The sequence below is a fragment of the Streptomyces sp. NPDC048278 genome (assembly GCF_040652195.1).
In the GTDB taxonomy this organism is placed as follows: Bacteria; Actinomycetota; Actinomycetes; order Streptomycetales; family Streptomycetaceae; genus Streptomyces.
In genome coordinates, this window is record NZ_JBEZLP010000005.1 from 1 (window position 1) to 57671 (window position 57671).

Here is a 57671-nt window from a genome sequence, read left to right on the forward strand (position 1 = left end):
TGCGTTTCCGACTCTATCAGATCTTTTCTCGACCCGATTTCCTCGGTGCTTTCCAGGTTTCCGCTCTCGCGTTTCCCTTTCCGGCGGTTCCGACTTTATCAGAAGTTCTGAGTCGGAATTTCCACCCGGTCCGGGGCAACCGGATCCAGTCCATGAAGCACTGGGGTTCCCGGTCGGGCAGAGCCGTAAACCTACTGGAGCGGGGTCCCTCGATGCAAATCGAGGGACCCCGCTCCGAGTTGGTCAGCGGGTTGGTCAGACCTCCACGACCACCGGGAGGATCATCGGCCTGCGCCGATAGGTGTCCGAGACCCACTTGCCGAGGGTCCGGCGGATGAGTTGCTGCAGCTGGTGGGGTTCCACGACGCCGTCCTGGGCCGAGCGTTCCAGGACCTCCGAGATCTTCGGGAGGACGGCGGCGAACGCCGAGTCCTCGATGCCGGAGCCGCGGGCCTGGACATGGGGTCCACCCGTGATCTTGCCGGTGGACGAGTCGACGACCACGAAGACCGAGATGATGCCCTCGTCGCCGAGGATCTTCCGGTCCTTGAGGGCCGGCTCTCCCACGTCACCGACGGAGAGGCCGTCGACGTAGACGTACCCCGCCTGGACCTTGCCGGAGATCTTGGCCTTGCCGGCGACGAGGTCGACGACGACGCCGTCCTCGGCGATGACGATGCGGTCGTGCGGGACGCCGGTGAGGGCGCCCAGCTCGGCGTTGGCGCGCAGATGGCGCCATTCGCCGTGGACCGGCATGAGGTTCTTCGGCCGGCAGATGTTGTAGAAGTACAGCAGCTCACCGGCGGAGGCGTGGCCGGATACGTGCACCTTGGCGTTGCCCTTGTGGACGACGTTGGCGCCCCAGCGGGTCAGGCCGTTGATGACGCGGTAGACCGCGTTCTCGTTCCCGGGGATGAGCGACGAGGCGAGGATGACCGTGTCGCCGTCGACGATGCGGATCTGGTGGTCGCGGTTGGCCATCCGGGACAGCGCGGCCATCGGTTCGCCCTGGGAGCCCGTGCAGACCAGGACCACCTGGTGGTCGGGGAGGTCGTCGAGCGTCTTGACGTCGACGACCAGGCCCGGCGGGACCTTCAGGTAGCCGAGGTCCCTCGCGATGCCCATGTTGCGGACCATGGAACGGCCGACGAAGGCGACCCTGCGGCCGTACTCGTGGGCCGCGTCCAGAATCTGCTGGATGCGGTGGACGTGGCTGGCGAAGCTCGCCACGATGATGCGCTTGCGGGCGCTGCCGAAGACCTGGCGCAGCACGTTCGAGATGTCGCGCTCGGGCGGGACGAAGCCGGGGACCTCGGCGTTCGTCGAGTCGGCCAGGAGGAGGTCGATGCCCTCCTCGCTCAGCCGTGCGAACGCGTGCAGATCGGTGAGCCGGTGGTCCAGCGGGAGCTGGTCCATCTTGAAGTCGCCGGTGTGGACGACCATGCCGGCCGGGGTGTGGATGGCGACCGCGAGGGCGTCCGGGATGGAGTGGTTGACGGCGACGAACTCGCAGTCGAAGGGACCGACGCGCTCGCGCTGGCCCTCCGCCACTTCCAGGGTGTAGGGGCGGATGCGGTGCTCCTGGAGCTTCGCCTCGATGAGCGCGAGGGTCAGCTTGGAGCCGATCAGCGGGATGTCCGGCTTCTCGCGGAGCAGGAAGGGGACGCCGCCGATGTGGTCCTCGTGGCCGTGGGTGAGGACGATGCCCTCGATGTCGTCGAGGCGGTCCCGGATGGACGAGAAGTCCGGCAGGATCAGGTCGATTCCGGGCTGCTCCTCCTCGGGGAAGAGCACTCCGCAGTCGACGATCAGCAGTCGGCCGCCGTACTCGAAGACGGTCATGTTCCGGCCGATCTCGCCGAGGCCGCCGAGTGGTGTGACGCGGAGGGCGCCCTCGGGGAGCTGGGGCGGCGGGCCGAGTTCAGGATGCGGATGACTCAAAAGACTCTCCTCAACCACGCACGCCACGTACCGGTCGGGCACGTGGCGTGCGTGACGTTCGTGCTTAAGCAGTTGTCGTTGTCTTGGTGGGGTGCGGGCACCGGTGGTCCCGCTTTATTCAGTTGTGAAGCGTTGCTGCGCGGACGGCCGCGCAGAAGTCTGTTGTCAGAGTTGTACCCCGCCGGCGGCAAGATCGATCTTGAGCTGGGCAATCTCCTCGGCCGAACATTCGACCATGGGGGCGCGCAGGGGTCCTGCGGGCAGCCCCTGGAGGGCGAGGGCGGCCTTGGTGGTCATGACGCCCTGGGTGCGGAACATGCCGGTGTAGACGGGGAGCAGCTTCTGGTGGATCTCGGCGGCCTTGACGACGTCACCGGAGGTGTAGGCGTCGACGAGGGCCCGCAGGTCGGGTGTGACCACGTGGCCGACGACCGAGACGAAGCCGACCGCGCCCACGGAGAGCAGCGGCAGGTTCAGCATGTCGTCGCCGGAGTACCAGGCGAGGCCGGACCGTGCGATGGCCCAGCTCGCGCGGCCCAGGTCGCCCTTGGCGTCCTTGTTGGCGACGATCCTCGGGTGCTCGGCGAGGCGGACGAGCGTCTCCGTGCTGATCGGGACGCCGCTGCGGCCGGGGATGTCGTAGAGCATCACGGGCAGCCCGGTGGCGTCGGCGACGGTCGTGAAGTGCCGGTACAGGCCCTCCTGCGGGGGCTTGTTGTAGTACGGCGTGACGACCAGCAGGCCGTGCGCGCCGTCGCGCTCGGCCTGACGGGCCAGCTCGACGCTGTGGTGGGTGTCGTTGGTGCCGACTCCGGCCACGACGTGGGCGCGGTCGCCGACCGCCTCCAGTACGGCTCGTACCAGGTCCGATTTCTCCGCGTCGCTGGTGGTGGGCGACTCACCGGTGGTCCCGTTGATGATCAGGCCGTCGTTGCCTGCGTCCACCAGGTGGGTGGCGAGCCGCTGTGCGCCGTCGAGGTCGAGTGCGCCGTCCGCCGTGAACGGCGTGACCATGGCGGTGAGGACCCGCCCGAAGGGGGTCTGCGGAGTGGAGGTCGGAGCCATGGGTTACACGCTACTCGGTGCTCACGGCGCGGTCTGCCCTTGGGGTGCGGGGAAAGTCCGGACAAATGCGGAGCCCGGCACTGCCTGCTCGGGGGTTCAAGCAGTGCCGGGTCCGTTTGATCAGGCTAGATGAACTTCTCTAAATGCCGCAATACGGACACCTCGCGAGGCTGATCCGTACATCTGTGCCGAGCACGACCAGAAGCTCGACCGGCGGGCCGTGGTGCGTGCTACGGCGCGACCCGGCCGTTGGCGTTGAAGGCCGCGTGCGTCAGCGGCATGAGCCTGGCCCACTCCGCCTCCATCTTCTCGCCGACCATCTCGATCTCCCGCTGCGGGAAGGACGGCACCTTGGCCAGCTCGTGCTGGGTGCGCAGCCCGAGGAAGTGCATCAGCGAGCGGGCGTTGCAGGTGGCGTACATGGAGGAGAAGAGACCGACGGGCAGGACCGCACGGGCCACCTCGCGGGCGACGCCGGCGGCGAGCATCTCCTGGTAGCGCTCGTACGCCTGGATGTACGACTCCTGCATCGAGCGCTCCACGATCTCCTGCTGTGCTGCGGTCCCGGGCACGAACTCGTACTTGCCGGGACGCCCCTGCTGCACCAGCTTGCGGTCCTCGCCGGGGACGTAGAAGACCGGCTGGAGCTCGCGGTAGCGGCCGGACTCCTCGTTGTACGAGTTGTGGACGACGAAACCGTTCGCGAGGAAGTTGTGCCAGGGGCCTTCCACCGAAAGGTCGTACGTCATCTCCTCGCCGTCGGCCTCGATGGCGACGACCTGGTCCGGCACCGCCTTGGCGACCTTGCCGCCGCGCCTGGCCAGTGCCTGCTCACCCGCGCTCTTGGTCGCGTGACACGGCTCGCAGGCCGGAGCGAGGTTCTTCTCGTCGAGGGCCTGGAGCAGGTCACCGGCCACCGGGACGACGTGGTCCAGGGCGAGCTGCTCCCGCGGGAAGTCCCGACCGCACAGGTGGCAGGTGTCGGTCTCCTTGATCAGCCGCTCGCGCTGCATCGAGGTCCACACGCCGATGCCGCGGCGCAGGCTCGGCGGGACCAGCCCCTGCGACGGGCGCGGCGCCGTGCCAGCGACCAGGACGGCATCCCCGACAGAGAGCTCTCCCGCCTTGCACCATCCCTCGGGAGTGAAGAGGGCGTGGTCGACCGTGCAGCGGAGGGTCTTGCCCGAGGCCGTGGTGATCTTGACGAGTGGCTTCACACCCGCCTCGATCACGTCGACGATCCTGGCCCGCTGGGCCAGCAGGGTCTCCTCGTCGTAGCAGCGCACGTGGTTGCGGCGGACCGATTCGAGCTTGCGGATACGGGTGCTGGGGTGCAGCTCCCGGAACTCGGCGACGGCGGACTCCGCCGCCTCTCGGTTCTCGTACAGGCCGAGGTAGTGGTTGGTGTCGCCGCGTCGCACCTGGGCCATCCACTTGCCCGCCCGGCTGTGCCAGGTCACGCCACCGGCCGAGTGCGGCAGACGGTCCTCGACACCCAGGTGCCAGAGCTTGTACAGGTCGGCGATGGTGCGACGGCGCAGGTGGCCGGCCTCGCTCTCCAGCGTGATCTCCGTGTCCCCGGCGATGCACCACCCCACCCGGTGCCGCATGAACTCGCGGAAGACGAAGATCGGGGCGCTGATGAAGAAGGTCATCGAGTTGTGCTCGAAGGGGCTGCCGTGCCGGTCCCGCATGAGGTAGTTGATCAGGCCCTTGGAGCGCTCCGGGTCCTTCGTCAGCTCGTCCAGGGACTGCTCGCCGGCGGTGGAGACGCGGGCGGCCCACAGTACGTCGGAGTCGGCCGCGCTGTGCTTGACCAGGTTGACGGCGACGTCGCTCCGGAAGCTGGGCTTGAGGTCGTCGGCGGGGGTGTCGGTCACGGCTCGGAGGGTCCTTCCATCACTTCTGTCGGGCGGCGCCCACTCTACGGCCCGGTACCGACAACGGGCGTTCGTTACCGGGGCGCGACATACGGCGGCGAATTTCTGTGAATTCGGTGAAACCGGGCACCTTCGGGGCCACTCGCCCGTCTGTGTAGATGACAGACAGTCGTTCGATCCCGAGAGGGGATGCACCGCCCATGTTCGGTCGGCGCGAACCGGTTCCGTTCGCCTTCCTCGCCGAAGCCGACAGGTTCCGGAGCAATGTGGCTCCACCGCCCCGCCAGCGGTCGTCCGTGAGCCAGATAGCCGGGCGGTGGCTGCTCGGGCTCACCCTCGTGGCCGGGCTGGTCGGCTCGCTGGTCCTCGGCATGCCGGCGCTCTCCACGCCGTCCGACACCCAGACCCAGCAGTCACAGGCCTCCCAGGGGCGCTGACTCTTCCGGACCCCCGTGAGTGGTGGGCGGGAAGACGGGCGGATAGCCTCACCGGGCACAGCCCACGCATGGATTGAGTGAGGACCAGCCGTGCCCCTGCCCTTCCTGACGGCCGACCGCACCTATGACGCGGCACTGGACAACGCCCTGCCCTTCGACGACCGCGACCGCTGGCGGCGCCCCTACCGGCCCGGGCCGTGGCGAGTCGGCGGAGCCGCCCTGTGGCTGCTGCTCGCCTCCTTCGTGCTGTTCGCGGCGGTCGCGCTGGCCCTGACCGGCTCGCTGTCCTCCGCCGCGACGGTCCTCGGCATCGCCCTGCTGATCATCGCCGCCGCCCTGCGGATACTGCGCATGGGCGTGTGGGTGAGCGCGCACGGAGTGCGCCAGGTGGGTCTGCTGTACACGCGGACGGTGCCCTGGAAGCAGGTCGCGGAGGTGCGTACGGCGCAGCAGCCGGTGCGGTGGCTGGGGCTGCCGCGGACCGTGCAGGGGCAGGCGCTGACGCTCGTACGCAAGGATCGTGCCCCGGCGGAGACCGAGCCGTTGCTGACCACGCACGGGATGGACTTCGTGGGGCGGGCGTCGGCCTTCGATCGTGCGGCGGACGTGGTGGAGGCGTGGTCGGCGGAGTACCGGCGCGGGTAGCTCCGCCGGGGGGGCCGTGATGTGCCGGGTGTCGTCTGCGGCGCCGTCGTGGCCGGTCGCGCAGTTCCCCGCGCCCCTTCAGGGCGCGACCGCTCAGGCCTCCAGTGGTCTGCCGTCGTGCAAGGCGATGGCGCGTTGCATGGCCTTGCGGGCGCGTGGGGTGTCGCGGGCGTCGTGGTAGGCGACGGCGAGGCGGAACCAGCTGCGCCAGTCGTCGGGGGCGGACTCGGTCTCGGCCTTGCGCTTGGCGAAGACCTCGTCGGCGGAGTCCCGGTCGATGCGCCCGCCGGGCGTGCGCTTCAGCTCGTCCACGGGCAGGCCGCCCTCGGCGTCGAGTTCCGCGGCGAGGGCGTTGGCCCGGCGGACGAACTGGGTGTTCTTCCACAGGAACCACAGGCCGATGACCGGCAGGATCAGCACCGCCACCCCGAAGGTGACGGTGAGGACCGTGCCGGTCTGGATGAGCATCACGCCCCTGCTGCCGACCAGGACGAAGTAGAAGAGGAGGACGGCGGCAGTGAGGGCGTAGGAGAGCTTCGCGCGCATGAGCAGGTGCCTTCCGGGGCTCAGCCCAGGTCCAGGAAGTTCTCCAGGCCGAAGGTCAGGCCCGGAGTGGTCACCACGCGGCGGGCGCCGAGCAGGATGCCCGGCATGAAGCTGCTGTGGTGGAGGGAGTCGTGGCGGATGGTGAGGGTCTCGCCCTCGGCGCCGAGGAGGACCTCCTGGTGGGCCAGGAGGCCGCGGAGGCGTACGGCGTGCACGGGGACGCCGTCCACGTCGGCGCCGCGGGCGCCGTCCAGGGCGGTGACCGTGGCGTCCGGTGCGGGTGCCGTGCCGGCCTTCGCGCGGGCCTCGGCGATGAGCTGGGCCGTGCGGGTGGCGGTGCCCGAGGGGGCGTCGACCTTGTTCGGGTGGTGGAGTTCGACGACCTCCACCGACTCGAAGTAGGGCGCGGCGATCTGCGCGAACTTCATCGTCAGCACGGCGCCGATGGAGAAGTTCGGGGCGATGAGCACGCCGGTCTCCGGGGACTGGGCGAGCCAGCCCCGCAGCTGCGCGAGGCGTTCGTCGGTCCAGCCGGTGGTGCCGACGACGGCGTGGATGCCGTGGCGTACGCAGAAGTCGAGGTTGCCCATGACCGAGGCGGGGGTGGTGAGTTCGACGGCGACCTGGGCCCCGGACGCCTCCAGCGCCTCCAGCTTGTCGCCCCGGCCGAGGGCGGCGACCAGCTCCAGGTCCTCGGCGGCCTCGACCGCCCTGACCGCCTCGGAGCCGATCCGGCCCTTGGCGCCGAGGACCGCCACGCGCAGCTTGCTCATCTTCGTTCGTTCCTTACAGGAGGGGCCTTACCGGTGGGGTGTCAGGCGACCGCGTCGTGCAGGCGTGCGGCCTGCTTGTCCTTGAGCGGGCCGATGACCGACAGCGAAGGGCGCTGTCCCAGGATGTCGCGGGCGACCGAACGGACCTCGTCCGGGGTGACCGCCGCTATCCGGGCCAGCATGTCGTCGACGGACATCTGCTCGCCCCAGCACAGTTCGCTCTTGCCGATACGGTTCATCAGCGCGCCGGTGTCCTCCAGGCCGAGGACCGTGGAGCCCTGGAGCTGGCCGATGGCACGCCCTATCTCCTCGTCCGGCAGACCGTGCGCGGCGACCTGGTCGAGTTCGTCCCGGCAGATCTTGAGGACGTCGTGCACCTGCGAGGGCCGGCAGCCGGCGTAGACGCCGAACAGGCCGCAGTCGGCGAAGCCCGAGGTGTACGAGTACACGCTGTAGGCCAGGCCGCGCTTCTCGCGGACCTCCTGGAAGAGCCGGGAGGACATGCCGCCGCCGAGGGCGGTGTTGAGCACGCCGAGCGCCCAGCGGCGGTCGTCGGTGCGGGCGAGGCCGGGCATGCCGAGGACGACGTGCGCCTGCTCGGTCTTGCGGCCGAGGAGTTCGACGCGGCCCGAGGTGCGGATGGTGCGGCTGCCGTCGCGCGGGGCGATGGGCTGAGCGTCCGAGCTCTTGAGGGCACCGGACTTCTCGAAGGCCGCGCGGACCTGTCGTACGACCTTGTTGTGGTCGATGTTGCCGGCCGCGGCGACCACCAGGTGGGTGGGGTCGTAGTGCTTCTTGTAGAAGCGGCGGATGCGGTCGGCGGTGAGGGCGTTGACCGTGTCGACGGTGCCGAGGACCGGGCGGCCGAGGGCGTTGTCGCCGAACATGGTGTGCGCGAACAGGTCGTGCACGCAGTCGCCCGGGTCGTCCTCGGTCATGGCGATCTCTTCGAGGATCGCGCCCCGCTCGACGTTGACGTCGTCTTCCAGGATCAGCGAACCCGTCAGCATGTCGCAGACGACGTCGATGGCGAGCGGCAGGTCGGTGTCGAGCACGCGTGCGTAGTAGCACGTGTACTCCTTCGCCGTGAACGCGTTCATCTCGCCGCCGACCGCGTCGATGGCAGAGGAGATGTCCAGCGCACTACGCCGGGTCGTGCCCTTGAAGAGCAGGTGCTCCAGGTAGTGGGTGGCGCCGTTCAGGGCGGGGGTCTCGTCGCGGGAGCCGACGTGGGCCCAGATGCCGAAGGTCGCGGAGCGGACCGAGGGCAGGGTCTCGGTGACGATGCGCAGGCCGCCGGGGAGGGTGGTCTTGCGGACCGTGCCGATGCCGTTCTCGCCCTTGATCAGGGTTTGGGTACGGGCGACGGCCCGCGCCTCCGAAGAGGTGCGGGCCGTCGTCGTAGAGCTGCTCGACGTCACTTGTCGGTGTCGTCCTTCTGCTCGTCCTCGGAGCCTTCCTCGCCCTCGACCACGGGGATGAGGGAGAGCTTGCCGCGGGAGTCGATCTCGGCGATCTCGACCTGGACCTTCTGGCCCACACCGAGGACGTCCTCGACGTTCTCCACGCGCTTGCCGCCGGCCAGCTTGCGGATCTGCGAGATGTGCAGCAGACCGTCCTTGCCGGGCAGCAGGGAGACGAACGCACCGAAGGTGGTCGTCTTCACGACCGTGCCCAGGTAGCGCTCGCCGACCTCGGGCATCGTCGGGTTGGCGATGCCGTTGATGGTCGTACGGGCGGCCTCGGCGGACGGGCCGTCGGCGGCACCGATGTAGATGGTGCCGTCGTCCTCGATGGTGATCTCGGCGCCGGTGTCCTCCTGGATCTGGTTGATCATCTTGCCCTTGGGGCCGATGACCTCGCCGATCTTGTCCACGGGGATCTTGACGGTGATGATCCGCGGGGCGTTGGGGGACATCTCGTCCGGGGTGTCGATCGCTTCCATCATCACGTCGAGGATGTGGAGGCGGGCGTCCCGGGCCTGCTTGAGGGCGGCGGCCAGGACGGAGGCCGGGATGCCGTCGAGCTTGGTGTCGAGCTGGAGCGCGGTCACGAACTCCTTGGTGCCGGCGACCTTGAAGTCCATGTCACCGAAGGCGTCCTCCGCACCGAGGATGTCGGTGAGGGTGACGTAGTGCGTCTCGCCGTCGATCTCCTGGGAGATCAGGCCCATGGCGATACCGGCGACCGGGGCCTTCAGCGGCACACCGGCGTTCAGCAGCGACATGGTGGAGGCGCAGACCGAACCCATCGACGTCGAGCCGTTGGAGCCGAGGGCCTCGGACACCTGGCGGATCGCGTAGGGGAACTCCTCGCGGGTCGGCAGGACCGGGACCAGGGCGCGCTCGGCGAGGGCGCCGTGGCCGATCTCGCGCCGCTTCGGGGAGCCGACGCGGCCGGTCTCGCCGGTGGAGTACGGCGGGAAGTTGTAGTTGTGCATGTAGCGCTTGCGGGTCACCGGGGAGAGGGTGTCCAGCTGCTGCTCCATCCGGAGCATGTTCAGGGTGGTGACGCCCAGGATCTGGGTCTCGCCACGCTCGAACAGCGCCGAACCGTGCACGCGCGGGATGGCCTCGACCTCGGCGGCGAGCGTACGGATGTCCGTGACGCCGCGGCCGTCGATGCGCTTCTTCTCCTTGATCACGCGCTCGCGGACCAGCTGCTTGGTGAGCGAGCGGTACGCGGCGGAGATCTCCTTCTCGCGGCCCTCGAACTCCGGGAGCAGCTTCTCGGCGGCCAGACCCTTGACGCGGTCCAGCTCGGCCTCGCGCTCCTGCTTGCCCGCGATCGTCAGCGCGGAGGCCAGCTCCGGGCGGACGGCGGCGGACAGCGCCTCCAGGACGTCGTCCTGGTAGTCGAGGAAGATCGGGAACTCGCCGGTCGGCTTGGCGGCCTTGGCGGCGAGGTCGGCCTGGGCCTTGCAGAGGACCTTGATGAAGGGCTTCGCGGCGTCCAGACCGGCGGCCACGACGTCCTCGGTGGGGGCCTCGGCGCCGCCCTTGACCAGCTGGATGGTCTTCTCGGTGGCCTCGGCCTCGACCATCATGATCGCGACGTCGCCGTCCTCCAGGGCGCGACCGGCGACCACCATGTCGAAGACGGCGTCCTCGAGCTCGGAGTGCGTCGGGAAGGCGACCCACTGGCCGTTGATCAGCGCGACGCGGACGCCGCCGATCGGGCCGGAGAAGGGCAGGCCGGCCAGCTGGGTGGACGCGGACGCGGCGTTGATCGCGACGACGTCGTACAGGTGGTCGGGGTTGAGCGCCATGATGGTGGCGACGACCTGGATCTCGTTGCGCAGGCCCTTCTTGAAGGACGGGCGCAGCGGGCGGTCGATCAGACGGCAGGTGAGGATCGCGTCCTCGCTCGGCCGGCCCTCACGGCGGAAGAAGGAACCCGGGATCTTGCCGGCGGCGTACATCCGCTCCTCGACGTCCACCGTGAGGGGGAAGAAGTCGAGCTGGTCCTTGGGGTTCTTGGAGGCGGTGGTGGCCGACAGCACCATGGTGTCGTCGTCCAGGTACGCCACGGCGGAGCCGGCGGCCTGCTTGGCCAGGCGGCCCGTCTCGAAGCGGATGGTGCGGGTGCCGAAGGCGCCATTGTCGATGACGGCCTCGGCGTAGTGGGTCTCGTTCTCCACTAGCGTTTTCTCCGTTACTTTCGTCTGCGTTACGTCTTTTGTCCTGGTCTGCCCGTGTGGCAGGAGGACGGGTGCGGAGAAGCGCGCCGTGCTGTGCGGGCCGGTCTTCGATCGAAGCACCCGGGGCTCGCTTCCCCCCGGGGGCCACTACCGAGGACCGGCGGCGGCTTGGGTGCGCTTCTCCTTGTGTCGTGCGTATTGCGTTGTGCTACCACACTACAAAGCGTGAGTGACACTCCGCACGTTTCCGCACGTACGGCAAAGGGAGCGGCCCCGGGTGTCTCTCCGGGAACCGCTCCCTTCACGGCGTCTTACTTGGCGCCCGCCGCACCGCGGCGGATGCCCAGGCGGTCGACCAGCGCACGGAAGCGCTGGATGTCCTTCTTCGCCAGGTACTGCAGGAGGCGACGGCGCTGACCGACCAGGATCAGCAGACCACGACGGGAGTGGTGGTCGTGCTTGTGGACCTTCAGGTGCTCCGTCAGGTCGGAGATCCGACGCGACAGCATGGCGACCTGGACCTCGGGGGAGCCGGTGTCGCCCTCCTTGGTACCGAACTCGGTGATGATCTGCTTCTTCGTAGCGGCGTCGAGCGACACGCGTACTCCTCGTAGTCTGAATGGCCACCGAGTGCCCCCGGTCTTTTTCTCGGGGGAGCTTCCGTTACTCGGGAGGCGGGGATCCGCTGGGCGCTGCCTCCGGGGTCCACGAGGAACTCCGGGGGTGCGTACACAAACGGCCGTCGTCCAGGGTACCAGTGCCGGTACGGGGCTCTGTCCCGGGGATCCGGAAGAAAGTACGAGGCCTCTGCCACCGCCAGTAGTGTGACGGTCACAGCCTAGGTACGACGGGAAGGGGTCGCTGCGGGATGAGCGAGACGGCTGAGGAGATGAAGGCGCGCAAGGAGCGGGAACGGGACGAGCTCTACGCGCTCGACATCTCGGGCGTCGAGTGGCACTGCGCGCCCGGTACCGAGCAGGACGAGGAGCGCGTCGAGATCGCCTACCTTCCCGAGGGCGCGGTGGCGATGCGGTCGTCGCTCGACCACGGCACCGTGCTGCGGTACACGGAGGCGGAGTGGCGGGCGTTCGTACTGGGCGCCCGGGACGGTGAGTTCGACCTGGAACCGAACGAGCGCAACGGCGGGCTGACCGCCCAGTAGACGGCCGGGACTTCACGGGGCGGCACACGCGCGTGCCGCCCCCTTCCTTTTCCCCTGTGCTCCGTCCGCACGCACGCGGACCGGTGACCCCCGCCAACTGGCACCCGGAGTGACGGTTGTTGCCCGTTTTGTTCATCGATTGTTCGGCAATACGAAGGCCCCGCACACCACTTCCGGGCAGGGTGTGACCAGGAGGACCTCTGACGAGAGGCGGACGGGCCTGCCGAGGTGCGGCTCGCGGTGATTAGGCTGGGAGGGTGGCACGACGTCCGGACCGTGAATACGGCGTCGGTGTCCCGAGGGGGAGAGCCGGTGGATCGGACTACCTCACACGAATACGGATGCTGAGAACGACACGACATGGTCGTCGCGCCGGCACGGCATGAGGGTGCTCGACCACACCAGGAGGAACTGTGAGCAGCGATCGGGACGGGATCCGCGGGGGCTGGGCCACACCCGGCGATGACCAGCCCGACGCGGAGTCCCTCAACGAGATGACGGGCGAGTTCACCATCGACTACGCACCGCCCGCCTGGTACACGCAGAACGCGGCCGACGGTTCCGGCCCGGCGAGCGGCGGACCGGGGGGTCCGGCCGGACCGGGTGGTCCGGGTGCGCCGGGACCCGCGGGTGCGGCCGGTGCGGAGAGCGGGCCGGGTACGGGAGCCGGTCCAGGGGCCGGTGCGGGTGCGGGTGCGGGGCGGGCCGCCGGGCCTCGTTCGCCGTTCCCGCCGGGGGCGCCGATTCCCGGGCTGACCCCTCCTCCGCACGCCCAGCAGGGGGGCGGGAGGCCGGGTCCGGGGGTGCCCTTCACCCCGCCGCCGGCTGCGCCGCCGTCGGCTCCCGGCGCACCGTTCACACCACCGCCCGCGTCGACTCCGGGCGCACCGTTCACGCCACCGCCCGCGTCCGCTCCCGGCGCACCGTTCACTCCGCCGCCCACCGCGACGCCGGGGGCGCCGTTCACGCGTCCGGCGGCTTCGGTGCCTCCGGCGGCTCCGGTGCCTCCGGTGCCTCCGGTGCCTCCGGTGCCGGGTTCCGCGACGCCGGGGGTGCCCGCGGCTCCTGCCACACCGCCGCACGTTGCGATGCCGGGCGCGCCGTTCACCGCTCCGCCCGCGTCAACTCCCGGAGCGCCGTTCACTCCCGCGCCCGCGTCAACGCCAGGGGCTCCTTTCACCCCTCCGCCCACCTCCACGCCGGGCGCGCCGTTCACGCCGCCGGTGCCGAGCGCGGACGCCGGGGCACCGGCCGCCCCGCCCATGGCACCGTTCACCCCGCCCCCGGGTGTGCCGCCTGTCGGCGGTCCGGCCGGCGTGCCGCAGCTGCCGGTCGGTTTCGAGCCGCAGTCGGCCACCGCCGAGGAGCCGGCACCGGAGCCCGAGGAGGACGACGGTGACCTGGAGAGCGGTTCGACCATCCGGCTCTCCCCCGTCGCACTGAAGCGCGAGATGGCCGAGGCCGCCGCGCCTGCTGTCGCCGAAGAGGGCGAAGAGCAAGGCGAATCGGAGGCAGCGGCCGTCGCGCTTCCGGCGAACTCCGACGCAGATGCCGAGTACGCCGAGAACGGCGAGAACGGCGAGAACGGCGAAGTCACCACGGACGCCGAGGACATGGACGAGGGGGCGGCCGAGGCCGTCACCCCCGGTGCCACCGGCGCCGACGGTACGGCCGCGGCGGAAGGGCACGTGCGGGAAGCCGTCCCGGCGGACGACACGGATGACACGGACAACACGAACGAAGGCGAGCTGCCGGACGCCGTCGTCGCGGACGCCCATGACGGCGACGACGACAACGACGCCGAGGCTCGCGACGAGAACGACGAGGCCGACGAGGCCGTAGCCGTCGTCGACCCCGTCGAACCCCCCGCCGCGGTCCCCGCGCCTCCGGCCCCGCCGCAGGACGCACCCCCGGCTCCCGAGGACATCGTGCCCACCGCCTGGGCTCCCCCGCCGACGCCTCCCGCGGTGGTTCCGCCGCTGCCGCCGTCGTACCAGCCCGCGGCCCCCGCGCCCGCCGCCCAGTGGCCGGTCCAGCCGGCGGCGCCGGAGCCCGCGCCCGGTCAGCCGCAGGCCCAGCCCGCCGCCGCACAGGGGCAGCAGCCGTTCCAGCCCCCGCAGGCACCGCAGCCCGCGCCCGCCGCCTGGAACCAGCCCGCGCCCCCGCAGCCCGGACAGCCACAGCCGTACGCACCGCAGCCCGCCGCGCCCGACGCACAGGGCGGCTACGGCTTCCCCCAGCCGGGCGTCCCCGTTCCGCCGCCGCAGGCGCCGGGCGGCTACGGCTTCCCGCAGCCCGGGCAGCCGCTGGTCCCGGGCCAGCCCGGCGGTTACGGGTTCCCGCAGCCGGGCCAGCCGCCGCAGGCCGCCCCGCACGCCCCGCAGGACCCGCGCGCCGCCCAGGCGGCACCGCAGCAGCCGCCGCAGAGCCCGCAGGCGGCCGAGGCGCAGGCCGCGCAGCCCCAGCCGCCCGTCGACCCGCGGGCCGGCGCCGCCTGGCCGCAGCCCATCCAGCACGACCAGCGGCAGATGACCAACCCCGGTGCCGCGCCGCTGGGTTACACAGCCGCCGTGGAGCTGTCCTCCGACCGGCTGCTCAACAACAAGAAGCAGAAGGCGAAGAGCGGCCGGCCCACCGCCGCGGCCTCCCGGTTCAAGATCGGCGGGAAGAAGGAGGAGGCCGAGCGGCAGCGGAAGCTGGACCTGATCCGCACGCCGGTGCTGTCCTGCTACCGGATAGCGGTGATCAGCCTCAAGGGCGGCGTGGGCAAGACGACCACGACGACCGCGCTGGGCTCCACGCTCGCCACCGAGCGCCAGGACAAGATCCTCGCCATCGACGCCAACCCCGACGCCGGCACCCTCGGCCGCCGCGTGCGCCGCGAGACCGGGGCCACCATCCGCGACCTGGTCCAGGCGATCCCGTACCTCAACTCCTACATGGACATCCGGCGGTTCACCTCGCAGGCGCCGTCCGGCCTGGAGATCATCGCCAACGACGTCGACCCGGCCGTGTCGACCACGTTCAACGACGAGGACTACCGGCGCGCGATCGACGTGCTGGGCAAGCAGTACCCGGTCATCCTCACCGACTCCGGCACCGGCCTGCTCTACAGCGCCATGCGCGGGGTGCTCGACCTCGCCGACCAGCTGATCATCATCTCGACGCCGTCGGTGGACGGGGCGAGCAGCGCGAGCACGACGCTGGACTGGCTGTCCGCGCACGGCTACGCCGATCTCGTCTCGCGGTCCATCACCGTCATCTCCGGGGTCCGCGAGACCGGCAAGATGATCAAGGTCGAGGACATCGTGCAGCACTTCGAGACGCGCTGCCGGGGTGTCGTGGTCGTCCCCTTCGACGAACACCTGTCCGCGGGTGCCGAGGTCGACCTCGACATGATGCGGCCCAAGGTGCGCGAGGCGTACTTCAACCTCGCGGCGATGGTCGCCGAGGACTTCGTACGCCACCAGCAGATGCACGGCCTGTGGACCAACGACGGCAACCCGCCGCCGGTCGCCGCCCCGCCCATGCCGGGCCAGCCCCTGCCCGGGCAGCAGCAGTACGCACCCGGGCAGCCGCAGCAGCCGTACGCCGCCCCCGGGCAGCCCCAGCCGTACGCGCCGCCGCCCGGACAGCCCTATCCCCCGCAGCAGCAGCCGTACCCGGGGCAGCAGCCGTATCCGCAGCAGGAGCTGTACGGCCAGCCGCAGCCGGGCGCCCAGCCGTACCCGCAGCAGCCGGGATACGGCTACCCGCAGCAGCCCCCGCAGCCGCCGCAGGCTCCGCAGGAGCAGCCGCCGCAGCAGTAGCCGGAACGCCGAAGGGCGGTCGGTGCCTCGCGCACCGGCCGCCCTTCGGCGTATCGCAGAGCCTCCGCCGGATCAGGCGTGCTCGGCCGCCACCAGCTCGCGGCAGCGCTTGACGTCCTCGGCCATCTGCTCAAGGAGGGCGTCGAGCGAGTCGAACTTGGCCTGGCCGCGGACGTAGGCCAGGAAGTCGACGGCGACGTGCAGGCCGTACAGGTCCAGGCCCACGCGGTCGATGGCGTACGCCTCCACCGTGCGCTCGGTGCCGTCGAACTGCGGGTTGGTGCCGACGGAGATCGCGGCCGGCATCACCTCGCCCTGCGCGTGCAGGTAGCCGGCGTAGACGCCGTCGGCGGGGATCGCGGTGTGCGGGAGGGTCTCCACGTTGGCGGTGGGGAAGCCCAGCTCACGGCCGCGCTGGGCGCCGCGCACGACCACACCCTCGACCCGGTGCGGGCGGCCCAGGATCTCGCGGGCGCCCGCCATGTCGCCCTCGGCGACCAGGCGCCGGGTCAGGGTCGAGGAGAACGGCTCGCCGCCGCCCGCCTCCCCGCGCACGAACAGGTCGACGACCTCGACCTCGAAGTCGTACACCTTGCCCTGCTCGACGAGGAACTCGACGTTGCCCGCGGCCTTGTGGCCGAAGCGGAAGTTGGGGCCCTCGACGACCGCCTTGGCGTGCAACTTGTCGACCAGGACCTTCACCACGAAGTCGGCGGCCGACAGCTTCGAGAACTCCGTGGTGAACGGGAGGATCAGCACCGCGTCCACGCCCAGGTCCGCCATCAGCTCGGCGCGGGTGTGGTGCGGGGCGAGCAGCGGCGGGTGGCTGCCGGGGCGGACGACCTCGCTGGGGTGCGGGTCGAAGGTGACGACGACGGCCGGGATGCCCAGCTCACGGGCGCGGTCCACGGCATGCCGGATGATCAGCTGGTGACCGCGGTGCACCCCGTCGTAGGACCCGATGGTGACGACGCTGCGCCCCCAGCCCTCGGGGATGTCCTCCAAGCCACGCCAGCGCTGCACTGTGTCCGCTCCTCGAACCTGTGTCCGTTGTCCGTCTTACGCAGGTCTAAGGGTGCCATGTTTGCCCGACCCGTCTCACACCGGCACGGTCGCTGTGACCGGGCGCACGTGTCCGCGCTCACGCCGGGACCCTGACGCCCGCCAGGTTTCCCAGCATGCGGCGGGTGCTGGGGCCGACCACCGCGGCCCACTCCTGCGGGGTGTCGGTGAGCCAGCGGGCCATCAGGGCGGCGAATCCGGGGACGTGCCGGCCGAGGTCGACCAGCCCGCGGTCGAAGAGGGTCGCCCCGTCCGGGGTGCGGACCAGCAGCAGCCCGGTGCGCCTGACCAGCTCGCGCATCCCGTCGCCGTCGTCCTCGCGCTGCGCGGCGGCGGCGTGCAGCAGCGCGTCGAGGACACCCGGCTCGCGCTCGCGGGCCAGCAGGAACTCCAGGAGCTCCCGGCGCAGCGGTCGGGAGGCGGGGGTGCCGGCCGCGCCGAGTACGGTCGCGAGGGCCGCCCTGACCGGCTCGGGGCCGTCGTGGAGCAGCCCGGTGACCAGGGGCAGGAGGACGGTACGGGCCGCGGCGCCCTGGTCCAGTCGGCGCTCGACGAAGCCGGCCACCTGCCCGGCCAGCGCCGGCCGCAGTTCGGCGGCCTCCAGGACCAGCTCGGCGACCCGCTGGGCGAGGGCGGGAGCGGTGACATGGGCGAGCGTGCGCAGTACCTGGGCGGCGTCCGGTCCGCGCAGCCGGACCCGGAAGGCTTCCAGGATCTCGTCGGAGTGGGTGACGAGGGCGGGGACCAGGGCGGCCGGGGTGAGCTGGTGGTCGCCGTCGGCGAAGTGCCGCAGCGCCTGCGGGAGATGGCGGGCGCGGGTCGCCGGGTCGCGGACCAGGAGGGCGAGGGCGCCGCCGTGCAGGGTGCAGTCGGCGGGGCGGGCGAGCAGGGCGAGGGCGGCGTAGCGGAGCAGTTCGCGGTCGGGTTCGCTGTGCACGTGCGGGGCGGTGCGCAGCCCGTGGGCCATGGCGGCCACCCGGCGGGCCGGGCGCTCGTCGTGCGCCCAGCGGTCGACGGCCCGGCACATCGCCGACGGCTCGTCCTCGGCGAGTACGGCGAGCAGTTCGTCGCCACGCCGGTGGGCGGCGTCCACCAGCACCTCGGTCAGGTCGTCCAGGGCCCGGTGCCGGTGGGTGTGCAGCAACGCCTGGGCGGCCGTCGCCACGGTGGCGTGCGGCATCGCGGGCAACGGCCGCTCGTCGTCGAACCACCGGGTGAGACACGGCTGTACGGCCGTGGGGTCGGCGGACAGCAGTCGGGCCACGGCGTCCAGGTAGCGGGGGGCGGCGCCGCCGGGCTGCTCCGTCGGCGGCCGGGGCTGCGACCTGGTCGACGGCCTGGTCGGCTGGAGCGGCTGGAGCGGCTGGAGCGGCTGGGACAGGTGAGCCGGCTGGGTCAGATGAGTCCGCTGGGACGGCTTTGGGCCGAAGCGGCTGATGCGCGCGGTCTCCGGGTCCGGGGCGGGGTCCGGCAGCGGCTCGTCGGCGAGGACGAGCCTGCGCAGCAGATCGAAGCGGTCGGCGTCCGGGAGGGCGAGCGCGGTCCAGAAGTCCGGGCCGAGTTCCGGGGGCGCGGTGCGCGGCCGGCCCACGACCCGGTCGGCGAGCAGCCGGAGCACCCCCGTGTACGGGGTCGCGTCGGGCAGCCGCAGCAGGGTCTGGGTGAGCAGCCGCGCGGCCCACCAGGAACCGGGGTCCAGATCGAGGGCGTGCATCAACTCGTCGAGTCGGGGCGTGAGTCGGGTGGGCCCGTACTCGCGGTCGAGCAGCAGCAGGGCCTGCACGACCGGGCCGGCCCTGTGGTGCGGGACGGGCAGGGGGTGGGCGCCGAGCGGGGTGCGGGGGCGGTGGACGAGGGCGTGCAGGGCCTCGTCCAGGTCCAGGTGCATGCCCTGGATCCAGTCGGCGAGTTCCTCGTGGGCGAAGCGGTAGCCGGCGCCCGCGGGCACCAGCAGGCCCTCGGTGAGCACGGCGGAGGCCCACCCGGAGCCACCGCCGAGGTGGGCCGGGACGGGTCCCCAGGGGAACACCGCCTCGAACGACTCCCGGTCCAGCTCGCCCTGGCCGGGGCCGAGGCTGCGCCGGGCGGCCTCGTGCACCTGGCCGGAGACCCGGGCGGCGAGCCGTCGTACGGCCGTGCCCCGCAGGCCGTTCTCGGCGGCCAGGCGGACCGCGATGCGCAGGCACATCAGGTCGAGGTGGGCGGCGAAGACGTCGTGCCGGTCGAGCGGGTCGACGATGGCCGGGGCGTCCGGGAGGGCGGCGCGGACCTCGGAGAGCAGCCGCAGGGCGAGGGGATGGCGGGCGTCGTGGTCGATGAGGGCGCCGTCGGGGATGCCGTAGCGGGCGCGGGCGCGGCGGGCCTCGTCGGGGGTGAGGTCGGTCAGCCGGAGGCAGGCGGGGTCGCCGGTGCCCCGGTGCAGCAGGTCGGGCGGGAACTCGGCGCCCGCGCGCTCCCAGTACTCCTCGCGGCAGGCCAGGAGCAGGCGGGCGCCGGTGTCGCGCAGCCAGTCCGCGGTGCCCTCGGTCCAGGCGGGGAGCCGGTGGGCGAGGACCGGGGGCATCTCCTCGGGGCCGTCCAGCAGGAGGAGGAGCGGGCGGCCGGCGCGGGCGGCGAGGCGGGCCAGCCGCTCCACGGTCAGCTCTCCGAGATCGCCGGGGAGTTGGGAGCGGGAGGCGGCGACGATACGGACCGCGCGGTCCAGGGAGCGGCGGGCCGCGTCGGCGACGGAGCCGTCGGCGTCCCTGAGGTCGGCGCCGCGGAGCCAGAGGGTGGGGGCCGGGTTCGCTTCGCGGGTGCGGTGGGCGGCGAGGGCGGCGAGTTCCGTGGTGCGGCCCGTGCCGGGGGCGCCGACGAGGGCCAGGACGGTGCCGGTGGCTTTTCCGGCGCGGGTGCCTTCGGCGAAGGCCGACAGTTCCTTTGCCGTCGCGGCTCGTTCTACCGGTTGGACGGGGTCGGTGTGTTCGCCTGCGAGTGCCATGAAGGGTGGTGGCGCGAGTGCGGGTGCGTCGTGGCTGGTCGCGCAGTTCCCCGCGCCCCTTTGGGGCGGGGGGCCGTCCTGGCCTACGGAGGTGGCCGTCAGTTCCAGTACGCCTGCGAGGTTGAGGTCGATGCCGTAGGCCGGGACCGTGGCCGCGTTGGTGGCCAGGAGGTCGGCGAGGGGGCCGCTGTCCGGGTGGTGGAGGGGGACGGCGAAGCCCACGTCGCGCTGGCCGGACTGGAGGGCGGTGCCGAGGACTGCCAGGACCGCGCCGGTCTCCGCGTCCAGGACCGGACCGCCGGCCGCCCCGCCGCCCAGCCGCAGGGCGTCCCGGCCCGCCGTGCCGATCGCCAGCTCCAGGGCGTCTTCGAGGAGGTGGAAGCGGTCGGTGGCGGTGTACGTCACCTGGGTCGCGGCCAGCACCCGGGCCTCGCGCCAGCGGTCGGCGGCGATGCGCACGTAGGCGCCGGCCGGGATGCGTTCCCGTACGGTGATCGGGAGCGGGGCCACGGCGAGGCCCTCGGTGCGGACGAGGGCCAGGTCGTAGGCGGGCAGCGGGACGACGGCGTCCGAGCCGACCACGCAGGTGCGGTCCCCGGCCGCGTGCAGCACGATCCGGGCGAGGCCGTCGACGGCCTCGTGACTGGTGATGAGCGTGCCCTGGTGATCGGCCAGGAATCCGGTGCCGCGCGGGCGTCCGGCGAGGTCGCGGATCCGGACCAGCCGCTCGTCCGGCCGCGTTCCCGGCTCCTGCCCGGTGCCCGGCTCCTGCCCGGTGCCCGGTTCCTGCTCCGCTCCCGGCTCCCGCCGCGCCTCCCGGGTACCGTCCGCCGTCCGGCGACCGCTCCCGGTCCGCGGGCCCCGTCCCGCCATGATCGAACCTCCCCGCCCGTACACCCGTGCCCTTTGTCCGGGGCTGTCTTCGACCGTAGGCGCGAAATGATCAGCGGGACAGAGCGGGCGGTGAACGCGCCCCCCTCCGCTCCCCCGCTTCACTCCGAGCGCCTGCTCGGTCGGGTGAATAGCCAGGGGCGGGTGGATACACCCTAGGGGTGGGGGAACCGAGGGGGGACCGTGGAGCGGCGGCGGCGCCAGACCCCGTGGTCGCCGCTCCACGGGCACACCAGGGGTTCAGCCGAAGACGGCGAGGCTCTTCGCCTTGCCCTTCTGCTCCTCGACGAGCGCCAGGAAGCGGCCCTCGGGGTCGAACACCGCGACGGGACCGGCGTCCGCGTACTCCTCGGGCATCTCCAGGCGTACGCCGTTGAGCAGCAGCCTGGCCCGCTTGGCGTCGACGTCCCAGCGCCGGAATGCGGCCCCGGCGGCCTCCGCGATCGGCATCACGGTCAGCTCCTGCTGGAGCTGGTCGAGGGTGCGCGCGGAGTCCAGCTTGTACGGTCCGACGCGGGTCCTGCGCAGCGCGGTGAGGTGTCCGCCGACGCCCAGGTCGGCGCCGAGGTCGCGGGCGAGGGCGCGGATGTAGGTGCCGGAGGAGCAGACGACGGAGACGACCAGGTCGAGGACGGGGGTGCCGTCCTCGGCGACGGCGTCCCGGACGTCGTACACGGCGAACGACGAGACGGTCACCGGGCGGGCCGGGATGTCGAAGTCCTCGCCGTCCCGGGCGCGCTTGTACGAGCGCACGCCGTCGATCTTGATGGCGCTGACCTTGGACGGCACCTGCATGATGGCGCCGGTCAGCTTGGCGATGCCGGCGTCGACGGCCTCGCGGGTGACCTTGGAGGCATCGGTGGACGAGGTGATGTCGCCCTCGGCGTCGTCCGTGACCGTGTCCTGCCCGAGGCGGATCGTCCCCAGGTACTCCTTCTCGGTCAGGGCGAGGTGCCCGAGGAGCTTGGTGGCCCGCTCGATACCGAGGACGAGGACACCCGTGGCCATGGGGTCGAGGGTGCCGGCGTGCCCGACGCGCCGGGTGCGGGCGATGCCCCGCATCTTGGCGACGACGTCGTGCGAGGTGAAGCCCGACGGCTTGTCGACGATGACAAGGCCGTCGGGCGGGGTGGGCTTGCTGGTCATTCGGTGGCGTCGTCCGTCTCGTCGGCGGAGTCCTCGCCCGGCTTGCGGTACGGGTCGGCTTCTCCGGCGTAGTCGGCGCCCGCGGAGGCCTCGCGGACCTTCGCGTCGGACTGGCGCGCCCGGTCGAGGAGGTCCTCGATGTTCCGGGCGGTGTCCGGGAGGGCGTCCGCGACGAAGGCGAGGGTCGGCGTGAACTTCACGCCGGCGGCCCTGCCGACCTCGGACCGGAGGATGCCCTTGGCGCTCTCCAGACCGGCGGCGGCGGCATTCCGCTCCTCCTCGTCGCCGTACACCGTGTAGAAGACGGTTGCCTCCCTGAGGTCACCCGTGACCCGGGTGTCCGTGATGGTGACGTGCGAACCGAGCCGCGGGTCCTTGATCCCGCGCTGCAGCTTCTGGGCCACCACCTCTCGAATGAGGTCCGCCAGCCTTTTCGCCCGCGCGTTGTCGGCCACTGGTCCGTCTCCCGTTCTTTCTTCTCGTCGTTCTCAAGTCTCAGGTCTAGTCGTCGTCGCCGTGGAAGCGCCGTCGCACGGACAGCAGCTCCACCTCGGGGCGGCCGGCGACCAGCCGTTCGCACCGGTCGAGTACGTCGGTCAGGTGCGCGGCGTCTCCGGAGACCATGGCGAGGCCGATACCGGCCCTGCGGTGAAGGTCCAGGTGGTCCACCTCGGCGGCACTCACGGCGTACTTCCGCTGGAGTTCGGCGACGATCGGGCGGACGACGGAGCGCTTCTCCTTGAGCGAGTGGATGTCGCCGAGGAGGAGGTCGAAGGACAGAGTCCCCACGTACATGTAGGTAACCGGTTAACCCGCCGGCTCGGGATCGATGGCCCTGTCAGGAACGGTACCCCGTCCCTGCCGGGGGCTCGACCGACTTTCCCTGCCCCGGACCCGGGTCTTTACCCACCCGCCCGCGGTAGGCCGACAGGCCCCGTCACGGGGCTCCGCCCCGGACCCCGACCTCGCCCACCCACCACCCGACTCGGCAGGTTGAAAGGGTGCCCTCCGGTACCCGACTCGGCGGGTTGAAGGGCGCCCTCTCGGTCGAAGCCTTCTCGGCCGACCGAGTCGGGTGGTGGGTGGGCGAAGGTCCCGGGGTCCGGGGCGGAGCCCCGTGACGGTGGTATCCCGACGGGAAAGGTACCGGCCGACGGAACCGAAGTCCCGTCGGCCGACTACCGACCGTAGGTGTTACACCCGCGGCTTCTCGCGCATCTCGTACGTCGCGATGACGTCGTCGATCTTGATGTCGTTGAAGTTTCCGAGGTTGATACCGCCCTCGTAGCCTTCGCGGATCTCGGTGACGTCGTCCTTGAAGCGGCGCAGGCCCTCGATGTTGAGGTTCTCCGCGATGACCTTGCCGTCGCGGACGAGGCGGGCCTTCGTGTTGCGCTTGACCTCGCCCGAGCGGATGAGGACACCGGCGATGTTGCCCAGCTTGGACGACTTGAAGACCTCGCGGATCTCCGCCGTACCGAGCTCGACCTCCTCGTACTCCGGCTTCAGCATGCCCTTCAGGGCCGCCTCGATCTCCTCGATCGCCTGGTAGATGACCGAGTAGTACCGGACGTCCACGCCTTCGCGCTCGGCCATCTGCGCCGCGCGGCCGGCCGCGCGGACGTTGAAGCCGATGACGATGGCGTCGGAGCCCATCGCCAGGTCGATGTCGGACTCCGTGACCGCACCGACGCCGCGGTGCAGGACGCGGATGTCGACCTCTTCGCCGACGTCCAGCTGGAGCAGGGAGGACTCGAGGGCCTCGACGGAACCGGAAGCGTCACCCTTGATGATGAGGTTGAGCTGCTGGATCTCGCCGGCCTTGAGCACCTTGTCCAGGTCCTCCAGGGACACGCGGCGCGTGCGCTTCGCGAAGGCCGCGTTGCGCTCGCGCGCCGCACGCTTCTCCGCGATCTGGCGGGCCGTACGGTCCTCCTCGACCACGAGGAAGTTGTCGCCGGCACCCGGGACGTTGGTCAGACCCAGGACCTGCACCGGCGTGGAGGGGCCGGCCTCGGCGACGTTGTTGCCGTTGTCGTCGAGCATGGCGCGGACGCGACCGTAGGCGTCGCCCACGACCATCGTGTCGCCGACCCGCAGGGTGCCTCGCTGGACGAGGACCGTCGCCACGGCACCACGGCCGCGGTCGAGACGGGACTCGATGGAGATGCCCTGCGCGTCCTGGTGCGGGTTGGCCCGCAGGTCGAGCGAGGCGTCCGCGGTGAGGACCACGGCCTCCAGCAGCGAGTCGATGTGCAGACCCTGCTTGGCGGAGATGTCGACGAACATGGTGTCGCCGCCGTACTCCTCGGCCACCAGGCCGTACTCGGTCAGCTGACCGCGCACCTTGGTCGGGTCGGCACCCTCGACGTCGATCTTGTTGACCGCGACGACGATCGGGACGTCGGCCGCCTTGGCGTGGTTGAGCGCCTCGACCGTCTGCGGCATGACGCCGTCGTTGGCCGCGACGACCAGGATCGCGATGTCGGTCGACTTCGCACCACGGGCACGCATGGCGGTGAACGCCTCGTGACCCGGGGTGTCGATGAAGGTGATCTTGCGCTCTTCGTCGTTGACCTCGGTGGAGACCTGGTAGGCACCGATGTGCTGGGTGATGCCGCCGGCCTCGCCCGCGATGACGTTCGTCTTGCGGATGGCGTCGAGGAGTCGGGTCTTGCCGTGGTCGACGTGACCCATGACGGTGACGACCGGGGGACGGACCACCAGGTCGTCCTCGTCGCCCTCGTCCTCGCCGAACTCGATGTCGAAGGACTCGAGCAGCTCGCGGTCCTCCTCCTCGGGGCTGACGATCTGAACCTCGTAGTTCATCTCGCCGGCGAGGAGCTGCAGCGTCTCGTCGGAGACGGACTGCGTGGCCGTGACCATCTCGCCGAGGTTCATCATGACCGCGACGAGGGACGCCGGGTTGGCGTTGATCTTCTCCGCGAAGTCGGTGAGCGACGCGCCGCGGGAGAGACGGATGGTCTCGCCGTTGCCGCGCGGCAGCATCACGCCGCCGACGCTCGGGGCCTGCATGGCCTCGTACTCCTGGCGACGCTGCCGCTTCGACTTGCGACCGCGACGCGCCGGACCGCCGGGACGGCCGAAGGCGCCCTGCGTGCCACCACGGCCGCCGGGACCGCCGGGACGACCGCCGAAGCCGGGACGACCGCCGCCGCCACCGCCGCCGGGACCGCCGCCGAAGCCGCCGCCACCGCCGCCGGGACCGGCCGGACGACCGGCGAAGCCGCCGCCACCGCCCGGACGGGCGCCACCGCCGCCGCCACCGGGACGACCGGCGAAGCCGCCGCCGCCACCGGGACGACCGGCGCCGCCGGGACGACCCGCACCGCCGCCGGGACCGCGACCGCCGCCACCGGGGCCGGGACGCGGGCCGGCAGCGGGACGCTGCGGCATCATGCCGGGGTTCGGGCGCGGGCCCGCGGAGCCGCCACCGGGACGCGGACCGCCCTGCGGACGGGGCATGCCGGACGGGCTCGGACGGGAACCGCCGGGAGCCTGGGGACGCGGACCGCCGCCCTGGGCGCCGGGCGCCTGCGGACGGGGACCGGCGCCGGGGGCACCGGGGCCACCCGGGCGCGGACCGCCCTGCGGGCGCGGGGCCTGCGGACGGGCCATGCCGGTGGAGCCACCGGACGTGAAGGGGTTGTTACCGGGGCGCGGACCGGCCGGACGGGCACCGCCCGGACGGGGGGCGCGCTCGCCACCGGGACGCTGGCCGCCCTGGCCCGGACGGGCCTGGCCCTGACCGGGGGCGGGACGACCGCCGGGACGCGGAGCGCCCTGGCCCGGACGCGGGCCGGACTGCGGACGCGGACCCTGCGCGGCGGCCGGGCTCGGTGCCGCGGCGGCCGGAGGCGCCGGCGGAGCCGTGAACTCGGGCGCGGCCGGAGCCGGACGCGGGGCGGGCTTGGGACCCGGACGCGGGCCGGAGGCGGCCGGCGCGGGCGTGACCGGCGCCGGAGTGACCGGCGCGGGGGTGACCGGGGCCGAGGCCGCGGGCGCCACCGGAGCCGCGGGGGCGGCCGGGGGCTGCGGGGCAGCCGGGCGCGGGGCCGGCTTCGGGGCACCCGGACGGGCCGACTGCGCCGGGGAGGGCGCGCCGGGCCTGGGGGCAGCCTTGCGGGGGGCGGGCTTGCCGCCGCCCTGGAAGGCGTCAGTCAGCTTGCGTACAACGGGCGCCTCGATCGTCGAGGACGCCGAACGGACGAATTCACCGAGTTCCTGGAGCTTGGCCATGACGACCTTGCTCTCAACCCCGAACTCCTTGGCGAGTTCGTATACCCGGACCTTAGCCACTTCGCTCCTTTTAGGTCCGGGTGCGTCCGGACCGTCGCTACTTCATGGGCGTACTCATCGCGTGCTCATCGAGTGCTCATCGCAATCTCGACCTACTTCCAACTCGCGGGGTACCAGAGCCGCACGGACGTTCCGAACGACGCTTCTTACGGTGTTACTGCTCGACGTACCGGCGCAACGCCTTTACGTCCAGCGGGCCCGGGGCGCGCAGCGCCCGCGGGAGTGCCCGGCGGCGCACCGCCTGGTCCAGACAGACCTGGGCGGGGTGTACATATGCACCCCGGCCGGGCAGCGTACCGCGAGGATCGGGGACGCATTCGTCCCCGGCCGCCACGATCCGCAGCAGTTCGGTCTTGGCCGCTCGCTGCCTGCACCCCACACAGGTGCGCTCAGGGCATGCGCGGGCATGCGTCCGGCCAGACACCGCTAAGTCTACCTCCCCGAACCGACCTCACCCCTTCGGGGCAAAGATCGAACGCCCGTTGTCGTAATCCAAGCGACCTGCGGCTTGGAACTATTCCCCCCGTCCGAGTGAACGGGGCGGGTGATCTACTCGGGCGCCTGCTCGGTGTCCGGGCGGATGTCGATCCGCCAGCCCGTGAGCCGGGCGGCGAGCCGGGCGTTCTGTCCCTCTTTGCCGATCGCCAGCGACAGCTGGTAGTCCGGCACGGTCACCCGGGCCGACCGGGACGCCAGGTCCACGACCTCGACCTTGGAGACGCGGGCCGGGGACAGCGCGTTCGCCACCATCTCGGCCGGGTCGTCCGACCAGTCGACGATGTCGATCTTCTCGCCGTTCAGCTCGCCCATGACGTTGCGGACCCGGCCGCCCATGGGGCCGATGCAGGCACCCTTGGCGTTCAGGCCCGAACGGGTGGAACGGACCGCGATCTTCGTGCGGTGACCGGCCTCGCGGGCGATGGCGGCGATCTCGACGGACCCGTCGGCGATCTCCGGCACCTCCAGCGCGAAGAGCTTCTTCACCAGGTTCGGGTGCGTACGCGAGAGCGTGACCGAGGGGCCACGGACGCCCTTCGCCACCCGTACGACGTACGACCGCAGCCGCATCCCGTGCGGGTAGGTCTCGCCGGGGACCTGCTCCTGCACCGGCAGGATGGCCTCCAGCTTGCCGATGTCGACGAGCACGTTCTTCGGGTCGCGGCCCTGCTGGACCACCCCGGTGACGATGTCGCCCTCACGGCCGGCGTACTCGCCGAGGGTGGCGTCGTCCTCGGCGTCGCGCAGCCGCTGCAGGATCACCTGCTTGGCGGTGGTGGCGGCGATCCGCCCGAAGTCCGACGGGGTGTCGTCGAACTCGCGCGCCTCCTGCCCCTCCTCCAGGTCCTCGGGGTCCTCCTTCGCCCACACGGTCACGTGCCCGGTGTTCCGGTCGAGCACCACGCGCGCGTGGCGGCGGCTTCCCTCGGTGCGGTGGTAGGCGATGAGGAGGGCCGACTCGATCGCCTCGACCAGCAGGTCGAAGGAGATCTCCTTCTCCCGAACCAAGCCCCGCAGGGCGCTCATGTCGATGTCCACGGCTACGCCTCCTCCTCTTCCGTCATGTCCTTCTTGTCCTTGCGGTTGAACTCGACCTGCACACGCGCCGTGTCGATCTCGGCGAACCCGAGTCTGCGCGCGGTGGCCTTGCGGCCCTTCACTCCGGGCACCTCCAGTTCGATGCCCTCGTCGTCGACGTCCAGGATCCGGGCGACCAGTTCCCCGCCCTCGGCCAGCTGGAACCGCACGAGGCGGTCCACGGCGCGCAGGTAGTGGCGGTGCTCGGTGAGCCGACGCTCCGCGCCGGGGGTGCCGACCTCCAGGGTGTACTCCCCCTCGCCCATCGCGTCCGACTCGTCGAGCTTCGCCGAGAGCTCGCGGCTCACATCGGCGATCTGGTCCAGGTCCGCCCCGGTGTCGGAGTCGACGACGACGCGCAGCACACGCTTGCGTCCGACGGAGTCCACGGCGATCTCTTCGAGATCCAGTCCCTGGGAGGTCACGAGCGGTTCCAGGAGCTCTCGCAGCCTCTCGCTCTGGGTGGTGCTCATCCGGGTGACTCCTCGGCCGCGTGTGCTGTTGTGGGATGGGTCGCGCGTCTGGTCAAAGGGTATCGGGTCGCGGGGGGTGTTGCGTGCGGGTGCCTCCGGCGGTGGGGCCGGGCGCCTATGGGGGTGGGGCTGCGGATGGGGGGCGGGTGCGGGTTGTCCGTGGCTGGTCGCGCAGTTCCCCGCGCCCCTTGAGGGCGTTGTTGCGGGGGGCGTCGAGGCGGTGACGTGAGTTGTGGGGGCGCACGGGTAACGTGATCACGGTCGGGTGCATGTCCGGCCGTGTGTTCGTACGAGCCCCCTTGAGGACGTCTGCCGTGTCGTTGCCCTCTCTGTTGCGCAGAAGGAGCCTGATCGTTTCGGTGGCCTCGGCTGCCGTGCTGACGGGCTGCTCCTCCGGTTCGGACTCCCCGGGGAGCGCCGGGAGTACGTCGGTGTCCGCGCGGGCACGCGCGCGTGCGGCGCGGGACAGCCGGGGGCTGCTGCGGCAGTACGACGCCGTCCTCGCCGTTCATCCCGCGCTCGCGGAGCGGTTGCGGCCGTTGCGGGCGGAGGTGGCGGCGCACGCGGCGGCGTTCGAGGAGGGCGAGGAGGGCACGGCCTCCCCCACGGCGACGGGCTCCGCCTCGCCCACGGCGTCCGCGTCGGCCTCGCCGACCGTGCCCGCCGACGAGAAGTCCGCGCTCGCCTCGCTGGCCGCCGCCGAGCGGAGCCTTGCCGACCGGCGGGCCAAGGCGTTGCTGGACGTGCCGGGCGAACTGGCCCGGCTGCTGGCCGGGGTGGCGGCGGCCGGGGCCGGGCACGCGTACCTGCTGACGAAGGGCGACCGGTGAGCGACGAGGCGGGGACGGGCGTCGTCGAGGCGCTCCAGGCGGCGCTGGCGGCCGAGCACGCGGCGGTGTACGGCTACGGCGTCGTCGGCGGCCGGATCGGCGCGCAACGGCTGGCCGAGGCGCGCTCGGCGTACGACGCCCACCGGGCCGGCCGGGACGCGCTGGTCCGTGAGGTACGGGACCTGGGCGGTGCGCCCGTCGCCGCGAACGCCGCGTACGCGCTGCCGTTCGCCGTCACGGACGCCGCCACCGCCGTACGGCTCGCGGCCGAGCTGGAGCAGCGGGTGGCCGACGTCTACTCCGACCTGGTCCGGGCGTCCTCCGGTGAGCGGCGCGGCTCGGCCGCCGCGGCCCTGCGGGAGGCCGCGGTGCGGGCGGTGCGCTGGAGCGGGGAGAGCGTAGCCTTCCCTGGGCTCGCCGAACGGGCGGGTTCCGGGGCGGCGGCCGGTGGGGCGGCCTCGTCATCGCCCTCGCCCACGACTTCGGCGACTCCCTAGCGCCCCAGAGCAGGAAAGGAACGACTCGCGTATGGCTTTCGAACCGCCGCGGCGCCTGGTGAGGGCGCTCGGTGAGACGGCGCCGGACGGTGACGAGTGGCTGGAGAAGCTGCCGGGCGCGGTGGAACAGGCCGTCGCGCTACGCGAGTTGACCGTGGAGCGGGTGCAGGTACCGGGTGGCCGCAGCAGTGTGGTGCTGCTGGTACGGCGGGCGGACGACACGCCTGCCGTACTGAAGCTGGCCCCGCGGCGGGCCCGGCCGGAGAGCGAGGCGGCGGCGCTGGCGCACTGGGGCGGACTCGGTGCGGTGCAGGTGCTGGAGGCCGACGGACCCGCGGGGGTGCTGCTCCTGGAGCGGCTGCATCCGGAGGTGTCGGTGCGGTCGTTGCCCGAGGCGAAGGCGTGGCTGGAGGCCGCGGGGACGCTCCGGCGGCTCTGGGTGGCGCCGCCGGAGGACCACGTCTTCGAGACCGTGGCCGAACGGACGGGGCGGCAGGCCGCGGCGATGGCCCGGGCGGCCGGTGACCCCGAGGTGGCGCCGCTGGTGGCGGCGGCGGTCGCGGCCCGGGAGGAACTGGTGAGCGCGCCGCCCGAGCAACGGCTCCTGCACGGCACGTTCCGGCAGAGCAAGGTGCTGGCCGGGGAGCGGATGCCGTGGCTGGCGGTGGGGCCGGATCCGGTGGTCGGGGAGTGTGCGTTCGATCTGGCGCGGCTGGTCCGGGACCGGGTGGAGGATCTGATCGCCTCGCCGTCCGGGGCGTCCATCACCCGGCGGCGGATCAAGCGGCTCGCGGAGTCGCTGGAGGTGGATCAGGAGCGGTTGCGGGGGTGGACGCTGTTCCGGGCGGTGGAGTCGGGGGTGCGGGCGCGTCGCGTGGGGCGGCCGAGGGATGCGGAGCTGTTGCTTGAATTCGCCGGGTGGGTTTGACGGAGGCGGGTGCGGGTTCGGTGGGGGCTGAGCGCGCCCACGCGGCGGAGCCGCACATCGAACACAGCCCCGCGTCCCTGAAGGGGCGCTCAGTCCTCCCTCAGTTTGAGAGCCAGGACCGGACAGTCCGCCGCCGCTCTGCGGGCTCGTTTCCTGGTTCGGGGTGGTATCGGGCGGCCGTCGACCAGCGGGTAGCCCCATTCGTCCAGGGTGATGTGCTCGGGGAGCAGTTCCGCGCACAGGCCGTGGCCCTGGCAGGAGGTCCAGTCGATGGTGATGTGCTGGTCCATGTCAGATCCGTTCGGTGGGTACGGGGAGGAACGGCGTGCGGTCGGTCGCGGTGCAGTGGCCGCGGGCGTGGGCGTCGAGTTCCGTCGCGAACGTCGTGAGGGCGCTGCGGACCAGGCGGATCGTGCCGTCCGGGTGGTGGCAGGCGCCGCGGCCCTCGACCAGGCCTGCCCAGCGGGAGAGGTCCGTGCGGGCGGTGCCCTGGGGGCCGGGCGTGGCCAGGGTCTGGAAGGCGGCGGCCATCCGCGGGAGGCCGTTGAGGCAGGGGCCGCACTGGCCTGCCGACTGAAGGGCCAAGTAGCGCAGGACGCGGGCGGTTTCGGTCAGGCCGCAGCGGTCGGCGGGGAGGGCCGCCAGGACGCCTGCACCCAGGTAGGCGGAGGAGAGGGGGACTTGGGCGGCCTCGGGGGCCGGGATCCAGGTGCCGTGGTAGCCGCCGACCAGGACCGCGGAGACGCCCTCCAGGGGGAGGAGCCGGCCGACGGGCATGCCGAACGGGGCTTCCACGACACGGACTTCACGGCCGGGCACGTGCACGGTGCAGAGGGTGCTGCCCGGTTCGGCGGGGGTGCCTGCCGTGCGGAACCAGTCGGCGCCGTAGCGGGCGATCAGGGCCAGGTGGGCCAGCGTTTCCACGTTCTGGACCAGGGTGGGCGCGCGGCGCACCCCGCGTTCGCGGACCGGCGGGACCGGATGGGTCGGGCGGGCGGGGCCGCCGGAGAGGTACTGGACGAGGGCCGAGGCCTGGCCCGAGAGGAAACGGGCGGGCAGGCGTACGACCTGCACGCGCACCGGGTCGTGGCGCCGGGCGAGGGCCGACTCCAGGTAGGAGGCGCCGTCCTCGACGGCGAGGTACGCCTCCGCCGCGCCGACCGCCTCGGCCGCCAACTGCAGTCCGTCCAGGACCAGATGGGGTGAGAGCCGGAGCAGGGTCCGGTCCTTGTGGCTGGCCGGCTCGCTCTCCGCGCCGTTGGCGACGACGATCGGGGCCCGTTCGGTGCGGCGGGCCGCGTCGGCGACCGCGACGACCTTGCGGTACGCCGGGAAGCCCGCGCCGCCGCGTCCGGTGAGGCCGGATTCGGCGAGGGTGCGGAGCAGGGCGGCCGGGTCGCCGTGCGCGAGCGGGCCGTAGCGCTGTTCGTGTGTGGCGAGGTCGGCCGGGGTGCCGCCGGGGGCGAGCAGGCGGGGCGACATGTAGACGTCGGGGAAGAGCGCGGTCATCAGTGGGCCCCTTCGGTGTGCAGGAGTGCGGCGGGGGTCCGGCGGGCGGCCCGGACGGCCTGGGTGGCGCGGAGGGCGAAGGCGGTGATCACCGTCGCCACGCAGGTGACGGTCAGCCAGGTCATCCAGTCGGTGCCGGTGTCCGTGCCGATGCCGATGCCGTGGACCAGGGCGACCGGCCAGGAGGCGTAGGCCAGCCAGTGCACGGCCCGCCAGGCGCGGTGGCCGAGGCGGTCCCGGAGGAGGCTGGTGACCAGGACCGCGAGCAGCAGGTCGAAGGCGACCGTGCCGAGGCCGAGCCAGAGCGGCTGGTAGTCGGAGACGAAGGGGACGAGGGCGTCCAGCGCCGTGATGTTCACGTAGCCGTCGACGACCGCCACGGTGATGTGCAGGGCCAGGAAGGCGGTGGCGGAGAGGGAGAGCGTGCGGTGCAGGCTCATGGTGCCGAAGCGCGGGAGGCCGGGGAGGCGGGTGCGCAGGCGGACGGCGATGCCCAGGAGGACGACGACCGTGAAGAGCACCAGGCAGACGGCGCCGGTGGCCCGGTTGGCGTACCAGAGGGTTTCGGAGGTCACGCCGCCGCCTCCAGCGCAGGGAGGGTGGCGGGCCAGCCGGGCGTGGTGACGACGGTGCCGTTGTGGGCGACCAGGCGGGCGGGCAGGCCGAGGCGGGTCAGCCAGCGTTCCGCGCCCGCGCCCTTGACCAGGGCCGCGGTGGTCGCCGCGTTGGCGTCGGCGCAGTCGGCCGCGGCCACCGAGACCGTACGCCACGGGGAGCGGACCGGCAGTCCGGTGCGCGGGTCGACGATGTGGTGCAGGTCGAAGCCACCGCGCCGCCAGCGGCGGGCGCCGGTGCCGGAGGTGGCGAGGCCGCCGGAGCGCAGGCCGACGGTGTCGTACGACCCCTGCGCGGGCGTCTCGTCCACCGGTCCTGTGACGTCCTGCACGCGGATCTGCCAGCCGCCCGCCGGGGGTTCGCCGGCGACGGCGGTGTCGCCGCCGAGGCTCACCAGCACTCCGCAGCCGGCGGTGTCGGCCAGCAGCCGGGCGGCCCGGTCGGCGGCCCAGGCCTTGGCCGTGGCGCCCAGGTCGAGGCGGATGCCCTCGGGGACGGTGACCGTGCCGGTCGCCGGGTCCAGGCCGACCTTGCGCCAGCCCGGAGCGCGGCACACCCGCAGGGAGACCGGGCGGTCGTCCTCGCGGACGAGGGTGAAGTCGCGGTCGTAGCCGATCGCGTCCATCGCCGAGCCGACGGTCGGGTCCACCGCGCCGTCCGTCGCCCGGGCCGCGCGCAGGGCGACGGCGAGGGCCTCGGCGAGCAGCGGGCTGACCCGGACCGGGCGGCCGTGGGCGGTGTCGAGGGCGGCGAGTTCGGAGTCGGTGCGGAACCTGCTGCAGGCCGCGTCGACCTCGGCGAGCTGCCGGGCGAGGAGCAGGTTGCAGGAGTCCAGCAGGGCCGGGTCGGTGACGACCAGGCGGACGGTGGTGCCGAGGGCACGCCACTCGGCGGCGGCCGTCGGACGCGGGGTTCGGGCGGCGGTCATGACGCCCCCGAGGTGGAGTCGGCGGAGCTCGATCCACTGCCGGAGGTGAGGCCGTCGGAGGAGGACTGGAGGTCCGAGGACGACGAGGACGACGACGATGACGATGACGACGAGGTCGACGAGGTCGACGAGGTCGACGAGTCGGAGCTGGAAGAACTGGGAGAACTGGACGAACTGTCCGTGTCCGAGGTCGAGTCGGAGGTGGTTCCGGAGCTGCTGGTGCTCGACGTCGTGGTGCTGCCGCTGCTCGCCGTCGTCTCGGCGTCCGCCTGCATCGTGCCGACGAGGGCGAACACCCCGGCCGCCGCGGCGAGCGTGACCGCCGCCGCCAGGGCCGCCGTGCGCCGGGTCCCGCGGCGGACCGCCGCGACCGCGCCCCTTTCCCCGGACTTTTCGCCTTGCACTCTCTCGGTCATGACCGATCCCCTCCTGCGTGACTCTCTGTCACGCATTACGTTCGGGTATCGGCCTGAGAGAAGTCTGTGAGGCTCCCATATGAAACGGAAGAACTGTCTGAGACGTTCCTGAAAAGCCGCGGCGGCCACCGGTGCGTCACCGGTGGCCGCCGCGGCGGGAGTTGGGGCTCAGCTGGCGGTCAGGCGGGCGATCGCCTCGTCCACCGTGAGCTCCTCGCGCTCGCCCGTCTTGCGGTCCTTGAGCTCCAGGACGCCCTCGCCGGAGCGGCGGCCCGCGATCAGGATCTGCGGTACGCCGAAGAGCTCGGCGTCCGTGAACTTCACGCCCGGGGAGACCCCGGCCCGGTCGTCGACCAGGACCCGCAGCCCGGCCGCGCGCAGCTTCTCCGAGACGTCCAGGGCGAGTTCGGTCTGCAGGGCCTTGCCTGCGGCGACGACGTGCACGTCGGCCGGGGCGACCTCGCGCGACCAGACCAGGCCGCGCTCGTCGGCGGTCTGCTCGGCGAGGGCGGCGACGGCGCGGGAGACGCCGATGCCGTAGGAGCCCATGGTGACGCGGACCGGCTTGCCGTTCTGGCCGAGGACGTCGAGCTTGAGGGCGTTGGTGTACTTCTGGCCCAGCTGGAAGATGTGGCCGATCTCGATGGCGCGGTCCAGCTTGAGACCGGTGCCGCACTTCGGGCAGGGGTCGCCCTCCAGCACGACGACGACGTCGACGTACTCGTCGACGGTGAAGTCGCGTCCCGCCACGACGTTCTTGGCGTGCATGCCCGCCTTGTTGGCGCCGGTGATCCAGGAGGTGCCCGGGGCCACCCGCGGGTCGGCGATGTACTTCACCTTCTCGCCGAGGCCCTGCGGGCCGACGTAGCCGCGGACCAGGTCGGGACGGCCGGCGAAGTCGGACTCGGTGACCAGCTCGACGGCGGCCGGGGCGAAGTGCTCCTCGACCTTGCCCATGTCGACCTCGCGGTCGCCCGGTACGCCGACGGCCACGATCTCGCCGTCGACCTTCACCAGCAGGTTCTTCAGGGTGGCGGAGGCCGGGACGGCGAGGTGGGCGGCGAGGGTCTCGATGGTCGGGGTGTCCGGGGTCGGGATCTCCTCCAGCACGGGCACGCCGGTGGCGTCGACCGGCTGCAGCGCGTACGAGATCGCCTCGGTGTTGGCCGCGAAGTCGCAGTTCGGGCAGTCGGCGAAGGTGTCCTCGCCGGCCTCGGCCGGGGCCAGGAACTCCTCGGACTTCGAGCCGCCCATCGCACCGGCGGTGGCGGCGACGATGCGGTAGTCGAGGCCGAGGCGCTCGAAGATCCGCTGGTAGGCCGCGCGGTGCAGGGCGTACGACGTCGCGAGGCCGTCCTCGTCCAGGTCGAAGGAGTAGGAGTCCTTCATGAGGAACTCACGGCCGCGCAGGATGCCGGCGCGCGGACGGGCCTCGTCGCGGTACTTGTTCTGGATCTGGTAGAGGATGACCGGCAGGTCCTTGTAGGAGGACGCCTGGTCTTTCACCAGCAGGGTGAAGATCTCCTCGTGGGTCGGGCCGAGGAGGTAGTCGCCGCCCTTGCGGTCCTGGAGGCGGAACAGCTCCTGGCCGTACTCGTCCCAGCGGCCGGTCGCCTCGTACGGCTCCCGGGGCAGGAGGGCCGGGAGCAGCACCTCCTGGGCGCCGATCGCGTCCATCTCCTCGCGGACGATCCGCTCGATGTTCGAGAGCACCTTCAGGCCGAGCGGCAGCCAGGACCAGATGCCGGCCGCCGTACGGCGGACGTAGCCGGCGCGGACGAGGAGCTTGTGGCTGAGGACCTCGGCGTCCGCCGGGTCGTCACGCAGCGTCTTCGCCATCAACTGGGACATGCGTTGGACCGGTGCGTTCGCCATGGTTCTCGTACTCCTGCCGGAAAAGGTTGATGGCTAGGAGGTTAGCCGGGCTCGCTGTGCCGGTGGAAATCGGTTAACGACGACGGGCTACTACGGGCTGCTTGCGGCGCAGCGGCAGGGGTGCCCCCATCACCGCGTACGGCTTCGGAGCGCTGGGGAAGTCCACCCGGCGGGCCAGGTCGACGTAGCCCAGGGAGTGGTAGAGGCCGCGGGCCGGGCTGTCGGTGTCGATCGCGGAGAGGATCGAGCGGGGCTCGTCGGCACCGTCGGTGACGAGCGTGATCAGGCGGCGGCCGATCCCGCGGTTCTGGTGGCCGGGGTGCACGTGCAGCTCGGTGATCACGAAGGAGTCGTCGAGCCAGTCGGCGTTGCCCTGGGCGCGGAGGTAGGGCTCCACGACGGTGGACCACCAGTGGGTGCGGGAGTTCGGCATGCCGTACACGAAGCCCACGAGGCGGCCCTCGGCCGTGGCGCCGAGGGCCCTTGCCCCGGGGTACTGCATGTGGCGGAGGACGATCTGGCGGCGTACGGCCACCTCGTCGGGGCCCAGACCGAATGCGACGGCCTGGACTGCGAGGGCCTCGTCGACGTGGGAGGGGAGGTCCAGGGGGCCGATCACGAGGGACATGTGGGGAGGGTACAGGGGGCGGAGCGCAGTCGTCCGGGTGCGGGCGCGTTGTGGCTGGTCGCGCTCACGCGGCGGCAGCCGCACATCGAACGGAGCGCCGCGCCCCTTGGGGGGCGCGTCACCCGGACGGCGGTCTAGAAGAGGACGCTCATGAACGCGCCGACCTCCTGGAAGCCGACCCTCAGGTAGGTCCTCCGGGCCGCCGTGTTGAAGTCGTTGACGTACAGGCTGACGACCGGGGCCACGTCGGCGAGCGCGTAGCGCAGCACGGCTGCCATGCCGGGGGCGGCAAGTCCCATACCCCGGTACTCGGGGGCGACCCACACGCCCTGGATCTGGCAGGCCTCGGCCGTGGCCGCGCCGACCTCCGCCTTGAAGACGACCTTGCCGTTGTCGTCGAGCCGGGCGAACGAGCGTCCGGAGCCGACGAGTTCGGCGACCCTCGCCTGGTAGAGGAGGCCGCCGTCGCCGGCCATCGGGGAGACCCCCACCTCCTCCGTGAACATCGCGACGCACGCCGGCATGATCGCCTCCATCTCGTCCTTGCGGATGCGGCGGACGTACGGATCCGGGGCGATGTCGGCGGACATGCGGTCGGTGACCATCAGGGGCTGGTGGCCGCGCACCTCGCGGGCCGGGCCCCAGTGCGGTTCCAGGAGGCGCCACAGCTGGGCGGTGGCCTCGGCGGGGCCGACGATCGAGGAACAGCGGCGGCCGGCTCTTCTCGCCCGGTCGGCGAACGCCCGTACGGCGCGCGGAGTGGCGCAGATCGGGACGAGGTTGGCGCCGGCGTAGCAGAGGGACGTGAGCATGCCGTCCTCGTACCAGCCCCACATCTCGCCGCCGAGGCGCCAGGGGTCGAGGCCGGCCACCTGGACTCGTGAGGTCACGAAGGCATTCACGACCGGCTCGCGGTCGAGTACGGCGAGCGCGGCGTCCAGGTCACTCGGTTCCAGGACCCGGGAGGTGGTCTGGGTCAGCACGTACAGGGCCTCACGGTCGGATCTACCTGATCCCCGCACTGTACCCGGCGTGATTCCGGCGCGCCGCCCCGAGGGAGCGCACAAGGTCAGTCCGGGCTGTGGTTGTCCAGCCGAGCCCGTAGCTCGCGGACCTCCGACTGGAGGTCCTGTACCAGGCGGTGCAGAGCTTGGACGGCGACGACGGCGGCACCGTTGGCATCCACCAGTTGGATAGTGCCGTCGTCTCTGCCCAGACCGAGTGCCGCGTACCAGTCCTGTGCCATGGGGCCGAGGTGGCGGATCTCGCCCTCCCCCACATAACTCCACGTACTCACCGGCATGGCGGCGACCGCCCTCAGAATCTCGAAGCCGTCCACCGCCCGGCCGTCTGCGCCCGGGCCACCGCGCGCGTCGTCCTTCTCCGCCGGGGTCACCTCCTCGGTGTCCGGCGGAGGGGACCACCTGAGAGGGGTGATCTCGAACTTCAGATCGCGGTCACTGCCCGCGCCGCCCCAGCCGTCGGAGTGGGTCTGGAAACTCGGCATCCTGCGCAGAGAGGCGATCACGCCCTTGTGGATCCGCCTCTCGACGTTCCACAGAAGATCAGCGGCCAAGACGGCATCGGGGTGATCGTTCCCGAGTACCTTGCTGAACGAGTCGACGAGCCGGACGCACTCGGAGTGGACCGACTGCGGGCCGTCCGCCGCCAGCCTGGCCATCAACAGGTTCATCCGGATACGCAGCGTCTCGGGATGCTCGCCTCCCATGGCCCGGCCGAACTTCTCCACGAGGCGGGTGAACTGCGGCACGACGGTTGCCGGGCCCTCGATGACACCGCGAGCAGCCGTGTGGTTGGACGCTGCCTCCAGGGTGAAGGGATGCCCTGAGCCCAGGCGCCTCTCCAGGCGTTCGAGGACGTCTGCGAAGCCGGTCCGTGCCGCTTCCGGGTCCGACTCGAACCGGCAGAGCGCCTCGATCTCGGCCGCGTTGACGCTGAGGGGATGGTCGCGGTCGAGGACCGACTCACATTGCCCCCGCAGCGTGCCGGCCATGGCAAGGGCCTGGCCGGTGGCGCCGCGGCGCAGGGTCCAGCAGGCCAGGCCGATGCGGATGCGGATGCTGGTGGGATGCCTGGGGCCCAGAGCGGCGTCCGACTGGGCAGCCAGTTCACCGAGGAGTCCGCAGGCCGTCGTGGGGTCACCCGAGCGTCCGGCGGCCCAGGCATGGGCGTAGCGCGCGTCGAGTGCCGCGGGGTGGTCGGCGCCGAACGCATCGACCACAGACGGCAGGAGTTCGTCCAGCTCGGTGTACGCGTGCATCCAGTTGCCCGCACGGCCCCCCGTACGCGCCATGCCCCAACGCGCGAGCAGCCGGGTGGTGTCCCCGTCCCGGTCCGGCCCGGCCGCCTTGCTGCGGACCATGGCGATGTAGAGCCTGTTGGCCTCGTGCCAGCGCCCCATGTGGCCGGTCCACCAGGCTTCTCGCAGCATGGCGAGCCGGGTGAGAACATGGTCTTCGCCCAGCCGCGCGCGGCAGTCGGCGCGCACTTCGGCGGTCAGCTCCAAGGCGCGCTGGATCCGGCCGGTCTGTCCGGTCCAAAACGCGAGGGCGTGCCTGGCCGCGAGGCTTTTGGGGCTTGCCTCGCCGAACTCCTCCGTCGCTCCGTGGACGAGCCGCTCGGCGGCGTCCTTGGCCAATTCGGGCTGGTGTGCGGCGCTGAGCATGGCGACGGACTGGGCCAACGAGTCCAGCCAGCTGTCGCCGGGGGGCCAGACCGTGAACTCCTCCGACGCGGAATGGGCAAGCACGGCATCGGCCGCTCCGTCCCAGCCGCCGATCCAGCTGTGCGACATCAGCCCGACCAGTAATTGCTTGTCGCTGCGCCTCCTGGACCGCCGCCCATCGTCCAGGCGTGTCCAGGCTCTCTGGACGGCGAGGTAGTCGATGTCGACAGGGCTGCCGTTCTCCTTCGCCAGGTGAGCGATGCAGCGCAGGAGGTTCTCGACGACCTCCCAGTCTCTGCCGACCCGCTTGTAGCTCTCAGCCAGGTACGAATAGAGGCTCGACCGCGTGATCCGGTCGAACTGCGCTGCCGCCAAGCCGTCGGCGCAGGGAGCCGGAAGCCGGGCAGCCTCCAGCAACTGGGCCTTGGTGACATTGCCCGCTTCCATGAACCGAACCAGTTCCGCACGGAATTGCCGCCACGTCCTCACAATGCCTCACAGTGCCTACTGGCCAGGGAGTGGCATCCATGGTGTCCGACCGTTCCGAGAAGCGTCCAGCGGAATCCACGAGACCGGTGACGGCGGCACTCGGACGTCCGGGACATGGCCGCCCGCATCCGGGATTTCACCGTGGCCGCCATTTCCGCGCTGCACTGGGATCAGTTGCTCGGCCGGTTTCCGCCACTGCCCCGGAGGTCCCGTGATGTCCCTTGCCCTCAGTCTGCTGGAAGGAACGCCGGCCATCAGCGTCCTGGCGCTCAGCGCCGTGGCGGGCCCCAGGATGCTACGACAGCTGCTGTTGTTCCTCGGCTTCCGGCGAACCCTGCGCACGGTGCGACGGGATACCGCACGGGTATCGCTCTTCGGCATGTTCTCCACCGCGCTGACGCCACACCCTCTGCCGGGCCGCGACGGCCGAACGGACTCGGGGCCGCCGGATCCGGACGGTCTCAGCCCGCGACCGACACCGACGGCTCGCCGGAGGTGACGCCCTCCGCCTCCATCTGCTCGGCCAGCTTCATGGCCTCCTCGATGAGGGTCTCGACGATCTTCGACTCGGGGACCGTCTTGATGACCTCGCCCTTGACGAAGATCTGGCCCTTGCCGTTGCCGGAGGCGACGCCGAGGTCGGCCTCGCGGGCCTCGCCGGGGCCGTTGACGACGCAGCCCATGACGGCGACGCGGAGCGGGACCTCCATGCCGGTGAGGCCGGCGGTGACCTCTTCGGCGAGCTTGTAGACGTCGACCTGGGCCCGGCCGCAGGACGGGCAGGAGACGATCTCCAGGCCGCGCTGCTTGAGGTTCAGGGACTCCAGGATCTGGTTGCCGACCTTGACCTCCTCGACCGGCGGAGCGCTCAACGACACCCGGATCGTGTCGCCGATGCCCTGGGAGAGGAGGGCGCCGAAGGCGACGGCCGACTTGATCGTGCCCTGGAACGCCGGGCCCGCCTCCGTGACGCCGAGGTGGAGCGGGTAGTCGCACTGGGCGGCGAGCTGCCGGTACGCCTCGATCATGACGACCGGGTCGTTGTGCTTGACGGAGATCTTGATGTCCCGGAAGTCGTGCTCCTCGAAGAGCGACGCCTCCCACAGGGCCGACTCGACCAGGGCCTCGGGGGTCGCCTTGCCGTACTTCTGGAGCAGCCGGCGGTCCAGGGAACCGGCGTTGACGCCGATGCGGATCGGGGTGCCGTGGTCCTTGGCGGCCCGCGCGATCTCCTTGACCTTGTCGTCGAACTGCTTGATGTTGCCGGGGTTCACGCGGACCGCGGCGCAGCCGGCCTCGATGGCCGCGAAGACGTACTTCGGCTGGAAATGGATGTCCGCGATGACCGGGATCTGCGACTTCTTCGCGATGGTGGCGAGGGCGTCGGCGTCGTCCTGGGTGGGGCAGGCCACCCGCACGATCTGGCAGCCGGAGGCCGTCAGCTCGGCGATCTGCTGGAGGGTGGCGCCGATGTCGGACGTACGGGTCGTGGTCATCGACTGGACCGAGACCGGGGCGTCCCCGCCGACCGCCACGGAGCCGACCTGGATCTGCCGGCTCTTCCGGCGCTCGGCGAGCTTGGTCGGAACGGACGGCATGCCGAGAGAAATCGCAGTCATCTGCTGTGCAACCCCAAGTCGTGGATCTAGGTCCAGGTCCCGTCGTAAGCGGGTTCCAGGCTTCGAGATTACGGCACCGGCACAGGAGCGAGCACATCCCCCACCCGTAAACCCACTCGATGGAAGCGGCCCGGAACACAGTGTTCCGGGCCGCCTCGAACGCCGTGTGGCTAGGAGATTTTCACCGGGTTAACCACGTCCGCGATGAGGACGAGGACGGTGAAGCAGATGAAGACCCCGGCCACCACATAGGCCACGGGCATCAGCTTCGCCACGTCGAAGGGGCCCGGGTCCGGGCGGCGCAGCACCTTGGCCAGGTTCCGGCGGAGCGACTCCCACAGGGCGCCGGCGATGTGCCCGCCGTCGAGGGGCAGCAGCGGGAGCATGTTGAAGAGGAACAGGGAGAGGTTGAAGCCGGCCACCAGCATCAGGGCCATGGCCAGCTGCTCGGTGGGCGGGATGTCGAGGGTGAAGATCTCACCGCCGACACGGGCCGCGCCGACCACGCCCATCGGGGAGTCCGGCTGGCGGGGGGCGCCGTCGAAGGCCGCGTCCCACAGGGCCGGGATCTTGCCGGGCAGGCTCGCGATGGAGTCGACGGCCTCGCCGAGGCGGTCGCCCATCCAGGTCACGGAGTCGCCGAAGTCCTGGCGGACGATGCCGGTGGCGGCGCTGAAGCCGAGGAAGCCGGCGGTGACGTACTGGCCGGTGACGATCTGGCCGCTGGAGTCCTTCTTGGCGACCTGGTTGGTGGCGATCTTCGCGTGCAGGGTGACGTCCTGGCCCTTGCGGTCGACGACGATCGCGACGTCCTTGCCGGGGGTGGACCGGATCAGGTCGGAGAGCTGGTTCCAGCTGTCCGTCGGCACCCCGTTGAAGGAGACGATCTTGTCGCCGGCCTTCAGGCCCGCGGCGGCGGCCGGGGAGGCCGCGTCGGTCTTCTTGCAGGTGTCGCGGTTCTCGCTCTGCGCGATCACGCACTGGGAGACCGAGCTGACCGTGGTGGTCTGCTGGCTGATGCCGAAGCCCATGAGGACGGTGAGGAAGAGCGCCACCGCGAGGATCAGGTTCATGAAGGGGCCCGCGAACATCACGATCACGCGCTTCCAGGGGGCGCGTGTGTAGAAGAGGCGGGTCTCGTCGCCGGGCTGGAGTTCCTCGAAGGCGGCCGAGCGGGCGTCCTCGATCATGCTGCGCCAGGGCGAGGTGGAGCGGGCGGTGACCCGGCCGTCGGCGCCCGGCGGGAACATGCCGATCATGCGGATGTAGCCGCCCAGCGGAACGGCCTTGATGCCGTACTCCGTGTCGCCCTTGCGGCGCGACCAGACGGTCGGGCCGAAGCCGACCATGTACTGCGGGACGCGGATGCCGAAGAGCTTGGCGGTGGAGAGATGCCCCAGTTCGTGCCAGGCGATCGAGACCAGCAGGCCGATCACGAAGACGACTATGCCGAGGATCATCATCAGGGCTGTCATGCACGCGCCTCCGCGGTCGCCTTCTGCGCTGTCAGTTCCCGGGCCCGGACCCGTGCCCAGGTCTCCGCTTCAAGGACGTCCGGCACGGTGAGTGAAGTTCCCGTACGAGGGGTGCCGTGCTCCTCGACCACCCGGGTCACGGTCTCCATGATGCCGTTGAAAGGCAGCAGACCGGTCCGGAAGGCCTCGACGCACTCCTCGTTGGCCGCATTGAACACCGCCGGCGCGGTGCCCGCGAGCTCACCGACGTGCCGGGCCAGGTTCACGGACGGGAAGGCCTCGTTGTCCAGCGGGAAGAACTCCCAGGTGGAGGCCTTGCTCCAGTCGAAGGCGGGCGCCGCGTCCGGGACCCGTTCGGGCCAGCCGAGACCGACGGCGATCGGCCCCCGCATGTCGGGGGGCGTCGCCTGCGCGATCGTGGATCCGTCCGTGAACTCGACCATCGAGTGGACATACGACTGGGGATGCACGACCACCTCAATGCGGTCGAAGGGAATGTCGTAGAGGAGGTGCGCCTCGATGACTTCCAGCCCCTTGTTGACCAGGGTGGCGGAGTTGATCGTGATGACCGGCCCCATCGCCCAGGTGGGGTGGGCGAGGGCGTCCTCCACGGTGACGTGCGCCAGGTCGGCCTTGGTCCGGCCGCGGAAGGGGCCGCCGGAGGCCGTGACGACCAGCTTGCGGACGTCGGCCCGGGTGCCCGCCGCGAGTGACTGGAAGAGCGCCGCGTGCTCGGAGTCGACCGGGATGATCTGGCCGGGCGCGGCCAGCGCCTTGACCAGCGGGCCGCCGACGATCAGCGACTCCTTGTTGGCGAGCGCGAGGGTGCGGCCCGCCTCCAGTGCGGCGAGGGTGGGCGCGAGGCCGATGGAGCCGGTGATGCCGTTGAGCACGGTGTGGCAGTCGGAGGCGGCGACGTGTGCGGCGGCGTCGGGTCCGGCGAGGATCTCGGGGAGCGGTTCGCCGGGGCCGTACAGCGCCGTCAGCGCCTCGCGCAGCGCCGGTACGACGTCCTCGCGGGCGACCGCGACGGTGCGCACCCGCAGCCGGTGCGTCTGCTCGGCGAGGAGGGCGATCCGGCCGCCGTGGGCGGACAGCGCGGTGACCCGGAAACGGTCGGGGTTGCGCAGGACGAGGTCGATGGCCTGGGTGCCGATGGATCCGGTGGAGCCGAGGATCACCACGTCCTTCGGGCCGTCACCGACGAGCGGGTCGTACACGAGGTGCGGGTCGGCGAGGGCCGCCGGACTGGCGGGACTGTCGGTCATGCACCCCATTGTGGCCGCAACCGGCGGGCGGGAGGACAGCGCGTCCCACACCCGGGTGCCTTATCAGTTCTTGGCGCCCTATGGCATGTAATTCCCTTTGTGAGGTTCACGTGAAGATCGTGTGATAACACTTCTGTCGGACCGGCGGGGATGACCGGTCCGACCGGAAGAATCCTGGGGGGATCTCTCCATGCGTTCTGTACGCATACGCACCGCCCTGCCCGCGCTCGCGGGCGCCGCGCTGCTCGCCGGCACCGTGTTCAGCACCCCGGCCCAGGCGGCCGGGGGCGTGACCGTCTACCACGTCTGGTTCGACAGCCCGGGCACCGACAACCGCTCCAACGCCAGCCTCAACGCCGAGTGGGTGCAGATCAAGAACACCGGCGGCTCGGCGGTCTCGCTGGGGGGCTGGGTCCTGAAGGACGCCTCCAACCACCGGTACACCTTCAAGAGCGTCAAGATCGGCGCCCACAAGACGATGAAGGTGCACACCGGCCGGGGCACGGACACCGCGTCGGACAAGTACCAGAACCGCCGCGCCTACGTGTGGAACAACACCAGCGACACGGCGACGCTGACCAAGGCGAACGGCGCCAAGGTCGACTCCTGCTCCTGGACGACGCGGGATCCGAGCGACAAGTACTGCTGAATCACTTGAAGGGGCGGCGGACGTTGTCCCGCCGGGACGGTCCGGGGGTCGCGTCCGCGATCCACGGGCCCTCGCCCGACGGGTCGACGATCCCCTGCTCCAGCCATGCGAAGGAGCCGCCGAGCACGGCCTTGACGACCTTGCGGTCGAGGTCGTCGGTGTTCGACCAGAGGCGGTTGAACAGCTCGTCGACGCGGATGCGGGCCTGCCGGCAGAACGCGTCGGCGAGCAGGTAGGCCTCGCGGCCGTGGTCGCCCTGGCGGCGCAGCAGCTCGGCACGGACGCAGGCCGCGCTCATCGCGAACAGCTCGGCACCGATGTCCACGACCCGGCCCAGGAAGCCCTGCTTGGTCTCCATCCGGCCCTGCCAGCGGGACATGGCGTAGAAGGTGGAGCGGGCCAGCTTGCGGGCGTGCCGCTCCACGTAGCGCAGGTGCGGGGCGAGGTCCACGCCGTGCTTGAAGTCGCCGTACGACGTGGGGAGCTGGCCCGGTCCGGCGACCAGCTTCGGCAGCCACTTGGCGTAGAAGACGCCCGCGTTCGCGCCCGCCCTCGCCTTGTCCTGGAGGGACTTGTCGGGGTCGATGAGGTCGCCGGCGACCGAGAGGTGGGCGTCGACGGCCTCGCGCGCGATCAGCAGATGCATGATCTCCGTGGAGCCCTCGAAGATGCGGTTGATGCGCAGGTCGCGCAGGAGCTGCTCGGCGGGGACCGCGCGTTCGCCGCGGGCCGCCAGCGACTCCGCCGTCTCGAAGCCGCGACCGCCGCGGATCTGGACCAGCTCGTCGGCCATCAGGCAGGCCATCTCGGAGCCGTAGAGCTTGGCGAGGGCGGCCTCGATGCGGATGTCGTTGCGGTTCTCGTCGGCCATCTGGGAGGACAGGTCCACGACCGCCTCCAGGGCGAAGGTGGTCGCCGCGATGAAGCTGATCTTGGAGCCGACGGCCTCGTGCAGGGCGACCGGCTTGCCCCACTGCTCGCGGACCGCCGACCACTCGCGGGCGATCTTCAGGCACCACTTGCCGGCACCCACGCACATCGCGGGGAGCGAGAGCCGCCCGGTGTTGAGGGTGGTGAGGGCGATCTTGAGGCCCGCGCCCTCGGCGCCGATGCGGTTGGCGGCGGGGACCCGGACCTGGTGGAAGCGGGTGACGCCGTTCTCGATGCCGCGCAGGCCCATGAAGGCGTTGCGGTTCTCCACGGTGACGCCCGGCGCGTCGGCCTCGACGACGAAGGCGGTGATGCCTCCCTTGCCTCCGTTGCCGTCCTTGCCGTCCTTGCCGTCCTCGGGCTTGGGGACCCGGGCCATCACCACGAGCAGGTCGGCGACCACACCGTTGGTGGTCCAGAGCTTCACGCCGTCGAGGACGTAGTCGTCGCCGTCCCGTACGGCCGTGGTGGCCAGGCGGGCCGGGTCCGAGCCGACGTCGGGCTCGGTGAGCAGGAACGCGGAGATGTCGGTGCGGGCGCAGCGCGGCAGGAAGGCGTCCTTCTGCTCCTGGGTGCCGAAGATCTTCAGCGGCTGCGGGACGCCGATCGACTGGTGGGCGGAGAGCAGCGCGCCGACCGCCGGGTTGGCGGAGCCGACCAGGGACAGGGCCCGGTTGTAGTACACCTGGGTGAGGCCGAGGCCGCCGTACTTGGTGTCGATCTTCATGCCGAGGGCGCCGATCTCCTTGAGGCCGGCGATCACCTCGTCGGGGATGCGTGCCTCGCGCTCGATGAGCGCCGAGTCGATCTTCGTCTCGCAGAACTCGTGCAGCCGCGCCAGGAACTCCTCGCCGCGCTGCACGTCCTCGTCCGCGGGGAGCGGATGGGGGTGGATGAGGTCGAGCCGGAAGCGCCCGAGGAACAGTTCCTTGGCGAAACTGGGTTTGCGCCAGTCCTGTTCCCGGGCGGCCTCCGCCACCTGGCGGGCCTCCCGCTCGGTGACGGTGGGTTTCTTGGTGGTGGGGGCGGACATTGAGGCTCACCTCGCCACGAAAGGGGTTGTTGAGGACCGTTCGTTACCGACCAGTGCTACTGGATCGTTGGTACCTGAAACGGGCCGTACCCACCAGTCCCCGCGGTCCGATCGGCTGACGAACCGACCTCTTCGACGCGTTTCCCGGCCGATGCGTCCCGGCCGGGACCTCTCGGCCGATACGTCCCGGCCGATGCGTCTCTCGGCGGCGCTCGACGGACTGCGACGCGACGCGGGCCGGCGCCGTCCGCGGTGTTGCGTCGAGGGGGCCTTCCGGGGGACGGTTCGGGTACGACCCGTCGGACGGCCGTACGACCTCTCTGTGGCCGCCGCCCCCTGGAAAGGCTGCCGATGCCGTCCCGGCAATTCGCTGTCGAAGCGCTTCGACAACCTATGGACACCCACCCGCACTGAGGCTACTGTCGAACCACCCTCACTCGCCACCTGTCAGCAATGCGCACTGTCGAAGCGCTTCACAAAGCTTGGAGAGCTGGATGGTCACCCTCGCCGAGGTCGCCCAGCACGCCGGAGTCTCTGCGAGCACGGTGAGCTATGTCCTCAGCGGCAAGCGGTCCATCTCCGCCGTCACCCGGCAGCGGGTCGAGCAGAGCATCCGGGAGCTGGGCTACCACCCGAACGCGGGCGCCCGCGCCCTGGCCAGCAGCCGGTCGAACATCATCGCGCTGATGATCCCGCTGCGTACGGACATGTACGTGCCGGTGATGATGGAGATCGCGATCGCGGTGGCCACCACGGCCCGCGGGCACGGCTACGACGTCCTGCTGCTCACCGGCGAGGAGGGTCCGGACGCGGTGCGCCGGGTCACCGGCAGCGGGCTCGCCGACGCCATGATCCTGATGGACGTGGAGCTGGAGGACGAGCGGCTGCCGCTGCTGCGGCAGACCGACCAGCCGTCCGTGCTCATCGGACTGCCTGCCTCCACCTCCGGGCTGACCTGCGTCGATCTCGACTTCGGGGCGACCGGCGCGCTCTGCGTGGAGCACCTCGCGAAGCTCGGTCACCGTGACATCGCTGTCATCGGCGAGGCCCCGGCCGTCTACGAGCGGCACACCGGCTTCGCCGAGCGCACCCTGGACGGACTGCGTTCCCGGGCCCGGGAGCTGGGCCTGCGGGTGCTGCACCGGCCGTGCGAGGGCGGGTACGACGCGATGGCCGCCACGCTGGCCAGGATCTTCGACGAGCGCCCGGGCACCACGGGCTTCGTCGTCCAGAACGAGTCCGCGGTGGAGCCGCTGCTCGCGCTGCTGCGCCAGCAGGGCCGGGCGGTGCCGGAGGACGTGTCCGTGGTCGCGATCTGCCCGGACCAGGTCGCCGTGCAGGCCTCGGTGCGGCTGACCTCGGTCGCCATCCCCGCGCAGGAGATGGGCCGGTACGCCGTGGAGCACCTGGTCGCCAAGCTGGACGGCCGGGGCAGTGACGAAGTCGTGCTGATCGCACCCGAGTTGACGGTACGGGCGAGCACGGGACCGGCCCCGGCCGGGTCCTGAACCCCTCTCCCCTCCGACCCTGTCCTGCCGAGCCGGGGCACCCCCATGTCTGCACTCATACAGGAGCGCGCACGTGAACCAGCCTGCCGAAAACCCGTCTGCCGCGCCGCAGGCGAAGGTCAGCCTCGCGCAGTCCTCCCCCACCGTCGGCACGTTCCGGGAGCGGGACGGGGCCCTGGAGTGGAGCGGCCGTCAGGAGACGCTACGGATCGAGCCGTGGGGTCCGGACGCGGTCCGGGTGCGGGCCCGGCTCGGCGGGCCGATCCTCGAAGGGCTGCCGGGCGCCCTGCTCGACACGCCGCCCGCCACCGCGTCGACCGTAAAGATCGGTGACGGAGAAGGGCAGTTGACGGTCGGCGGGCTGACCGTCGAGGTGTCCGCCGAGGGCCTGGTCCGCTTCCTGCGCACCGACGACCGCTCGGAGGTGCTGGCCGAGGAGCGCGCCCATTTCTGGTGGCCCGGCTCGCGCCTGTACACCGCGGTCGGCAACGGCCACCACCGCCTGGAGCAGCGGTTCGCCGCCTACGAGGGCGAGAGGCTGTTCGGCCTGGGCCAGCACCAGCACGGGCGCCTGGACCAGAAGGGCCTGGTCCTGGACCTGGTCCAGCGCAACGCCGAGGTCTCCATCCCGGTCCTGGTCTCCAGCCGCGGCTACACCCTGCTCTGGAACAACCCGGCGATCGGCCGCGTCGAACTGGCCGGCAACGGCACCCGCTGGGTGGCCGACTCGGCCCGCCAGCTCGACTACTGGGTCACGGTCGGCGATCCGGCGGACGGACAGCGCAACTACAGCGCGGTGACCGGCCGTTCGCCGATGCTGCCGGAGTGGGCGGCCGGCTTCTGGCAGTGCAAGCTGCGCTACCGCACCCAGGACGAACTCCTCGCCGTGGCCCGGGAGTACAAGCGCCGGGGCCTGCCCCTCTCGGCGATCGTCTGCGACTTCTTCCACTGGACCCACCTGGGCGAGTGGAAGTTCGACCTCGACGAGTGGCCGGACCCGGCCGCGATGGTCCGCGAACTCGACGAACTCGGCGTCAAGTTGGTGGTGAGCGTCTGGCCGTCGGTGTCCCCGCTGTCGGAGAACCACCCGGTGATGGAGCAGCGCGGCTACTTCATCGGCACCCAGTACGGCCCGACGGCGCACGCCGACTGGCCGGACAAGGGGGTCGCGTCGACCGTCCAGGTCGCCTTCTACGACGCCACCAACCCGGACGCCCGTGGGTTCGTGTGGTCCAAGGTCAAGGAGAACTACCTGGACCCGTACGGCATCACGGCGTTCTGGCTGGACGCCTGCGAGCCCGAGCTGAAGCCGGGTTTCCAGGAGAACCTGCGCTACTGGACGGGCCCCGGCCTGGAGGTCGGCAACAGCTACCCCGCCGAGAACTCCCGGACCTTCCACGAGGGACTGCGGGCCGCGGGCGAGGAGGTCGTCACCCTCAACCGTTCGGCGTGGGCGGGCAGTCAGCGGTACGGGGCCGCGCTGTGGTCCGGCGACATCGGCACCGACTTCACGACCCTGCGCCACCAGATCGCGGCCGGCCTGAACACGGCCCTGTCCGGCATCCCCTGGTGGAACACGGACATCGGCGGCTTCCACGGCGGCGACCCGGACGATCCGGCCTACCGTGAGGTGATGGTCCGCTGGTTCCAGTTCGGCGCGCTCTCCCCGCTGATGCGCCTGCACGGCTTCCGCGACCCGGGCATGCCGCTGGGCCCCGACATGACCGGCGGCCCGAACGAGGTGTGGTCGTACGGCACGGAGGCCGGCGCGATCCTGGAGAAGTACCTGCGGCTGCGCGAGCGCCTGCGGCCGTACGTCCTCGACGTCATGCGGGAGGCCCACGAGGAGGGCCTGCCGGTGCTGCGACCGCTGTTTCTGGAGTTCCCCGGGGACCCGGCGGCCTGGGCGGTCGACGACGCGTACCTCTTCGGCCGCGACCTGCTGGTGGCTCCGGTGCTGACGGCGGGTGCGACGGCCCGGACGGCGTATCTGCCGGCGGGCGCCCGGTGGACGGACGCGTGGACGGGTGAGTCGTACGAGGGCGGTGCGGCGGTGACCGTGGACGCGCCGCTGGACCGGATCCCGCTGTTCCTGCGCGACGGGGCGGAGCTGCCGGTCACGGAGCCGGAGTAGCCCGGCCGGATTGCGACGCCTCCCGTTACCGGCCGGTAAATGTCTCAACTCGGCGGTGTGGTCGGGCAGTTGGAGGGGGTAGTCAGTATCCCCTCCCCTGTCCCCCCACGAAGGGTCCCGCTGCCGTGCCCTCAGGTCCGCTCCCCCTCACGCTCGCCAACCTGCTTCTCGGACCCGGTTCCCGCACCCGCCGGACGCCGGACCGGGCCTTCGACCGGCTGCTCGCCGCGGCCGGTCCCGCCCAGGACGACGAGCGGTTCGCCGACGATCTCCGGCACCTGCTGCGATGTTGGGCGGGAGCCGAACGTCTCACCCCGGTCGGCTGGCTGTCCGCACGCGGACACGTCGGCCGGCACCTCGCCAACCGGGCCCGGATCCGGCGGCTGCTCGCCGCGCACCCCGAGATCGAGCAGGAACCCGTCGAGCGGCCGGTGTTCGTGGTGGGCCTGCCGCGCACCGCCACCACGCTCACCCACGGCATCCTCTCGCTCTCCGCGGACCACCGCTGCCCGCTGCTCTGGGAGTTGCTCACCCCCGACCTCGAACTCCCGCCGGAGGAACGCGAGAAGGCGATCACGACCGCCCGACGCCTGGTCGGCGGCATCAACCTCTTCTCCCCGCGCTTCCGCCACATCCACAACCTGCGCCCGGAGGGCCCCGAGGAGTGCACCTTCGCGCTGCCGCACACGGTGATGCCGCTCTCCCAGGCGGTGATCCCGGAGTACTTGCCCTGGCACGAGAACCGTGACTTCGAGGCCGACTACCGCTACCTCAAGCAGATCTACCAGGTGCTCCAGTACGGCCGCCCGCGCCGCCGCTGGGTGCTGAAGTCGCCGCTGCACCTGGAGAACCTGGACGCGCTGCGCGCGGTCTTCCCGGACGCCACGATCGTGTGGACGCACCGCGATCCGGCCACCGCCGTGGCCTCGTTCTGCAGCCTGGTCGAGCACGGCATGGCGGTGAACACCCGCCCCCTGGACCTGCACGGGATCGGCGCCACCTGGCTGGAGCTGCTGGCCCGCTCGGCCGCCCGCGGTCTCGCGGCCCGCGCCGGCATCCCCCGCGAGTCCCTCGTCGACGTGCCGTACTCCTGGCTGGGCGCCGACCCGGCCGCGGGCGCCCCGAAGCTCTACGCGGCCGTCGGTGCCCGCTGGACCGAGGCCGACGCGGCCCGCCTCCCGGCCGTCGCCGCCCGCCCCGGGGGGACCCGCGTGCACAGCTACGACCTGGCCCGCTACGGCCTGACCCGCGCGGACGTCGACACGGCCTTCGCGGACTACAACGCGCTGCGCGCCGAGGTCGACCGGGCGTGACCCGGCGAGGGCCGGCCCCGCTCGCGGCGGGACCGGCCCGAGGGCTCAGCTGCTGCTGACGCTCTCGCTGTTGACGGTGAAGTCCAGCCCGCCGGACGAGGACGTGATCTCGAAGCCGAACTGCAGGTCACCGATGGTGACATTGCCGAACCAGCCCTTGGTGTCCTTGATCCACTTCAGGATCGGCAGGATGTCGATCGTGCCGGAGGTGGAGTTGGAGCTGCGGATGAACGAGTACACGTTGTTCGAGCCGTTGTTGCCCTTGTAGACGGTCCAGGTGTTGCTGCCCAGCGTGAGGGTGCCCTGCGAGGTGCCGAGCGGGCCGACGGCGCCGGTCTTGTTGACCCAGAGCATGATCTCGTTGGCGTAGCCGGTGTCCCAGATGTCGTACGACGTGTTGTACGCGCCGGACGACGGGACGGTCACGTTGTAGCTGCTGGTGAGCGATCCGAGAGAGGTGATCGTCTTGTTGATGACCTTCTTGGCGTTGGGGTAGGACTTGATGCCGCCGGTGTTGGGGTGGTTGGCGTTGACGCCCCAGTTGGTGCCGGAGTTGGCCCAGATGCACTGGGTGCCGGCGCCGGAGCCCCAGATGTTGTTGTAGAGGGTGTAGCCGTTCAGCGTCGTGTTGCCCCACTGGTCGCAGGAGCTCCAGACGGCGGCCGAGGCGGGGGCCGCGGCGAGGCCGACGGTGGCGCCGAGGGCGAGCGCGGGGGCGAGCAGGGCCGTGGCGAGCCTGCCGAGCGTACGTGTTGCCATGGTGTCCCTTCCATGGGTGGGGGGAGGTGCGGTGGCTACCACGTCCCCAGGGTGAGGACGTGGTCTTCTCCGGCGACGAGGTCGAGCGGCCGACGGCCGGAGGAAGTCCACAGGTCGACGCGGAGCGTCCGCCGCGGCTTGAGGACTGCCCGCGCGCCGTCGGGGGTCCAGTCGAGGTCGAGGTCGGCTCCGAACCGGGTGCGGATGCCGTGCAGCCGGCCCGTGCCCAGGTCGGCCGGGGCGGCCGGGAGCAGGACCAGGCGGTCCGGCGTCGACTGGACGAGGGCTTCGACGAGCACGGCGGGCAGGGTGTGTGCGGCGTCGGCGTTGTAGACGTCGCGGTGCGGGTAGTGGGCGCTCATCAGGGAGGCGTGGAAGAAGTCGCCGGCCAGGACCCGGTCGAGGGCGGCGCCGACCCGTGCGCCGTCGCGCAGGCGGGCCGCGACGAGCGCGTGGTGGAGGTGGCCGTGGGCCGAGTCGTTCTCGGCGCCGCGCAGTTCGAGGGCGCGGTGGGCGGCGGTCGCGAGCTCCGGGGTGTCGTACGGGGTGATCTCGTCGAGCGGCCAGACGCCGTACAGGTGGCTGAGGTGGCGGTGGTCGTAGGTGTCGTCGAGGCCGGGCCAGGCCCATTCGGCGAGTGCGCCGTCGGCGTTGGTCCGGTGCGGGGGCAGCCGGTCGGCGAGGGCGCGCCAGCGGTCGGCGTCCGGGCCGGGGTGGTAGTCGGCCGCGGTGCGCAGGGCGTGCCGGGCGGCGGAGAGGTCCATCGCCGCGTTGACCGTGCCCCAGCTCGCGTTCGCGGGCCGATTCTCGGGCGAGTAGGAGGGGACGATCACGAGGTGGCCCTCGGCGTCGGTCCGGGTGAGGAAGTCCTCGTAGAACCGGGCGACTTCGGCCAGTGCCGCCGCCGTGCGGGGGTCGTGCTCGCCGCGGATCTCGTCGTGGTCGACCAGCGGCTTGAGCAGCCAGTCGGCGCCGGCCGTCCACAGGTGCAGGGGGTACTCGCGGCTGAAGTGGTAGGCCAGTCCGGACTCGCCGTCGCTGTGCGCGGGCGCGACCGCGCCCCGGGCGCCGAACACCGCGCGGGCGTTCTCCCGCCAGTCGCCGAGCTGACGCCGGACCAGTGCGGCGCACGCCTCGGTGACTTCGGGCAGCGCGGCGGTCGCGGCGGAGGCGGTCTGGAGGTTGACGTTGGCGTCGTTGGTGAACGCCCCCGACCAGGCGGTGTCCCAGTCGCCGGTCCACAGGCCGGTCAGGCGGGGCGGGTTGAGTCCGGAGGCGGAGAGCAGGTGGTAGCGGCCGGCGGCGAAGAGCCGTTCCAGGAGCGCCGCTTCGGCGGACCGCTTGAGCAACTCGGATCCCGGCAGCGCACGTTCGGCCGGGTCGGCGCCCAGGTCGAGGGTGACGCGGGTGTAGGCGCCGCGGTGCGGGCCGAGGTGGCGGGCGAGCAGCGCGTCGTACGACTCCTGGTCGGCGAGCAGGTCGCTCAGTTCGCGCGCCTCGGCGGTCACGTCGAGTTCACCGGTGTGGCGGCGGACCCGGGTGAGCAGGAGGACGGAGTCGGCGCCGCTGACGCGGACCCCCGGCGGGACGAGCCCGGTACTGCCGCCGGTGACGGCGACCAGGGTGACGCCGGTGTAGGCGCGGTCGCTGTCGGGGTAGCGGGCGCGGAGGCTGAGCAGGGCGCCCTCGGGGGTGCGCAGCGCGCCGTGGCCGACGCCCAGGCCGGGCGGGGCGCCGGGGAGCCGGTGGTCGAGGGCGATGTCGAGGGCGGCGGTACCCACGACCTGCTGCACGACCACGTCGTCCGCGCGGGAGACGAAGACCCGGCTGGTCCAGTCGGCGGCGGTGGCGGTGACCTCGCCGGTGGTGAAGTCGACGGAGCGGCGGTAGCCGTCGGTCCGGCCGTGCGGCCTGCGCAGCCGGATCTGGAAGGCGGGGTGGAAGGGCTGCACCCACTGGAGCGGACGGCCGTCGGTGAAGCTCTCGGCGGCGGCCGACTCCCCGGCGAGCAACCTGTCCTGCACGTCGGCGAGTCCGGCCGCCAGGCGGGGCGGGCGGGCGTGTTCGCCGCCGTTCGGGCGGACGAGGGTGTGCTGGGTGACGATGACACGGTCGTCGTTCGGATCGCCGAACGCGAGGATGCCGTGGTGGCCGTTGCCGCTCAGGAAGGCGTCCTCCCAGCGGGCGGCGGGGGCCGGCTCCCAGGTGCCGTGGACGGGGCCGGTGGCGGTGTGGACACTGCCGTTCGTGCCGGTGGTGGTCATGGCTTGAGCACCGCCGCTCCGAAGCGGCCGAGGACGGTCTCGCCGGTGACGGTCGCACCGGTCAGCAGGTCTCGATGTGTTCCCATGAGAGCGATCTTCACATCATCGCGACCATGGTTGAACAGGAACAACAGCTCACCCCGCCGGACCGCCTCGACGCCCTTCGGCAGTCCGTCCAGCACCGGGCGGACCCCCGCCCCGGCGGCGATCCTGCCGACCAGCGCGCGCAGCGCCTCCGGCTCCGGGAGCGTGGAGACGTACCAGGCGCGCCCGTTGCGCAGTACGGCCGGCCCTCCGTCCAGTTCACCGCCCTGGTACGGCACGGTCGCGGAGACCCCGGGCGCGGCCTCGATCTCCTCCGACCACAGGGTTCCCCGGAAGCCCTCGCACGCGACGGTCTCCCCGGCGTCCAGCGGCCACCACTCGTGCAGGGTGCGGATGCCGAAGAGCTCGCGCAGCCGTGCGTCCATGCCGCCGGGGCGGATCCGGTCGTCCTCGTCGGCGATGCCGGTCAGGAAGCCGCTGACCAGGGTGCCGCCGCCGCGGACGTAGCCGAGGAGGTTGCCGATCGCGGCGTCGGTGAGGAGGTAGAGCTGCGGGACGACCACCAGCTTGTAGCCGGACAGGTCGTGTTCGGGATGGGCGAAGTCGGTGGTCAGGTTCGACTCCCACAGGGCCCGGTGCCAGGCGTGCAGGACGTCGGGGAGGTCCACCTCGGTGGAGAGCCGGCCTTCGTGGGCACCGGCCCACCAGGAGTGCCAGTCGTGCAGGACCGCGACGTCCGCGCTGATGTGACGGTCGGTCACCTCGGACGCGATCGCGGCCAGTTCGGCGCCGAGCCGCTTGACCTCCTGGTAGGTACGGCCCTCCTCCCCCGCGTGGCTGACCATCCCGGAGTGGAACTTCTCCGCGCCCTGCCGCGACTGCCGCCACTGGAAGTAGCAGACGGCGTCCGCTCCCCGGGCCACCGCCTGGAGGGACCACTGGCGGTTGAGGCCGCGGGGCTTGGGGTGGTTCACCCCGCGCCAGTTGACCGGCCCGGCGGCCTGCTCCATGAGCATCCAGGGACCGCGCGCCTGGGAGCGGGTGAGGTCGTGGACGAGCGCCCCGTTCTGTGCGCCCAGGGGGTCCCGCGGGTCGGGGTAGAGGTCGACGGAGACGACGTCCTCCTCGGCGGCCCAGCGCCAGGCGTCCTGGCCGATCCAGAGCGGCATGAAGTTCGTGGTCACCGGGATGTGCGGGGTGTGCCGGGCGACGATGTCGCGTTCGGCCCGGAAGCACTCCAGGAGCATGTCGGAGGTGAAGCGCCGGAAGTCCAGCACCTGGGTGGGGTTCTTCAGGTAGTGGGCATGGCGTGGCGGCAGGATGCCGTCCCAGGTGTCGTAGCCCTGGCTCCAGAAGGCCGTGCCCCACGCGGTGTTGAGGGCGTCGAGAGTGCCGTAGCGCTGGCGCAGCCAGCGGCGGAAGGCGGCGGCGGCCTCCTCGCCGTGGTCGAAGGTGCAGTACTCGTTGTTGATGTGCCACATCGTGAGGGCGGGGTGGCCGGCGTAGCGGGCGGCGAGGTCCTCGGTGATGGCGGCGGCGTACCGGCGGTAGGCGGCGCTGGAGTGCGCGAAGTGCTGACGGCCGCCCCACCACTCGGTGCGGCCGTCGGCGTCCCGGGGCAGGGTCTCCGGGTGCAGCCGCCCCAGCCACGGCGGGGGTGACGCGGTGGGGGTGGCGAGGACGACGCCGATGCCGTGGCCGTGCATCAGGTCCATGAGCCGGTCCAGCCAGCCGAAGTCCCGCTCCCCGGGCTGCGGTTCGAGCCGCGACCAGGAGAAGACGCCCATGGTCACGGAGTTGACGCCGGCGGCCGTCATCAGCCGGACGTCCTCGTGCCAGGTCTCCTCGGGCCACTGCTCGGGGTTGTAGTCGCCGCCGAAGAGGATCCGCCCGCGGGTGGCGTCGGAGAGGCCCGGCGGCCTGCGTCCGGCGGTCATCGGACGGGGTCCCCGTACTGGATGCCGCGCCCGTTGGTGGCCAGGTAGACCCTGCCGTACAGGCGCGGGTCGCCGGTGACGGCCTGTCCGGTCCAGCCCCACTGGTGCCGGTCGTCGTTGACGCGGACCCAGCTGCCGGCCTCGTCGTCGGAGCGGTGGACGGCGGTGCTCGATCCGGTGGCGCCGACCAGGTACACCGCCGGGTAGCCGGCGCCGGGTGCCGCCTTGCCGAAGCCGAGGGTGTAGGCGGCCCGGCAGCCGGCGACCCTGGCGAAGGTGGTCCCGCCGTCGGTCGACCGGTACAGCCCGTTCCACTTCACGCTCAGCCACAGGTCACCTGACCTGCCCGGGGCCGCGACCAGCTGGAACTGACTGTCGCCCGCGGGCAGCCCGCTCGCACGCGCCGTGAACGAACGGCCACTGTCAGTGCTGGCTTGTAGCGTTCCTGTGTCGGTGTCGTACGCGTAGAAGAGCGTCGGGTCGGCCGGGTCGGCGACCGGCGTGGCGCCCTTCGGGAAGGAGGAGATCTCGGTCCAGGTGGCGCCGTTGTCGTCCGACCGGTGGGCGGGGTACTTGGTCCCGTCCCAGTGCACGAAGGACCACAGCAGCACGCTGCCGTCGGCGTTGGCGGCGATCGGCCCCGGTGCGTCGTGGGCGAGGGAGGGCTGGGCGGCGAAGGGCGCCCAGGTCCGGCCCCCGTCGTCCGAGAAGGCGCCGTTGCCGTGGTCGCCCCAGCCGGTGCGGACCACGTACGCCGGCCGGCCCGCGGCCTGCGCGAGCCCCGTCGCCGACCCGAACACGGGGTTCGTGGCCATACCGCGGGACGGAGACGCGGTGAGCCGCTCGTGGTACAGGACGCCGATGTCCCCCGAGCCGCTCAGCAGGTGTGCCTCCCCGACCGGGGGCGACACCAGCTGAAGCACCGACGTCTCCTCCAGGCCGCGGATCCGCGGGGCCCAGTGGACGAGGTCGCGGGTGCCGTAGAGGGTGG

44 protein-coding genes and 3 pseudogenes (1 of these 47 running past the window's edge) are annotated in these 57671 nt (G+C 71.7%); 12 read left to right on the forward strand and 35 right to left on the reverse strand.

The features are described from left to right. Positions 1–255: 255 nt before the first annotated feature. From AB0D74_RS10810 to AB0D74_RS10830, 5 genes and pseudogenes are all read right to left on the reverse strand, one after another. Positions 256–1941, reverse strand: coding sequence for a ribonuclease J (locus AB0D74_RS10810; RefSeq protein ID WP_362583113.1), 1686 nt, complete (start codon positions 1939–1941; stop codon positions 256–258). Positions 1942–2106: 165 nt separating this feature from the next. Further along, positions 2107–3006 carry a 4-hydroxy-tetrahydrodipicolinate synthase gene (dapA, locus tag AB0D74_RS10815; RefSeq protein WP_362583116.1) on the reverse strand — a complete coding sequence of 300 codons (900 nt, stop codon included), beginning with the start codon at positions 3004–3006 and terminating at the stop codon, positions 2107–2109. 230 nt (positions 3007–3236) lie between these two features. Next, a pseudogene (gene thyX / locus AB0D74_RS10820) lies at positions 3237–3686 on the reverse strand (FAD-dependent thymidylate synthase); the annotation flags it as partial. Positions 3687–3689: 3 nt separating this feature from the next. Beyond that, positions 3690–4616 (reverse strand): annotated as a pseudogene (locus AB0D74_RS10825) (HNH endonuclease); the annotation flags it as partial. Next, positions 4596–4886: pseudogene (locus AB0D74_RS10830) on the reverse strand (FAD-dependent thymidylate synthase); the annotation flags it as partial. The pseudogenes AB0D74_RS10825 and AB0D74_RS10830, both read right to left, overlap by 21 nt. Before the next feature lie 200 nt (positions 4887–5086). Between AB0D74_RS10830 and AB0D74_RS10835 the strand changes: the two are divergent. Beyond that, positions 5087–5323, forward strand: coding sequence for a hypothetical protein (locus AB0D74_RS10835; RefSeq protein WP_362583119.1), 237 nt, complete (start codon positions 5087–5089; stop codon positions 5321–5323). A 90-nt stretch (positions 5324–5413) separates the two neighbouring features. After that, the gene (locus tag AB0D74_RS10840; protein WP_362583122.1) at positions 5414–5968 is read left to right on the forward strand and encodes a hypothetical protein; all 555 of its coding nucleotides are present in this window, start codon (positions 5414–5416) and stop codon (positions 5966–5968) included. A gap of 93 nt (positions 5969–6061) precedes the next feature. Here the strand turns inward: AB0D74_RS10840 and AB0D74_RS10845 are convergent, their stop codons facing one another. From AB0D74_RS10845 to rpsO, 5 genes are all read right to left on the reverse strand, one after another. Next, positions 6062–6514, reverse strand: a complete 453-nt coding sequence (locus tag AB0D74_RS10845; RefSeq protein ID WP_362583125.1) for a hypothetical protein — start codon at positions 6512–6514, stop codon at positions 6062–6064. A 20-nt stretch (positions 6515–6534) separates the two neighbouring features. Beyond that, positions 6535–7287 carry a 4-hydroxy-tetrahydrodipicolinate reductase gene (gene dapB / locus AB0D74_RS10850; protein ID WP_362583128.1) on the reverse strand — a complete coding sequence of 251 codons (753 nt, stop codon included), beginning with the start codon at positions 7285–7287 and terminating at the stop codon, positions 6535–6537. 41 nt (positions 7288–7328) lie between these two features. After that, on the reverse strand, positions 7329–8708 hold the full coding sequence (locus AB0D74_RS10855) for a pitrilysin family protein (protein WP_362583131.1): 1380 nt from the start codon (positions 8706–8708) through the stop codon (positions 7329–7331). Then, complete coding sequence (locus AB0D74_RS10860; protein WP_362583134.1) at positions 8705–10927, reverse strand: polyribonucleotide nucleotidyltransferase; 2223 nt, start codon at positions 10925–10927, stop codon at positions 8705–8707. Before AB0D74_RS10860 ends, AB0D74_RS10855 begins: the two co-directional genes overlap by 4 nt. Positions 10928–11238: 311 nt before the next feature. Further along, positions 11239–11526: a 30S ribosomal protein S15 gene (gene rpsO, locus AB0D74_RS10865; RefSeq protein WP_089098391.1), complete on the reverse strand. Its 288-nt coding sequence runs from the start codon at positions 11524–11526 to the stop codon at positions 11239–11241. A gap of 269 nt (positions 11527–11795) precedes the next feature. Here rpsO and AB0D74_RS10870 point away from each other — a divergent pair, with 269 nt between their 5' ends. Continuing rightward, positions 11796–12089, forward strand: a complete 294-nt coding sequence (locus AB0D74_RS10870) for a DUF397 domain-containing protein (RefSeq protein ID WP_362583138.1) — start codon at positions 11796–11798, stop codon at positions 12087–12089. Between the two features lie 413 nt (positions 12090–12502). Beyond that, entirely contained in the window at positions 12503–15898 is a 3396-nt protein-coding gene (locus tag AB0D74_RS10875) for an SCO5717 family growth-regulating ATPase (protein WP_362583141.1), read from the forward strand. A gap of 72 nt (positions 15899–15970) precedes the next feature. Here the strand turns inward: AB0D74_RS10875 and AB0D74_RS10880 are convergent, their stop codons facing one another. The 9 genes from AB0D74_RS10880 to rimP form a co-directional block, all read right to left on the reverse strand. Further along, positions 15971–16921: a bifunctional riboflavin kinase/FAD synthetase gene (locus AB0D74_RS10880; protein WP_362583144.1), complete on the reverse strand. Its 951-nt coding sequence runs from the start codon at positions 16919–16921 to the stop codon at positions 15971–15973. A gap of 118 nt (positions 16922–17039) precedes the next feature. After that, positions 17040–20813, reverse strand: a complete 3774-nt coding sequence (locus AB0D74_RS10885) for a trypsin-like peptidase domain-containing protein (RefSeq protein WP_362583147.1) — start codon at positions 20811–20813, stop codon at positions 17040–17042. Positions 20814–21071: 258 nt separating this feature from the next. Next, positions 21072–21977 (reverse strand): tRNA pseudouridine(55) synthase TruB, encoded by a 906-nt coding sequence (gene truB, locus AB0D74_RS10890; protein WP_362583150.1) that lies wholly within the window; start codon positions 21975–21977, stop codon positions 21072–21074. Then, positions 21974–22432: a 30S ribosome-binding factor RbfA gene (gene rbfA, locus AB0D74_RS10895; RefSeq protein ID WP_362583153.1), complete on the reverse strand. Its 459-nt coding sequence runs from the start codon at positions 22430–22432 to the stop codon at positions 21974–21976. Before rbfA ends, truB begins: the two co-directional genes overlap by 4 nt. A gap of 46 nt (positions 22433–22478) precedes the next feature. Then, positions 22479–22772: a DUF503 domain-containing protein gene (locus tag AB0D74_RS10900; RefSeq protein WP_046732584.1), complete on the reverse strand. Its 294-nt coding sequence runs from the start codon at positions 22770–22772 to the stop codon at positions 22479–22481. 399 nt (positions 22773–23171) lie between these two features. Then, entirely contained in the window at positions 23172–26297 is a 3126-nt protein-coding gene (gene infB / locus AB0D74_RS10905) for a translation initiation factor IF-2 (RefSeq protein WP_362583157.1), read from the reverse strand. 154 nt (positions 26298–26451) lie between these two features. After that, positions 26452–26721: a YlxR family protein gene (locus AB0D74_RS10910; protein WP_362583160.1), complete on the reverse strand. Its 270-nt coding sequence runs from the start codon at positions 26719–26721 to the stop codon at positions 26452–26454. Between the two features lie 125 nt (positions 26722–26846). After that, positions 26847–27833 (reverse strand): transcription termination factor NusA, encoded by a 987-nt coding sequence (nusA, locus tag AB0D74_RS10915; protein ID WP_351719893.1) that lies wholly within the window; start codon positions 27831–27833, stop codon positions 26847–26849. 2 nt (positions 27834–27835) lie between these two features. After that, positions 27836–28345 carry a ribosome maturation factor RimP gene (gene rimP / locus AB0D74_RS10920; RefSeq protein WP_362583164.1) on the reverse strand — a complete coding sequence of 170 codons (510 nt, stop codon included), beginning with the start codon at positions 28343–28345 and terminating at the stop codon, positions 27836–27838. 269 nt (positions 28346–28614) lie between these two features. Here rimP and AB0D74_RS10925 point away from each other — a divergent pair, with 269 nt between their 5' ends. Genes AB0D74_RS10925 through AB0D74_RS10935 form a run of 3 tightly spaced genes read left to right on the forward strand, consistent with a single transcriptional unit; the run spans position 28615 to position 30600 of the window. After that, positions 28615–29175, forward strand: coding sequence for a hypothetical protein (locus AB0D74_RS10925; protein WP_362583167.1), 561 nt, complete (start codon positions 28615–28617; stop codon positions 29173–29175). Next, entirely contained in the window at positions 29172–29672 is a 501-nt protein-coding gene (locus AB0D74_RS10930) for a ferritin-like domain-containing protein (RefSeq protein WP_362583170.1), read from the forward strand. Before AB0D74_RS10925 ends, AB0D74_RS10930 begins: the two co-directional genes overlap by 4 nt. A gap of 31 nt (positions 29673–29703) precedes the next feature. Next, the gene (locus AB0D74_RS10935; RefSeq protein WP_362583173.1) at positions 29704–30600 is read left to right on the forward strand and encodes an aminoglycoside phosphotransferase family protein; all 897 of its coding nucleotides are present in this window, start codon (positions 29704–29706) and stop codon (positions 30598–30600) included. Positions 30601–30689: 89 nt separating this feature from the next. Here AB0D74_RS10935 and AB0D74_RS10940 read toward each other — a convergent pair whose 3' ends face one another. Genes AB0D74_RS10940 through AB0D74_RS10955 form a run of 4 tightly spaced genes read right to left on the reverse strand, consistent with a single transcriptional unit; the run spans position 30690 to position 33652 of the window. Beyond that, the gene (locus AB0D74_RS10940; protein ID WP_217554884.1) at positions 30690–30890 is read right to left on the reverse strand and encodes a ferredoxin; all 201 of its coding nucleotides are present in this window, start codon (positions 30888–30890) and stop codon (positions 30690–30692) included. 1 nt (position 30891) lies between these two features. Continuing rightward, the gene (locus tag AB0D74_RS10945) at positions 30892–32109 is read right to left on the reverse strand and encodes an NADH-ubiquinone oxidoreductase-F iron-sulfur binding region domain-containing protein (protein WP_362583177.1); all 1218 of its coding nucleotides are present in this window, start codon (positions 32107–32109) and stop codon (positions 30892–30894) included. Then, positions 32109–32684, reverse strand: coding sequence for a ferric reductase-like transmembrane domain-containing protein (locus AB0D74_RS10950; protein WP_362583180.1), 576 nt, complete (start codon positions 32682–32684; stop codon positions 32109–32111). The genes AB0D74_RS10945 and AB0D74_RS10950 overlap by 1 nt, the downstream gene beginning before the upstream one ends. Then, positions 32681–33652, reverse strand: a complete 972-nt coding sequence (locus AB0D74_RS10955; protein WP_362583183.1) for an FAD:protein FMN transferase — start codon at positions 33650–33652, stop codon at positions 32681–32683. The genes AB0D74_RS10950 and AB0D74_RS10955 overlap by 4 nt, the downstream gene beginning before the upstream one ends. A 12-nt stretch (positions 33653–33664) precedes the next feature. Here AB0D74_RS10955 and AB0D74_RS10960 point away from each other — a divergent pair, with 12 nt between their 5' ends. Beyond that, entirely contained in the window at positions 33665–34138 is a 474-nt protein-coding gene (locus AB0D74_RS10960; protein WP_362583185.1) for a hypothetical protein, read from the forward strand. A 98-nt stretch (positions 34139–34236) separates the two neighbouring features. Here AB0D74_RS10960 and AB0D74_RS10965 read toward each other — a convergent pair whose 3' ends face one another. The 7 genes from AB0D74_RS10965 to dxr all read right to left on the reverse strand — a co-directional run bounded on the left by AB0D74_RS10965 (position 34237) and on the right by dxr (position 44108). Next, a complete protein-coding gene (locus tag AB0D74_RS10965) occupies positions 34237–35943 on the reverse strand; it encodes a proline--tRNA ligase (RefSeq protein WP_362583188.1) in 1707 nt (568 codons plus the stop codon). Between the two features lie 73 nt (positions 35944–36016). Next, positions 36017–36571 (reverse strand): GNAT family N-acetyltransferase, encoded by a 555-nt coding sequence (locus tag AB0D74_RS10970; RefSeq protein WP_362583191.1) that lies wholly within the window; start codon positions 36569–36571, stop codon positions 36017–36019. A gap of 134 nt (positions 36572–36705) precedes the next feature. Beyond that, complete coding sequence (locus tag AB0D74_RS10975) at positions 36706–37554, reverse strand: GNAT family N-acetyltransferase (protein WP_362583194.1); 849 nt, start codon at positions 37552–37554, stop codon at positions 36706–36708. An 86-nt stretch (positions 37555–37640) separates the two neighbouring features. Next, positions 37641–39746, reverse strand: coding sequence for a hypothetical protein (locus AB0D74_RS10980; protein ID WP_362583198.1), 2106 nt, complete (start codon positions 39744–39746; stop codon positions 37641–37643). 461 nt (positions 39747–40207) lie between these two features. Next, a complete protein-coding gene (gene ispG, locus AB0D74_RS10985; RefSeq protein WP_362583201.1) occupies positions 40208–41365 on the reverse strand; it encodes a flavodoxin-dependent (E)-4-hydroxy-3-methylbut-2-enyl-diphosphate synthase in 1158 nt (385 codons plus the stop codon). A gap of 170 nt (positions 41366–41535) precedes the next feature. After that, entirely contained in the window at positions 41536–42828 is a 1293-nt protein-coding gene (locus AB0D74_RS10990; RefSeq protein WP_362584207.1) for a site-2 protease family protein, read from the reverse strand. Between the two features lie 8 nt (positions 42829–42836). Beyond that, positions 42837–44108 (reverse strand): 1-deoxy-D-xylulose-5-phosphate reductoisomerase, encoded by a 1272-nt coding sequence (dxr, locus tag AB0D74_RS10995; RefSeq protein ID WP_362583204.1) that lies wholly within the window; start codon positions 44106–44108, stop codon positions 42837–42839. A gap of 190 nt (positions 44109–44298) precedes the next feature. Between dxr and AB0D74_RS11000 the strand changes: the two genes are divergently transcribed. Further along, positions 44299–44757 (forward strand): lamin tail domain-containing protein, encoded by a 459-nt coding sequence (locus AB0D74_RS11000; protein ID WP_362583206.1) that lies wholly within the window; start codon positions 44299–44301, stop codon positions 44755–44757. 1 nt (position 44758) lies between these two features. Here AB0D74_RS11000 and AB0D74_RS11005 read toward each other — a convergent pair whose 3' ends face one another. After that, on the reverse strand, positions 44759–46720 hold the full coding sequence (locus tag AB0D74_RS11005) for an acyl-CoA dehydrogenase family protein (protein WP_362583209.1): 1962 nt from the start codon (positions 46718–46720) through the stop codon (positions 44759–44761). Between the two features lie 494 nt (positions 46721–47214). Here AB0D74_RS11005 and AB0D74_RS11010 point away from each other — a divergent pair, with 494 nt between their 5' ends. The 3 genes from AB0D74_RS11010 to AB0D74_RS11020 all read left to right on the forward strand — a co-directional run bounded on the left by AB0D74_RS11010 (position 47215) and on the right by AB0D74_RS11020 (position 51675). After that, the gene (locus tag AB0D74_RS11010) at positions 47215–48228 is read left to right on the forward strand and encodes a LacI family DNA-binding transcriptional regulator (RefSeq protein WP_362583212.1); all 1014 of its coding nucleotides are present in this window, start codon (positions 47215–47217) and stop codon (positions 48226–48228) included. A gap of 73 nt (positions 48229–48301) precedes the next feature. Beyond that, positions 48302–50362, forward strand: coding sequence for a glycoside hydrolase family 31 protein (locus AB0D74_RS11015; protein WP_362583216.1), 2061 nt, complete (start codon positions 48302–48304; stop codon positions 50360–50362). 125 nt (positions 50363–50487) lie between these two features. Further along, a complete protein-coding gene (locus AB0D74_RS11020) occupies positions 50488–51675 on the forward strand; it encodes a sulfotransferase (RefSeq protein WP_362583219.1) in 1188 nt (395 codons plus the stop codon). Between the two features lie 45 nt (positions 51676–51720). Here AB0D74_RS11020 and AB0D74_RS11025 read toward each other — a convergent pair whose 3' ends face one another. The 4 genes in view from AB0D74_RS11025 to AB0D74_RS11040 are tightly spaced (at most 35 nt apart) and all read right to left on the reverse strand, a layout consistent with a single transcriptional unit that may run on beyond the window. Continuing rightward, the gene (locus AB0D74_RS11025; protein WP_362583221.1) at positions 51721–52434 is read right to left on the reverse strand and encodes a hypothetical protein; all 714 of its coding nucleotides are present in this window, start codon (positions 52432–52434) and stop codon (positions 51721–51723) included. A 35-nt stretch (positions 52435–52469) separates the two neighbouring features. Next, complete coding sequence (locus AB0D74_RS11030) at positions 52470–54698, reverse strand: glycoside hydrolase N-terminal domain-containing protein (RefSeq protein WP_362583224.1); 2229 nt, start codon at positions 54696–54698, stop codon at positions 52470–52472. Continuing rightward, positions 54695–56680, reverse strand: coding sequence for a beta-galactosidase (locus tag AB0D74_RS11035; protein ID WP_362583227.1), 1986 nt, complete (start codon positions 56678–56680; stop codon positions 54695–54697). The genes AB0D74_RS11030 and AB0D74_RS11035 overlap by 4 nt, the downstream gene beginning before the upstream one ends. After that, positions 56677–57671: the 3' end of a 1,4-beta-glucanase gene (locus AB0D74_RS11040; RefSeq protein ID WP_362583230.1), read on the reverse strand. 1213 nt of this gene lie beyond the right edge of the window; only the last 995 of its 2208 coding nucleotides appear in the window; the start codon falls outside the window, past its right edge; the stop codon is at positions 56677–56679. Before AB0D74_RS11040 ends, AB0D74_RS11035 begins: the two co-directional genes overlap by 4 nt.

Bases quoted from the DNA above. Each gene is read 5' to 3' on its own strand.
- dxr (WP_362583204.1), bottom strand. From the start codon at position 44,108: ATGACCGACAGTCCCGCCAGTCCGGCGGCCCTCGCCGACCCGCACCTC.
- rimP (WP_362583164.1), bottom strand. From the start codon at position 28,345: ATGAGCACCACCCAGAGCGAGAGGCTGCGAGAGCTCCTGGAACCGCTC.
- truB (WP_362583150.1), bottom strand. From the start codon at position 21,977: ATGACCAGCAAGCCCACCCCGCCCGACGGCCTTGTCATCGTCGACAAG.
- AB0D74_RS11035 (WP_362583227.1), bottom strand. From the start codon at position 56,680: ATGACCGCCGGACGCAGGCCGCCGGGCCTCTCCGACGCCACCCGCGGG.
- AB0D74_RS10900 (WP_046732584.1), bottom strand. From the start codon at position 22,772: ATGTACGTGGGGACTCTGTCCTTCGACCTCCTCCTCGGCGACATCCAC.
- AB0D74_RS10940 (WP_217554884.1), bottom strand. From the start codon at position 30,890: ATGGACCAGCACATCACCATCGACTGGACCTCCTGCCAGGGCCACGGC.
- AB0D74_RS10845 (WP_362583125.1), bottom strand. From the start codon at position 6,514: ATGCGCGCGAAGCTCTCCTACGCCCTCACTGCCGCCGTCCTCCTCTTC.
- AB0D74_RS10990 (WP_362584207.1), bottom strand. From the start codon at position 42,828: ATGATGATCCTCGGCATAGTCGTCTTCGTGATCGGCCTGCTGGTCTCG.
- AB0D74_RS10970 (WP_362583191.1), bottom strand. From the start codon at position 36,571: ATGTCCCTCGTGATCGGCCCCCTGGACCTCCCCTCCCACGTCGACGAG.
- AB0D74_RS10955 (WP_362583183.1), bottom strand. From the start codon at position 33,652: ATGACCGCCGCCCGAACCCCGCGTCCGACGGCCGCCGCCGAGTGGCGT.
- AB0D74_RS10870 (WP_362583138.1), top strand. From the start codon at position 11,796: ATGAGCGAGACGGCTGAGGAGATGAAGGCGCGCAAGGAGCGGGAACGG.
- AB0D74_RS11005 (WP_362583209.1), bottom strand. From the start codon at position 46,720: ATGTCCGCCCCCACCACCAAGAAACCCACCGTCACCGAGCGGGAGGCC.
- AB0D74_RS11000 (WP_362583206.1), top strand. From the start codon at position 44,299: ATGCGTTCTGTACGCATACGCACCGCCCTGCCCGCGCTCGCGGGCGCC.
- AB0D74_RS10935 (WP_362583173.1), top strand. From the start codon at position 29,704: ATGGCTTTCGAACCGCCGCGGCGCCTGGTGAGGGCGCTCGGTGAGACG.
- ispG (WP_362583201.1), bottom strand. From the start codon at position 41,365: ATGACTGCGATTTCTCTCGGCATGCCGTCCGTTCCGACCAAGCTCGCC.
- AB0D74_RS10835 (WP_362583119.1), top strand. From the start codon at position 5,087: ATGTTCGGTCGGCGCGAACCGGTTCCGTTCGCCTTCCTCGCCGAAGCC.
- AB0D74_RS11025 (WP_362583221.1), bottom strand. From the start codon at position 52,434: ATGGCAACACGTACGCTCGGCAGGCTCGCCACGGCCCTGCTCGCCCCC.
- AB0D74_RS11030 (WP_362583224.1), bottom strand. From the start codon at position 54,698: ATGACCACCACCGGCACGAACGGCAGTGTCCACACCGCCACCGGCCCC.
- dapB (WP_362583128.1), bottom strand. From the start codon at position 7,287: ATGAGCAAGCTGCGCGTGGCGGTCCTCGGCGCCAAGGGCCGGATCGGC.
- AB0D74_RS11010 (WP_362583212.1), top strand. From the start codon at position 47,215: ATGGTCACCCTCGCCGAGGTCGCCCAGCACGCCGGAGTCTCTGCGAGC.
- AB0D74_RS10965 (WP_362583188.1), bottom strand. From the start codon at position 35,943: ATGGCGAACGCACCGGTCCAACGCATGTCCCAGTTGATGGCGAAGACG.
- dapA (WP_362583116.1), bottom strand. From the start codon at position 3,006: ATGGCTCCGACCTCCACTCCGCAGACCCCCTTCGGGCGGGTCCTCACC.
- AB0D74_RS10925 (WP_362583167.1), top strand. From the start codon at position 28,615: ATGTCCGGCCGTGTGTTCGTACGAGCCCCCTTGAGGACGTCTGCCGTG.
- AB0D74_RS10945 (WP_362583177.1), bottom strand. From the start codon at position 32,109: ATGACCGCGCTCTTCCCCGACGTCTACATGTCGCCCCGCCTGCTCGCC.
- AB0D74_RS10885 (WP_362583147.1), bottom strand. From the start codon at position 20,813: ATGGCGGGACGGGGCCCGCGGACCGGGAGCGGTCGCCGGACGGCGGAC.